This window comes from Rhodococcus sp. KRD162, assembly GCF_017168335.1.
In the GTDB taxonomy this organism is placed as follows: Bacteria; Actinomycetota; Actinomycetes; order Mycobacteriales; family Mycobacteriaceae; genus Rhodococcoides.
In genome coordinates this window covers 368,559-426,229 of the sequence record NZ_JABFAU010000003.1, presented here as the reverse complement: position 1 = coordinate 426,229, position 57,671 = coordinate 368,559, and the positions used below count along the sequence as shown (strand labels likewise).

Sequence of the window (57,671 nt, the reverse complement as noted above, 5' to 3'; positions counted from 1 at the left end):
CTACTGATCGCCGACGAACCCACCGGCAATCTCGACTCGAAGACCTCCCACACCGTCCTCGAGATCCTGGCCGACGTGGCGCACGCCAGCGATGGGCGTCGAGCAGTGGTGATGGCGACCCATGACCTCGAGGCCGCCCACCGCACCGATCGGATCGTCAGCATGATCGACGGCCGGGTCGAGACCGACACCCCGACGGCCGGTCTCGATCGGTGATCGGTACCGCGCTCAGCAGATTTCGCGTCATCAGCCTTCGCGACCTGCGCATGCACTGGGTGCGCTCACTGGTCTCGGCCGGTGTCGTCGCCGTGGCCGCTGGATTGCTCGTCGCGGTCCTCGGTACCTACGGATCGTTGACCGGATCCGTCGAACGTCTCGCAGCGACGATTGCAGGCAACGCGAACTACGAAATCGTCGGCGTCACCGACTCGGGTTTCGACGAGCGTGAACTCGACGTCGTACGCGCCGTCCCCGGCGTGGAGGCGGCGGTTCCACTGCTGCGCAGCACTGTTCGATCCGATGTCGGGAACCTGACGCTCCTCGGGGTCGACGCCTCCGTCACCGCCCTGCAATCGGATCTGCAGGGTGCCGTCGGCGATGCGGCAGGGTTGCTCGCCGACCCGTCCGGTGTAGTGGTCGGAGCTGCAACGGGTCTCGAACAAGGCGACACCATCTCGATACGAGGTACCCCGGTCGCCGTCGCCGGAGTGATCGACGGCCCGGGGACGCAGCGCATCGGCGGGGGCAACTTCGCGGTTGCACTGCTACCGACGGCCAGAGCGCTCACGGACCGACCCGATCAGCTCGACTCGATCTTCGTCCTCGGTGACGGAGACACACTGCGCACCGATCTCGACTCCGCGCTGGGCGGACGGGTATCGGTGATGAATCCGGACTTCCGGGCCGACCGAGCAGACCAAGCGATGAGCCTGACTCGCAATGCCACGCTGATGGTCTCGCTCATCGCGTTCGTCGTGGCGGGCTTCCTTGTCTTCAATGTCATGAACATGGCCATCGCGAAGCGTCGTCCCACCATCTCTCTGCTTCGGGCCGTCGGCGGCCGCCGCGGCGATATCGTCCGCGATCTGCTGTTCGAGTCGGTGCTGGTCGGTCTCGTCGGTGGCGCGGTGGGCGTTCCGCTGGGAATCGCCATGGGCCGCATCGCTATCGAGAGCCTGCCGCCGTTCTTGTCGCAGGCTTTCGATGCGCAGATCGAATACGTATTGCCCGGCTTCGCCATTCCGGTGGCGATCGTGGCATGTGTGCTGGCTTGTGTGGGTGCCTCGACTGTCGCGGCGGTTCAGGTCTACCGAATCTCTCCGATCGAGGCGCTGGCCGTCGGCGGCGGGGACACCTCGGGTGGCCCCGGTCTGCGATTCACCGTGGCGGCCACCGTGTTCGGTATTGCCGCCATCGCCGGGTCGTTCCTGTTCGCCGTCAGTGTCGACGGGCAGGCGACCCTCGGTGCAGGCGCGCTGTTCATGGTCGGCGTCGTTGCATTGTGCGTCGGTGCGACAGGGCCGATCGTCTCGGCCACGGCAGCGGTGCCGCGCCGTTGGGGTGGTGCGGGCCGCCTGGCCACCGCCACCATCGAGCGCGCGCCGCGGCGCATCTGGGCGACGGTGATGACCATCGTGATCGCGGTGGGAGTCAGCGTGGGCGTGTCGGGTTCGTTGACCGATATGACCGATTCGGCGGCACGGTCGTTGTCTTCGCTGGCCGATACCGACCTGTACGTGTCGATGAGCTCGCCCGACGCCATTCCGGCCGGCCCCATCGTGCCCACCGAGGTTGTGGACGCCGTCAGGGCCACGCCGGGCGTGACGCGCATCGTCGAGGGCCAGTGGGCCTACGCGAGCATCGACGAGCAATGGGTCTCGATCCAGGGCGTCGCCGACGGCAGCAACGCGGTGACTCTCTCGTCGCTGTCGGACGAGGTTCGCTCCGGCCTGCTCGCCGGTGACGGGGTTGTCCTCTCGCAGGGGCTCGGCCGATCACTGGGTGTGTCGGCCGGCGACTCGATCGACCTGCCGACGCCGACGGGCGTGCGGAACGTGCGCGTGCTGGATCTGGTGGACTACATCAATGCCGCAGGCGGCACGATGGCGATCTCGTTGGATTCGATGCAGCGTTGGTTCGAGCGGCCCGGCGCGACCTATCTCGAGGTCACCGTCGCCGGAGATGCTGCCGCTGTTCGAGATTCGTTGCGAGCGGCACTGCCGTCGGATGCCTTCGTATACACCGGCGCAGCAGCCTTGGAGGGCACAAGTGCTGCAATCCGGCAGTCCGGTGCGTTGGCCATCGCATTGCAATGGATCGTGGCGCTCGTTGCGGCAGTCGCGTTGCTCAACACGTTGACGCTGTCCGTCCTGGAACGTCGCCGTGAACTCGGGGTGCTCCGCGCGATGGGTGGTGGACGGGGAACCCTGGCCCGAATGGTGCTGGCAGAGGCACTGTCGGTCGGCATCGTCGGCGGTGCCCTCGGCCTGATCATCGGCGCGGGTCTGCAATACCTGAGCACCCTGATCCTCGGAGCCAGCATCGGAATTCCGGTCGACTACTCCGCCAGTTGGTCGGTGCTGCTGTACGGACTCGTTGCGCTCGGCCTGTCGCTGCTGGGTTCGGCTCCGCCTGCCGTGCACGCATCGCGATTGAACATCGTGGAGGCTATTGCGGCGGACTAGGTGGGATCCGCGTCGGTCTGGGCCTCGGGATCCGCGGTCTGGGCCTCGGGATCCGCAAACGCGCGCGCGTTGGTCAGGTGCGAGCGGAATAGACAGCCAGTGGCTGGCAACTCTGCGCGCGTTTGGCGAATGCGCGCGCGTTTGTACGAGGATGACCGACGTGGCCACATTCAGCGTCGAAGTCGAGGAGTACGCGGTCGAGACTCTGCGGGACTGCGTGGGTGGTCCCGAGTGGGAGGTGCAGCCCGAGCGTGCCGCCGTACTGGTCCACGACATGCAGCCGTATTACCTGAACGTGCTGCACAACTCGGTGCGTTCGCGGGTTCTGCAGAGGTGTCGACGGTGGTCTCGAGCGCCCGGGCCATTGGGGTACCGATCTTGGCGAGTGGTCCGAGGGCAGCGAGTCTCATCGAGCAGCGTGGACTGCTGGGACCGATGTGGGGCTTGGGTCCATCCGCCGAGGACGTATCGATCGCCGAGCCGGACTTCGTTCCGATCGTGAAGCGCAGCTACAGCGCCTTCTACGCCACCGATCTGGAGGTCGAACTGCGCCGACACGGCCGTGACCAGCTCATCATCGTGGGAGTGTTCGCCTCGGCAGGAATTCTCGCGACGACGTTCGACGCTTTCGCCCGCGACATCCAGAGCTTCGTCGGCATCGAATCGACTGCCGACTACACCGCTCACCAGCACCGCACCGCCCTGAACCTGATCGCATCGCTGACCGGGAGGGTGACGAGCAGCGGCAACCTGCTTCACGATCGCCGCGGTGGGCCGCTAGACTAGCGAGCGCGATGTGGGCCAGCTGTGCACCGTAGCAGCGAACCCATCCGCAACCGATTGTTCGATGAATCGAAAGCCGTTGCTGGACAACAGCTTTCGACCAGGAAACGATCACCAGCCTTCGTAGCTCAGGGGATAGAGCAACCCTCTCCTAAAGGGTAGGTCGCAGGTTCGAATCCTGCCGAGGGCACCACCGCGCCGATTCCGCGACTCCCCCTCCATCACCCCTGCGACTATTGCGCACCCGCGAAAATGCCCGTACTATCGAACATGCATTCGAGTACTGGGGAGGAACTCGTGGTCACAGCTCTACAGGATTCACCGCTGACGTCGGACGACCTACTGCGTTTCGTCGCACGCCTTCAATCATCGGACTTCGACGCCGACGCAGCTGCCGGCATCGATCTGATCTCTGCACTCGAGACGGTCAAATGCGCCAGCGTGGCAGCTCAGGCCGTGGTCACCGATGCCGTTGCGACGTCGATCAGCAACGAACGCCGGGAACAAGGCAAGCCGAAAGCGCAGTGGCGCACTGGTATTGCGTCGCAGATCGGCCTGGCTCGACGCGAATCACCCAACCGTGGCAGCACCCACCTCGGTCTCGCTCGGGCCCTCGTGCACGAAATGCCGCACACTCTCGCCCGCCTGCGAGCCGGGCACCTCAACGAGTGGCGCGCGATGATCCTTGCTCGCGAGACGGCGTGTCTCACCGTCGAGGACCGCCGCACCATCGACGAACGATTGTGCGCAGACCCAGCCACACTGGCCGGTGCGGGCGACCGCACCATCGAAGGCCGCGCCCGCGCACTCGCCAACGAACTCGACGCCGCCTCCCAGGTGAAACGCCGTGCCAAGGCCTACGCCGCCCGCCGCACCAGCACCCGTCCCGCACCCGAATCCATGGGCTTGTTCACCGTGCTCACCTCGATGGAGAAGACGGTCTGCATGTGGGCGACACTGCGACGCGATGCCGACACCATCATCAACACCGGCGGTGACACGCGGACCCGCGACCAGATCATGGCCGACCTCGTATTCGAGCGAATCACCGGCGCAGCAGCGGCTCAAGGTCCACCGGTGACCGTCGACATCGTCATCTCGGACTCGACTCTCCTCGCCGGCGCAGACACGTCCGCGTACATGCACGGCCACGGCGACATTCCATCCGATGTCGCTCGGCAGCTCATCAGCGACGCACTCGACAGTGAGACACATATCGCATTACGACGCCTCTACGCCCATCCGACATCCGGTGCACTGACGGCAGTCGAGTCCACATCACGCGCATTTCCCACCGCACTCGGACGCCTCATCGACCTCCGAGATCGCACCTGCCGCACCCCGTGGTGCGACGCACCGATCCGCCACCACGACCACATCAGACCGCACTCCGCGGGCGGAAGAACGAGCGCCGAGAACGGCGCAGGTCTTTGTGCCGCATGCAATTACGCGAAAGAAGGCGAAGGCTGGACAGCCGAGGCGGTTCGAGGCACTCGCAGCGAACGACACCGCTACCGGCTCATTTCGCCCACCGGACACACCTACGATTCGAGCGCCCCTCCCATGCCGGTGATCGAGATCTACAACTCCCCGGCCGAGAACGTGATGCTCCTCGGACTCTTCGACGACGACGCCGCATGACCTGTCACTGCGGGAACAGACGGAGCCACAACTCGGTTACACTCGACATCGACGCGCGCAGTTGCGCGTCAGACGTCGTGGAATGCTCCCGAAATCACCACGTGCACCCTGCACAGGCTTCTCTTACGGCGATCGAAACTGCCCACCGGCAGTCTCGCCACCTTTGCATCTCGGCCCGAAGGCCCGCAGGTGCAACATCCTGCCCGAAAGGCACTTTTCAACACTATGACGACCCCACAGACTTTTGCTGCGCTCGGCGTACCCCAGGCCATCGCGGATGTACTCGCGAGCCAGGGCAAAACCGAAGCATTCCCCATCCAGGCCGACACGCTCCCCGACACACTGCAGGGACGCGACGTGCTCGGACGGGGAAAGACCGGCAGCGGCAAGACACTCGCATTCTCCATCCCGATGGTCGCTCGCCTCGCCGGCCAGCTTCCCGGCAACCGCAAGCCCGGCCGCCCACGCGGCCTGATTCTCGCGCCGACGCGTGAGCTCGCCACCCAGATCGCCGTCGCGATCGAACCGCTCGCCGCCGCATACTCACTGAAGGTCACCACGATCTTCGGTGGTGTATCGCAGGTTCGTCAGGTCTCCGCACTCAAGGCCGGAGTCGACATCGTCGTCGCCTGCCCCGGACGCCTCGAAGACCTGATGAAGCAGCGCCACCTCACCCTCGACGGCGTCCAGATCACCGTACTCGACGAGGCCGACCACATGGCCGATCTCGGGTTCCTGCCCGTCGTCACCCGCATCCTCGCCGCCACCCCGGACAAGGGCCAGCGCATGCTGTTCTCCGCCACCCTGGACAACGGCGTCGACAAGCTGGTCAAACGCTTCCTGCACAACCAGATCACCCACTCCGTCGACGAGGCCACCTCGCATGTCGAGGCCATGACGCACAGCGTCTTCGAGGTCGACGGCGTCGAGGCGAAGAAGAAGCTCGTCCATCGGCTCGCCTCGGGCACCGGACGCCGCATCCTGTTCATGCGCACCAAGCACCAGGCCCGCAAGCTCGCCAAGCAGCTCACCGACGCCGGGATTCCGTCCGTCGACCTGCACGGCAACCTCTCGCAGGCTGCACGCGACCGCAACCTCGCGGCCTTCTCCTCCGGTCAGGCCCGCGTCCTCGTCGCCACCGACGTCGCCGCTCGCGGCGTCCACGTCGACGATGTCCAGCTGGTGGTCCATGTCGATCCCCCGGCCGAGCACAAGGCGTACCTGCACCGCTCCGGCCGCACCGCCCGCGCGGGAAGCGCCGGTGACGTCGTCACCGTCGTCCTTCCCGAGCAGCGCAAAGACACCGCAGTACTGCTGCGCAAGGCCGATATCAAGGTCACCCCGGTCCGCGTCACCGCAGACTCGCCCGCAGTGGCGAACCTCGTCGGCGAACAGGCCCGCTACGTCGAGCCGGCACCACGAGTCGAGCAAGCCCCGGCCCGCAGCGGCGCACCGCGCAACAACAACGCGCGACGCGGCGGCCCGGCCCGTTCCGGCGGAAAGCCGCGTTCCGGCGGCGGTGGGCACAGCCGCCGCGCAGCAGGATCGACCTCGAGCCAGCGCAGCCGCTGAGCTCAGACTGGCACACTGGAGCGGTGACCGTCAGTTCTCCTCGCACGTCGAAATCGGGGCCCCTCGGACCGCATGAATTGGCGACCGCTGCTGTCATGAGCAGCTTCACCGTCGCATTGACGGTGATCGGTGTACTCGTACCGATGGCCGCGATTCTTCAGGTGGTCGCAGCGGTTCCCATGTCGGTCGTGGCGCTGCGCCATCGGACGCGCGCATTGGTCACCGCTGCGATGGCAGCAACCCTCGTCGGGTTCGTCGCAGCCGGCACCCAGACCGCCATCACAGTCGCCAGCGCCGCCCTTCTGGGCGGCCTGGTCGGCCGGGCCAAGCGTAAGAAGCAGGGCCTCGCCGGAGTCATGGTCACCTCGATGGTCGTCGGGCCTGCGCTCGGAGCGCTGATGGTGCTGGTGCTGCTCGTCCTCGTTCCGCTGCGCGAGTTGTTCCTCGGCGTACTCCGCAACACTCTCGAAGGTGTATCCCGGCTACTCGAACGCATATCGGCCCCTCAGGGCGCCGCCGATGCGCTTCGGACGGGCTCGACCGCCGTGCTCGACAACTGGTGGTGGTGGGTCGGCGGATCGATCGCCTTCGGCATCGTCACCGGCACCTTGTTCGCGTGGCTGATTCTCACCGCCATCCTGGACCGCCTCTACACCATTCCAACACCGGAGTCCCTCGTCTCGAGCGCCGACGAGGAGAACATCGAACCACTACCGGTCACACTGACCTCGGTCGGGTACCGGTACTCGGGAAGCAACACTGCGGCCCTGACCGGCGTCGACCTGCACATCGAACCCGGTGAATTCGTAGCAATTGTGGGCCACAACGGGTCCGGAAAGTCGACCCTGACGCGGATTCTCGCAGGCACGGAGCCGACGGAGGGCACCGTCAGCAGGCCAGGCGCACCCGGTCTCGGACGCTACGGCGGCACCGCCGTGGTGCTGCAACGTCCCGAAAGCCAGATCCTAGGTACCCGCGTCGCCGACGACGTGGTGTGGGGTCTGCCCCCGGGGGATACCCGTCCCGACGTCGATGCACTGCTCGACGAGGTGGGACTCGGCGGCATGGGTGCACGCGATACCGCGTCCCTGTCCGGTGGCGAAATGCAGCGTCTGGCCGTCGCCGCAGCATTGGCTCGCACACCTGCCCTGCTCATTGCCGACGAAGCGACGGCCATGATCGACGCCGCAGGCCGCGAACACCTGGTCTCGGTTCTCGCCGAACTGCCGAGAAGGCATGGCATGTCGGTCGTGCTCGTCACCCATCATGTGGCCGAAACCGTTGCAGCAGATCGCGTCGTGCATCTGCAAGGCGGATTCCAGGTGCACCACGATTCGTCATGGATGAACCCGCGAACCGAGAATCCCATTGCCCTGCACGATAATTCGAGTCCCCGATTGTTGGAGCTCACCGGCATCGAGCACACCTACAACCGGCGCACTCCGTGGGCACAAACCGCGCTGAACGGGATCGACATCACCGTCAAGCGCGGTGAAGGGGTGCTGGTTCTCGGTGGCAACGGCTCGGGCAAGTCGACTCTCGCCTGGATCATGGCCGGACTGACCGGCCCGACGAAGGGCACCGCACTGCTCGGCGGCAAGGCGATGACCGGGCGGGTCGGCGAGGTCGGGTTGGCGTTTCAGCACTCCCGCCTGCAGTTGCAGCGACGCACCGTATCCGAGGACATCGCCGCGGCTGCGGGCCCTGAAACCGGTTCTGCCACAGTGTCGGCCGCAATGGACGCGGTCGGCCTGGACAGGTCGTTGGCGGCTCGAGACATCGATTCACTCAGCGGTGGCCAGATGCGACGCGTTGTCCTGGCCGGGCTCATTGCTCGTCGGCCGAGCGTGTTGGTTCTCGACGAGCCACTGTCCGGTCTCGATCCACCCGGGCGCGACGAGATCATCGCAGTTCTCGCCGGACTGCGCGAGCGCGGCGTCGCCATCGTCGTCATCTCGCACGATGTGGACGGCCTGGACACCGTCTGCAGTCGCACCATCACGATGGCCGATGGCCATATCGTCTCCGATTCGATCCTCGGGAGTGTGCACTCGTGACCACCGTCGTACTACGCCAGGTGCCACGGTTCTCGCCGATCCATCGCCTGTGGGCCGGAACCAAACTCGTCACCGTCCTGCTACTGAGCATCACGCTCGTGGTGGCTCCGACGTGGCCTGCGTTGGCGATCGTGTTCGCACTGCTGGTGATCGCGGCGATCCTCGCGCATGTGCCGATCACCGCGCTGCCGCGACCACCCTGGTGGATCTGGGCCTTGTTCGGCGTCGGAGCCCTGATCAACCTGCCGCTCGGCGGCGCGGCCGTGATGCTGTACCTGCGCGCAACACTGTTCGTCTTCGTTCTGCTCGGTGCTTCGATGATGATCGGCTGGACCACCTCGATGAGCGATATCGCGCCCGCGGTGTCCAGGCTCGGGACGCCCTTGAAGAAGCTGAAACTGCCGGTCGACGAGTGGGCGATCGCGGTGGCCCTGAGCCTTCGATCGCTGCCCCTGCTGATCGAAGAGATGCGCACCCTCAACGCAGCCCGACGCCTACGCCCCAAACCGGTCGTCAAGAGCGCCTCGGACAATTCACTCGTCGATATCGTCACGACCGTCATGTCGGTGGCCATTCGGCGGGCCGACGAGATGGGTACCGCCATCACCGCTCGTGGCGGCACCGGGATGATCACCGCAACCGACGACCGGTTCAAGGCCTCCGATGCGGCGGCACTGACTGTGGTCACCCTCGCGTGCGCCGCAGCGATCACACTGAGTTTCGTGCTCCGCTGACCTACTCGCCCGCGAGCCGCTCGGTGCGCGAGTTCAGCGCCTTGACGAATACCTCGGGGATATCGCGCGGATCCTCGGCCACATAGCTCGTTCCGCCCGTGACCGCCGAGATCTGCTGTAGCGCAACCGGGTCTGCATCACTGGTGATGCCGACCGTCACGATCACGACGGGCCGCACCGGATCTTGTTCCTTCTGCAGCGTCGCCAGCAGCTGGTCGAGAGTGATGCTGTCGGCGTCCTCGTTGGCTCCGTCGGTCAGGATGATGACACTGTTGACGTAGTTGGGGTCGTACCCCTCCTTGACCCGTCGGAACGCCGCCAAAGTCGTGTCGTAGAGCCCGGTTCCGCCACCGACCAGAGCCGGCAGACCCCGAATGGCGTCGAGAATCGCCTGTCGCTGCGGCTTGCCGTTGAATGTACTCGTCACCGGGCCCAGCGGAACGAGCTCACGGTAGTCCTGTTTTCCGCCACCCAGCCCGATGGAGAACGCCCACAACCCCATCTGGGTCTGGTCGCTGAAGATGTCGTTGGCACCGACCGACGCATCGACGGTCAGCGCGATGCGGGTCGAGTCACCTGATTTCGCCGCCATCGAACCCGACACGTCCTCGACGACGATGGTGCGCAAGGGCAGTGCGAGGACGGCCCAGTCCCTCAGAGTCGTTTCGATGGACAGCGGGTTCTTGATCTCCAGCGATGCCACGGACCCGACGCCTCTGCCGTCGGGCAGCGGGGTGCCGCTCGAGGTTCTGAAGCCGGCCGCGACGAGAGTGTCCGACGCAGCCGGGGTGGCCAAGACCGAGGCCAGAGCAGCTCCGGCCTCCTTGACTCGGTCGTACTCGGGCCCGGCCGGTGCCGTCACCGCCAACGGGTAGTTGAGGAAGTAGCTGCCGGTCGGCGGCACCGTCTCGGTCAGTGTCGCGCTCGGGTTCTCCGCCTCGTATGCGAGAAAGGCCTGCTCGGTGGCCACGCTGGTTCCGCCGTCGGCATCGACCTCGGCCACGAGGTCCGGTGTGTCGTGAGGAGTGTCGGCAATCCGTCCGAAGTCCTGGGCCATCGGCACCAGAGCGGCGGAGACGGCCTTCGCGTCCGAGATCGCAACCTCGGATTCGGCGAGCGCACCGAGGATCGCGGCATTGGAGGCGCTGCTGGTGAGTGGGTCACCGATGCGTTGCCCGGGAATCTGCAACACACTGAGCCAGGTATCGGTCACCGGCACCGCATCGGACTTCGAGACCAGGACCGGCAGCGTGTTCGCCACCGATGTCTTGGCCAGCTCGGGCAGGGCACCGGTCGAGCGGAGAGTCTTGAGCAGCCACAGCGTCGAATCCGGAATCCACAGGTCCGGTCGATTCTCGGTGCCTGCGATCTCGGTGGCGGTGTCGGTAGGGCGCTCGGGGCGTACGTCGAAGTTCACGCAGCCACGGTCCACCTCGCCTGCCTGCGACAGAATCTGCTCGACCGGTTCCGCGATGGAGGTGTCCACAGCGAGCGAGACGGTGTCCAGAGAATCGCAGGAGTCGGCCCCGGATGCGCGTACGGCCTGAACTCCGAACCAGCCACCGGCCACGACGACGACGGCCACCAGGGCCACCACCGCCCAGGTCACAGGCGAGCCGAACGGGCGCGCTTCACCGCTGTGACGACCCGACATCGTTCCCCCCTTCCTCGGTTCCCCTCACACTCGCAGGACGAGTGCAACCGCACGCACTGTCAGGATGACGACCGGCACGTGATCCACAGCATAGTAACCACTCAGCGACCCGACCGGCTCCTGAGGGCATTGACGAATACGTTCGGAATCTCGGCGGGATTTCGGGCAACAAAGCTGGAACCGCCCGTCGCGGCCGATATCTGCTGCAGCACACCGGCGTCGGCATCGTCGGTGATACCGATGGTGACGATGATGACGGGGCGAGACGGGTCCTGCTCGGCCCGCAGTGTGGACAGCAGTTCCTCGAGCGAGACACTGTTCGGGTCCTCGTTGGCACCGTCGGTGAGGATGATGACGCTGTTGACCGCATCCGGATCGTAGCCCTGCTGCACTGCCCGAAAGGCCGCCAGCGTGGTGTCGTAGAGCCCGGTACCGCCGCCGACCAGCGACGGCATGGTTCGGATCTGCTGCAACAGCACCTCGCGCTGAGTCGTGTCGCCGACCTTGTCGTCCATCCGCCGGATCGGTACCAGTTCTCGATAGTCTTTGTCGCCACCCCCGAGCCCGATGGAGAAGGCCCACAGTCCCATCGACGCGTTGTCGGGGAACAAGCGGTTACCGGTCTCGCTGGCCTGGACCGTCAGGGCGATGCGCGTGTTCGCACCCGCGCTGTAGTTCATCGATCCGGACACATCCTCCATCACCAACGTTCGCGAGGGCAGCGCCAGGACCTGATACTCCCGCAGCGTCGATTCGGCAGCCTGCTGATCGGCAACCGTCAGCGCCGTCACGTCACCGATTCCTCGATCGGAGTCGAGGGGGGCGCCGTCGGCAGCTCGAAAGCCCGCCTCGGACAAGGCCTGCTGCCCGGGCTCGGATGCGATCGCCGCAGCCAGAGCCGCGCCGACGGACTTCGCGTCCTCGTGCTTTTGGCCTGCGGGCTCGGTCACCGCCATCGGAAAATTCAGGAAGATACTACCGGTCGGCGGCACCGTCGCACCCAACTCGGCGCCGGTATCCAGTTGGTACTGCAGGAAGGTCTGCTCGGACACCACGGCGACACCGCCGTCGGCGACCAGATCGTCCAGGCGTGTCGTCGCGTCGGCTTCACCGCGGTTGGCGGCCTGGGCCTGAGCGATGGGGACCAGCGCCGTCGACACGGAATCGAGCGCAGTGGCGTCGGTCCCGGCCTCCGCCACCGCACCCAGGATCGCGGCGTCGGACATGGTATTTGTCAACGGGTTACCGATACGCAGGCTTTCGAGTTTCAAGGCGGTGAGCCAGGTGTCGAAGAACGGCACCTCGTCCTTGCGTGCAGCCAGCACCGCCGGGGTACTGGCCACCGACTGACTGGCCAGGTCGATCAGTGACGCGGTGGAGCGCACGGTCTTGCCGATCCACAACGACGAATCCGGAATCCAGAGTGAGGGCACGTCGGCACCCTTGGCCACAGCGTTGGACACCTGACCCGACTGACTCGCGGTCACCTCGATCTGGGCGCACCCCAGATCCTCGACCGACGTATCGTCGATGATCTTCTCCAGTACCGGCGCAATCGAGGGATCCGCGGCCAGGGAGTAGGACGCAGGGTCGCCGCACTCGGACCCGAATGCCTTCTGGGCTACCACCACGCCGCCTCCGACGACGAGGAGCAGGGCAACGGCTACGACGCCGTACTTGGCGACCCTGCTGCGACTCGTCGCGGACGACGGGACACTGTGTCTACCGGGCATGACTGGACCTCTCCGTAGCGAGCGGAGAGGAACGCATCTCCGCCCCGCCGTTCGGTTCGCCAGATACTACTTCAGGCGTAAATCTTCACGAACGTCTTCAGGGAGTTCTCGATGTCGCCTTTGAGCGCTCGCGCGACGCCGGACCCGATCGGGCCGAACAGCGGTGCCCCGCCGAGATTGACGTCGATGGTGATCTCGGAGCCGTCGCCCTTGGCTTTCACCGACATGTTCAGGCCGATCTTGACGCCGCCCTTGCCGTTGCCCTTGAGCTCGAGTTTCTTGGGCGGATCGTAGGATTCGATCTTCCACGACACCCGGTTGCGCATGCCCTTCACGCTGGCGACGGAGTCCAGAGTGGTGCCGACGGCCAGTTGCTCGGGCAGCTCGCCTCGCCACGCTTCGTGAATGGAGAGCCAGCGATCGTATCCGGACAGATCGGACGCATGCTCCCATGTCTGCTCGGGGGTCAGTGGGACGTCGAGGGAAACCTTCAGCTTGGCCACAGCAGGGATGGTAACCGCTGAACGAAAAATGTCCGTGTGAGGCCTTGCTCACACGGACATTTTCGGTGGACTCTCCGTACGACTAGTGCGCGCTGGCCTTCTCCGCGCCGATGCCGGTGAGGGAGCGAACCTCCATCTCTGCCTGCTTGTCCTTGCTCTCGGTGTCCTTCGAGATCAGCGTTCCGACGATGCCGAGGACGAATGCCAACGGGATCGAGACGATGCCGGGGTTGGACAGGGGGAACCAGGCGAAATCCGATCCGGGGATCATCGACGTCGGCGATCCGGAGACGGCCGGGGAGAAGACGATCAACACGATGGTGGAGATCAGACCGCCGTACATGCTGAACAGCGCACCGGTGGTGGTGAAGCGACGCCAGAACAGCGAGTAGAGGATGGTCGGAAGGTTGGCCGCCGCCGCGACGGCGAAAGCGAGTGCCACCAGGAAGGCGATGTTCTGGCCGTTGGCGAGAATGCCGAGACCGATGGCGAGAAGACCGATGACGACGGCGGTGATGCGGGAAACCTTGACCTGCTTGACGTCGTCGACCTTGCCCTTCTTGATGACGCTGCCGTAGATGTCGTGGGCGAACGAGGCCGAGGCGGTGATCGTCAGTCCGGCGACCACGGCGAGGATCGTCGCGAAGGCGACCGCCGAGATGATGCCGAGCAGGATCACGCCGCCGAGCTCGAAGGCCAACAGCGGAGCAGCGGAGTTCTGACCACCGGCCGAGGCCAGGATGCGGTCGGGTCCGACGATCGCTGCGGCTCCGTAGCCGAGAACGAGGGTGAACAGGTAGAAGGCACCGATGAGCGCGATGGCCCATACGACGCTGCGGCGAGCTTCCTTGGCGGTGGGCACCGTGTAGAAGCGCATCAGCACGTGCGGCAGACCCGCGGTGCCGAGCACGAGGGCGATACCGAGCGAGAGGAAGTTGATCTTCGAGGTGGCACTGCCGCCGTACTGAGCCCCGGGCTCGATCACGTCACGCGCTGCCACGGCATCGTTCGCCGATCCGGCCACCATGGTCTGCGCGCTACCGAGGAGCTCGGAGAAGTTCAGGCCGAACTTGGCCAGCACGAGGACGGTCATGAATGCTGCGCCGGTGATGAGCAGCACGGCCTTGATGATCTGTACCCAGGTGGTGCCCTTCATGCCGCCGATGAGAACGTAGGCGATCATCAGCACGCCGACGACGGCGATGACGATGGATTGTCCGGTGCGGTCGGAGATGTCGAGCAGCAGAGCGACGAGTCCGCCTGCGCCCGCCATCTGCGCGAGCAGGTAGAACAGTGAGACCGTCAGCGTCGACAGTGCCGCCGCGGTGCGAACCGGGCCCTGCTTGAGCCGGAAGCTCAGCACGTCCGCCATCGTGAATTTGCCGGTGTTCCTGAGCAATTCGGCGACGAGGAGTAGCGCGACCAGCCAGGCGACGAGGAAGCCGATGGAGTACAGGAAGCCGTCGTAACCGTAGACGGCGATGGCACCTGCGATACCGAGAAAGCTTGCCGCCGAGAGGTAGTCGCCCGCGATGGCGACACCGTTCTGCGGTCCGGAGAAGCCGCCGCCCGCGGTGAAGAATTCCGCGGAGGTCGAGTTCTTCTTCGATGCGCGGATGACGACGGTCATCGTGATGAGAACGAATGCACCGAAGATCGCGATGTTGACGAGGGGTTCACCGACGGTGGTCTCGGCGGCCTGGGCTAGTACGTTCACGGCAGGAGTGGAGCCTGCGGAATGACCGATCATGAGTTCTTCGCTCCCTGGGAGGTTTCCATCTCGGCGCGCAGAGCTGCAGCGCGAGGATCGAGTTCACGGTTGGCGAACTTCACGTAGATGCCGGTGATGGCGAACGTGGTGACGAACTGGCCGAGGCCGAGCAGCAGACCGACGTTGACGTTGCCCCACACCTTGGTCGACATGAAGTCGACGGCATAGGTGCTCAGCAGCACGTAGAGGACGTACCAGACCAGGAAGAACCCGGCCATCGGGAACACGAAGCTACGCAGGCGACGGCGGAGTTCCTGGAACTCCGGACTGGCCTGCATGTCGACGAACGCTTGCGCGTCCGGTGGCGAATTGGTTTCCGGTGCGGTCACCTTGAACTCCTGAAGTAGATGTGAGCTGTGGCTGTGTCGGAACACTAATGAGAGTCAGGTCACAAAATCAGGAGGTGGCCTCGATCACACGGCGGGCTGCGGGTGTGTGCGACGAGCGGTCGAAAGTGGCAGCCGAGCGGGGAGACGGGCGTTTTCAGAGTTCGCGCTCGCGGTCACGCCCCATGTCGAGCCCCTCGGGTAGGTGCAGTCTCGCGAAGATCCGGGAGATGTCCGGCGGCACCGACTTTCGAGTGGCCAGGCTGACCACGATCATCGAGACGAAGGCGATGGGAACGCTCACTGCAGCGGGATAGCCGAGGATCGCCGACGCCCAACCACCGAGAACGGCCTCGGAGATGGGGGTGACGACGGAGATCGACGCGGCCACCAGTGCGATGCCGCCACCGAGAAGCAGTCCTGTCGCTGCCCCCGCTGCGGTGAGTCCGCGCCACCAGATTCCCAGTACGAGCAACGGGCAGAGGGTGGATGCGGCGACCGCGAAGACGAGTCCGACGGTACGCGAGAGATCGAGCGAGACCACGCCGATCGACAGCGCCAGCGGTACTGCACCAGCGAGTGTCGCGGCGATGCGGAAGTCTCGGACCCGACCCGACAGGACATCGGTGCTCAGTACACCCGCGATGCTCACCAACAGCCCCGACGAGGTGGACAGGAAGGCCGCGATGGCACCCGCGGCGACGAGCGCGGCGAGCAACTGCCCCGGAATCCCGGACAGCACGGAACCGGGCAGCAGCAGGACCGCCGCGTCCGATGCCCCGGTGATCAGCAGTTGCGGTACGTACAGCCGGGCGAACACTCCCAACACCGTCGGGAACAGGTAGAACATTCCGAGCAGCGCCAGGACGGTCAGTGAGGTCAGCCGTGCCGCTCGACCGTCGGGGTTGGTGTAGAAGCGCACCAACACGTGCGGGAGGCCGAGGGTTCCGAGGAAGGTGGCCAGAATCAGTGAATACACCTGGTACAGCGGATGCGCTCCGCCCAGGCCCCCGCCGGGCATCGCCCAGGCCCGGTCCGTCGTCGGCGCACCCGCGACGACAGGCACGGGAGATCCGGCGTCGAGGGTGAGCGCAGTGCCCGAGCCCAGCTGATGCTGGCCCGCGTCGAGCCGAACCCGTCCCTCGACATTCTCGTGGTCGAGGGTGCCTGCCACGGTGACGACGATCGGGGAATCCACCTGCACCAGAACATCGGTGGTGATGTCGACGACGGTCTGTTCGGTCACGGTCGGCGGTGCCGGGCTGCCGACGATGCGGTCGTCGGAAAAGAAGTGCACGGCCAGGACCAGTGCGGGGATGGCGATCGCGGTGAGTTTGAGCCAGTACTGGAATGCCTGCACGAAGGTGATCGAGCGCATCCCGCCGCCGACGACGTTCGCGATGACGATAAGCCCGACGGCCAGGGCACCGACCCATCCGGGCACTCCCAGCAGAATGTTCAGAGTCAGGCCGGCACCCTGAAACTGGGGCACCAGGTACAGCCCGCAGATGACGACGACGGCCAGCATCGCAACGGTGCGCAACCACGGTGCGCCGAGCCGGAATTCGACGAAATCCGGAACGGTGTACGCGCCGCTGCGCCGCAGTGGAGCGGCGACGAACAGCAGCAGACCCAGGTAGCCCGCCGTGAAGCCGACCGGGTACCACAGTGCATCGGCGCCGTACTTCGCGATGAGCCCGGCAACGCCGAGAAACGATGCAGCAGAGAGATACTCACCACTGATGGCGGCAGCGTTCCAGCGCGGACCCACGCTCCGCGAGGCGACAAGGAAGTCCGAGGTGGTGCGCGCCAGCCTTACCCCGTAGATGCCGATGCCCACTGTGGCCAGCGCCGCCAGAAGCAGCGCGATCACCGTCGCAACGGGAATGGATCCGTTCACCTACCTCTAGTCCTCGACCAGCCCGACGAACTCGGTCTCGTTGCGCTCGGCCCGGCGCACGTAGGCCCAGCCGACCCCGAACAGCAGCGGATAGATCGCCACCCCAAGCACCAACCACGGCAAGCCGATACCGAACGGTGCCACCTGGCCGATTCGCGCGAGCAGCATGCCCAGCAACGGGATGGCGAACAGAATCGACAGTGTCATCACCGCCAGGCGCACCGACAGCAACAGTTGCGCCCTGACCAGACTGCGGACCAAGGCGTCACCGACCTCGGTCTGCTCCTGTACTTCGACGCGGGTGCGCACCATCCGGGCACCTCGACGCTGCGAGAGCACCACCCGCTCGCGGTTCGGTTGACTCATCGCCGCACCCTCGTCATCGAGACGACCACGATTGCAAGGGCCCGCGGACCAGTCTGTCCTTGAGTTCGCGTGCATGCCTGCGACTGACCGGCAGTTCGCAGGCGGCCAGATCTCCGGTTCCGCGCAGGCACACCACCAGACCCGAACCGACACTTCGGATTCCCGTCACCAGCCGCAGCGAGACCAGGTAGGAGCGGTGCACCCGCAGGAATCCTGCATCGACCCAGCGACTTTCGAGGGTCGATATCGGGATGCGTACCAGGTGCGAGCCGGTACCGGTGTGCAGTCTGGCGTAATCGCCGTCCGCCTCCACCCACGCGACCGACGACCGGTGCACCAAGGTGGTGGTTCCGCCGAGTTCGACGGGGATGACCTCGTCGGTTGCGGTGTCAGCGGACTCGGCGGGTCTACGACGCGCGAGCAGTACCCGACGAACGGCCTCGGCCAGTCGGTCCTCGCGCAGTGGCTTGAGCAGATAGTCGACCGCGCCGAGATCGAACGCCGCGAGAGCCCGATCATCATGGGCGGTGACGAACACGACGGCCGGTGGCCGCGCGAACGCCGACAGGATGCCCGCCAGTTCGAGGCCGTCGAGGCCGGGCATGTTGATATCGAGGAACACCGCGTCGACGACGGGTTGGCCGGGGGCGGCGGTGTGCTGGATCTGCCGCAGGGCAGTGGTGGCGTCCTGCGCGGTGAACACCGCGGCGACGGCGTCCTGCCTGCGGAGCAGGAAGGCGAGTTCGTCCAGTGCCGGACGCTCGTCGTCGACGGCGAGGACGGTCAACCCGCGGCCGGGGTTGGTGGTGGCAGCCTGAGTCATGCGCGCACCCCCGGCCTGAATTTGGGCACCCGCATGCTCACTTTGGTGCCTGCGCCCGGTGCGGTGTCCACGACGAGACCGTAGTCGTTTCCGAAGGCTGCCCGCAGCCGATCGTCCACGTTCGCCAATCCGACGTGGGCGGCCTCCTCGGTGTGCAAACTGCCCGAACGCAACAAATCAGGGTCCATTCCCACCCCGTCGTCCTCGACGCTGATGACGGCGTCGGTGCCCTCGTCGGCGGCGATGATCGTCACTCGGCCACCGTCGGCCTTACCGGACAGCCCGTGCCGGACGGCGTTCTCGACGAGCGGCTGCAGCGCGAGAAACGGCAGAGCAACACCCAACACCTCGGGCGCAACCTGCAACGAGACCTGCAGAGAATCACCGAAGCGGGCCCGCTCGAGTGTGAGATACCGATCGATGTTGCGCAGTTCGTCGGCGAGCACCGTGAATTCGCCAGCGTTGCGGAACGAGTATCGGGTGAAGTCGGCGAACTCGAGCACCAACTCGCGTGCCTGATCCGGATCGGTTCGCACGAACGACGCGATGGTGCTCAGTGCGTTGTAGATGAAATGCGGACTGATCTGCGCGCGGAGCGCCCGCACCTCGGCTCGGTCCAGTCGAGCTCTCGACGCGTCGAGCTCGGCGAGCTCTATCTGCCCGCAGGCGTACCGCGCGACCTCGGTGATCGCGCCGAGCATGCCCGGACCCGGCTCCTCGATCAGGGCCGCTCCCAACACCCCGACGACCGGAGAATCGTCCACCAGCATGGGCTGCACCACCAGAGCCTTGACGGGGTGAATCGAACCGAGTGGTAGGCGCACCAGGACGCGGCGTTGTCCGTCGACGGCTCGTTTGGCTGCTTCGACGAACGCCGGGGTCAGCTCGTCCCACGGTCCGTCCCAGGCCAGCAGGGAGCCGTCGGGATCGCCGATGCCCAACGCGTCGGCTCCGGTGAGCAACCGGAGGTGCGGGGCGGCGGCTGCGGCCGAGCGGGCATCGAGTCCGTCGCGCAGCGGCTTGGCCGCCAACGAGGCGGTGTGCAGGGTGGCGTGTACGGCCCGTTCGGCCGGTGTGGTCAGATCACGCCGTCCGCGCAGGCTGATGACGGCGATCACCGTGACGATCGCTGCCACCATCACCGCGAGCACGGCCAGGGCTCCGGTCATCGTGCGCACGTACTCGACGGCGGCAGGTTCAAGAACCGGTCGACGAGCCAGTCGACGCCGATACTGTTGGCGGCCAGCTCGGCGTGGCCCTGCTGCGCTTCGGATCGAAGCTCCACGTCCTGGCCCAGGTCGCAGGCTTTCGCAACCGCCGAACGCGTCCAACTCGGGTCGATCAGATCGTCGCGCTCGCCGACCAGGACCAGTAGCGGCACCGCGGTACGCGATCTCGGCAGCGCCACCGATTCGAGCCAGTTCGTCATCCGATCTGCTGCCTGCTCGGTGGCCGGAACAGCGTCGGCGGGGTCGATGACGGCTCCGGCGTCGGCCTTCCGGAAGCCGAGCAGGTCGCTGCAGGCCGTCAGTGCGGTCACGTTGTCGGCGAAGGTGCCGCGGATGTACTCCGAGCGTTCGGCGCTCGGATCGGCCACATGCAACCCCTCGAACAGATACGGCACCAGCAGCTGACGCGACAGGGTCTGTTCGGTCTCCGGTGCGAAGAATCGGGTCAGATCGGCGGTGGGCGAGAGCGCCGCGGCACCCACCATCTGCAGGCCGTCGCCGTAGTCGGCATTTCTCTCGGCGGCCGCCCATACCGCCTGCCCACCTTGCGAGGTACCCACGGCGCCCCACCTGGTGCCGACCTCGGGCACTACGTTGCGGGCCGCCCGAACCGCGTCGATGATGTCGTAGGCTGCCGCGTCGGGGTCGAGATAGGCCGGGTCACCCGGCGTGCCGAGCCCCTGATAATCGGTGACCACCACCACGGTGCCGCGCTCGAGGAACGGCGTGACCAATCCGATGCTGCCCAACAGGTTCGGGTAGAGCGAGGGCGCACATTCGTCGGTGACTCCGGTGGTGCCGTGCCCGACCGAGACGATCGGCCAACCGCCAGGGGGCGCAGATCCCTTGGGCACGAACACTGTTCCCGATGTCTGCGTGCTACCGCCGGTCACTCCGTCGGTGGTGCGATAGACGATCTTCGTGGCCGTGCCGCCGAGGTACGCGACACCGATGTCGACCTGACCGAGCAGCATCGACGAGACGATCTCGCCGCGTTCGGAGCCCTCGGGTGCCGTCAGCGGAGTCTGGGGCGGTGGTGTGGGAGCAGCGACGGGCGCACTGCACGCAGCAAGGGCGAACACCAGTGCCGCGGCGGCCACCGGTCCGGTCGACCTCACAGTCTCTGCGCTCCTACGTTGTTCGTCGCATCGGTCATCGTCCAGATCGTGCGTCGGCTGGATCGTGCGTCGGCTAGATCGAGCGTCGTTCGATGCGAGCCTCCGCCGCAATCTCCTCCACGTCCAAGCCATTCAACACTGCTCGTAACGCTTCGTCGTCCAACTCCCCCGAGTCACGGGCGGCAATGAGCGCTGCCCGCTGCGCGACCAGGACGTTGTGGCGCAACGAATCGAACATCGCACCTGCCGCGGCGATTCGCTTCTCCCGATCCTCGGTCTCCTCGGCGTCCAACCGGGCAAGCACCGACCGGCGCACCCGCTCGATCACTTCACCGACCCGTTCCCGGTCCACGCCGGCGATCCCCTGTTCCGCCGCTCGTTTCAGATAGTCCTCAGCCGCCGTGCGCGCGATGGCCTGGGAGAGCAGCCGCTGATTGTCGTTGCGCTGCTGCTCGAGTGGATCGGCGACATCCATCCTTCGAATCAACATCGGAAGGGTCAGCCCCTGCAGCAGCAACGTGCCGACCGCGACGACGAAGGCGACCGCCTGAATCACCGCGCGGCCGGGAAACTCGTCACCCACCACCGTGGTCAGCGGCACACCGGCGGCCGCAGCGAGGGTGACCACGCCGCGCATCCCGGCCCAGGAAAGCACCAGGTTCTGTTGCCAGGTCAGCCCGGGCTCGCTGGGTTCGCGCCGCCGGAACAGCCGCCTGAACACCAGGCTCCGTCCGGAATTGGCGAAGATCCAAGCCGGACGAACCGCCATGACCACCAGGAGCACCAGCAGCGCGTACGCGAACACGTGGTGGACCGGCAACCCCTCACGTTGCACTTCTTGGACCACGAATTTGAGCTGCAGACCCATGTACGCGAAGACGAATGCTTCCAGGAGAAGATCCAGCGTCGGCCACACCTGCCGTTCCTGGACCCTCGTGGCAACCGAGACATCGGCCGTGACGCGGCCCAACACGAAACCTGCCGTGACGACGGCGAGGACGCCCGAGGCGTGCAGTTCCTCGGCTGCCAGATATGCGGTGAACGGCAACACCAGGCCGAGCACGGTCTCGAGCGCAGAATCGGCAATGCGCGTACGGACGAAACGCACGATGCGAGACAGGGCCAACCCGACCAGCACACCGCCGATGATCTCGTAGGCGAAGAACAGCAACGGCGAGCCCAGTTCGATTCGACTGCCCGTCACCGACGCGACCGCCAGGGTGAACAGGGTCAGCGCCGCCGCGTCGTTCACCAGGCTCTCCCCGGTGAGAATGGCCATCATCCGCGCCGGCAGGCCCAGCTTGCGGCCGACGGAGATCGCGGACACCGCGTCGGGTGGGGCAACGACAGCGCCGAGCACCAGCGCCGCACCCAGCGTCACTTCCGGGATCAACAGATTCGCGAACCAGCCGACGACGAACGTCGTCACGATCACCATGACCAGGCCGAGCCGAAGAATGGGGCCGAGATTTCGCCGGAAGGTGACGAACGAGAAATCCAGCGCCGCGGAATACAGCAGCGGCGGAAGCACGACCCCGAGGATCAGCTGGGGTGAGAGGCTGACATGCGGAACACCTGGAACGAACGATGCGATGGACCCGACGGTCACCAACACCAGCGGGACCTGCAGGTCCAGTCGCTTGGCAAATCCGGCGACCGCGATCGCGAAGATGACTACGAGAAGAAGTATCGGTCCGTCCACACCGACGATTGTGCCGTCAGCCGCACCCTCGAGCGCGACCGACGGCACCGAACCACCGGATAGGTCCTACTTGTCCGGAATCGCCTTCTTGGCTGCTTCCTGGACCTTGTCGACCTTGTCGGCGTACTTACCGTCGGTCTTGCTGTCGATGAAGTCCCCCGCCTTGTCCACGACGTCGTCGATCTTGTCCGAGTTCTCGGCTGCGAGGTCCTTGCCCTTGTCGACGAGACCCTTCAAGTTGTCTGCGAAGCCCATGACCCACTCCTTGTTCATCAGATCGTTCGGAACACCTGCATCCTACGTATTACCCTGCCGATTACGCAGCGCCGTTCCCACCCTGTTGACCACCTCGACCAGCGCGATACCGATCCCGCCGATGATCAGCGCACTGGTGGTGGCTCCGACGTTGGAAGGGTCGAGCTTGAAGAAGGTGCGGCAGAACGGAATTGCGAACAGCACCAGGTAGCCACCGACCGATCCGGCCAGCAGCAGCACCTTCCACCAGTTGTAGGGCCGCGCGACGACGGCCAACACCCACAGGGCGATCATGATCAGGGTGATCAACGCGGTCGTGCTGGCCTGGGTCACCTGGACCTCGGTGGCGTTCGGCCCGGCGTAGGCCAGCAAATAGGACACGAAAGTACACGATCCGACGATCAATCCGGACGGGACGGCCAGCCGCATCACCCGCGAGACGAAACCGCTACGGGCCCGCTCGTTGTTGGGCGCGAGCGAGAGCACGAACGCCGGGATACCGATGGTGAACCACGCGGCTATCGTCACGTGCCGCGGCAGAAACGGATACGGAATCGGCTCGAAGTGGAAGATCTGCGAGAGCACTCCGGTGAGCCCGATGAGGAACGCGAGCAGCACCGAGTAGACGGTCTTGGTCAGGAACAGATTCGAGACGCGTTCGATGTTGCCGATGACGCGTCGCCCCTCCCCCACGACATAGGGCAGCGTTGCGAACTTGTTGTCCAACAACACGATCTGCGCGACGGCACGGGTGGCAGCACTTCCCGATCCCATCGCGACGCCGATGTCTGCGTCCTTGAGAGCCAGGACATCGTTGACACCGTCACCGGTCATCGCGACCGTGTGGCCGCGAGATTGCAATGCGCCCACCATCGTTCGCTTCTGATCGGGCCGGACCCGGCCGAACGTGGTGGAGTTCGCCACGGCATCGGCGAGTTGTTCGGATTCCTCCGGCAGCTCTCGTGCGTCGACCGGGGAGTCGCCGCCCGGCAGGCCGAGAGACCCTGCGACCGCGCCGACCGAGACGGCATTGTCCCCGGAGATCACCTTGACCTCCACGTGCTGACTGGCGAAGTACTCCAGCGTCTCTCGCGCGTCCTGGCGCACCTTCTGCTCGAGGATCACCAGTGCCCGTGGGATGACGGTGCCCGGTGCGTCGATGTCGTCGACGGCACGATCGGAGCCGGCGAGCAGCAGCACTCGCAGACCCCTCGATCCGACTTCTTCGGCCTCTCGCGCCGCGTGCGACTGGGGATCGAGCAGCACGTCCGGGGCACCGAGCACCCAGTTTCCGTGCTCGCCGTAGGACGAGCCGCTCCATTTCTTGGCCGACGAGAACGGGGCAACGGCACTCTGCGTCCACCCCGGCGCATCCGGGTAGGCCTCGGCGACGGCCTGCACACTCGCGTTCGGCCGCGGATCGTCATGCGCCAGCGATGCGAGAGCGGCTGTGACGGAATCGGAATCGGCGTCGTCGAGCAACACCACCTCGTGCAACCGCATCCCGTTCTCGGTGAGGGTGCCGGTTTTGTCTGCGCACACCACGTCCACGCGGGCGAGGCCCTCGATCGCGGGCAATTCCTGCACCAGACACTGCCGTTGACCGAGCCTGATCACGCCGACCGCGAACGCGATCGAGGTCATCAGCACCAGACCTTCGGGGACCATCGGCACCAGCGCGGCGACCATACCGTTGAGGGCCGGTCGTAGCGCCTGGCCGCTGGAGAACAATTGGTTGTAGATGATGAGCACACCGGCCGGGATCATCAGGTACGTGATGAACTTCAGGATCTTGTCGATGCCGCTTCGCAGTTCGGACTTGACCAGCGTGAACTTGCTGGCTTCCTCGGCGAGCTTGGCGGCGTAGGCGTCACGGCCGACCTTCGTCGCGCGGTACGCCCCACTGCCCGCCACGACGAAGCTACCCGAAAGGACCTGCGCCGCTTCCGTTTTGTGCACGGCATCGGCTTCACCGGTGAGCAAGGATTCGTCGATCTCGAGGCTCTCGGTCTCGATCACCTCACCGTCGACGACGATCTGGTCGCCCGGGCCCAGCTCGACGATGTCGCCCAGGACCACCTCGTCGGGAGCCACCTGCTTCGAGACGCCGTCGCGTCGCACCTGAGGCTTGTTCTGACCGACGATGGCCAAGCGATCCAGCGTCCGCTTCGCTCGAACTTCCTGGATGATTCCGATGCCACTGTTCGCGATGATCAGCAGTCCGAACATGCCGTCGATCACCGAACCCGTCGAGAGCACGATGATCAACAGCACACCGAGGATCGCGTTGATCCGCGTGAACACGTTGCCGCGGACGATATCGCGAACCGACCGAGACGCACGGGCCGGAACGTCGTTCGACTTTCCCTCGGCGGTGAGCTTGGCGACTTCCGCCTCGGTCAGACCGGAGTCACGCAGCGCATCGGCGTCGATAGACATGAGTGCAGCTTAATCCCGGTTCGGTCAGCCCAGCCGCGCCCACCAACGATCGTCGGTCACGGTTCGTGTGCCGTCCATGCGCTGTCCAGGCATCGGCACTGCCACCTGGACCCCGACATCCTGAGCTGCCTCGTGCAAGCGCACGATCGGCTCGGACCACGGGTGGAAAGCCAGGTTGAACGTGGCCCAGTGAATAGGAACGAAAATGCCCGACGCCGTCAGATCGACGTGCGCGGTGACCGCTTCCTCGGGGTTCATGTGGACATCCGGCCACCGGGGGTCGTAGGCCCCGACGGGGAGGAGGGTCATGTCGAACGGTCCGTAGTTGCGGCCGATCTCGGCGAACTTCGGTGTGTACCCGGAGTCGCCACCGAAGAAGACGCGCCTGGTGGGGCCCGCGAACGCCCAGGACGCCCACTGCGTCGAGTCGCGGGTCAGACCGCGGCCGGAGAAGTGCCGGGCCTCGGTGCACGTGAGGGTGAGACCGCCGATCACCGTCTGCTCGTCCCAGTCCAGTTCGATGATGCGCTCCTCGGGCACCCGCCACTTGCGCAGGTGTGCGCCGATCCCCAACGGAACCACGAAGGGGGCCGACTGCGTCCGCGTCAGCTGCTGCACCGTCGCCTTGTCGAGGTGGTCGTAATGGTCGTGTGAGACGACGATGGCGTCGATCCTCGGCAGATCGGTCAACTCGACCGGCGTCGGATGCAGACGCGCAGGCCCCACCACCGAGGAGGGCGAGACACGATTGCTCCACACCGGATCGGCGAGGATCCGGTAGCCGTCGACCTCGACGAGCACGCTGGAATGGCCGTACCACGTGACCGCCAGCTCGCCCGCATCCACCGGCGCGATCTGCGGGGCGAGCGGGATCGGGCGTTGCGGCCGGCCTCTGCCACGTTCGGTGAACAACGAGACGACGATGTTCTTGTGCCCTTTGTCCCCGCGACCGGGCAGGTAGCTGGAACTGGGGTCGGAATTGTGGAATCGCCGGTCGCGGTACCGCGGCGAGCCTGCCGCGTACGGGGTTATCTGTGCCCGCCGGGCACCGATTGCCGAGGGCAGGCCCCACATCGCACGCGCCAACCAAGCCCCGCTCGAGGCGGCGACAGCACCCAATACCAACTTCGTCTTCGTCACGGCCACCACAGTAGGCGGCTACGACGTCTTCGCAGCTCACCCGTAGCCTTGCCGTAGAATATCCGCGTCGGTTTTGCAGCTAGAAGGGGAGACATTGAGTACCGAACAGCTCGAATTCCAGGCGGAGACGCGTCAGCTCCTGGATCTGATGGTGCACTCCATCTACTCCAACAAAGACAGCTTTCTCCGTGAACTGATCTCGAACTCCTCGGACGCGCTGGACAAGCTGCGCCTGGAGTCGTACCGCAACAAGGACCTGGACGTCGACGTATCGGATCTGCACATCGAGATCGACATCGACTCCGCGGCCCGCACTCTCTCCATCCGCGACAACGGCATCGGCATGTCGCGTACGGAGGTCATCGACCTGATCGGCACACTGGCCAAGTCCGGCACCGCCGAGGTCCGCAAGAAGCTCAAGGAAGCCAAGGATGCGGCCGCATCCGAGGAACTGATCGGCCAGTTCGGAATCGGCTTCTACTCCACGTTCATGGTCGCCGAGAAGGTCACCCTGCTCACCCGCAAGGCCGGCGAGAGCACGGCCACCAAGTGGGAGTCCACCGGTGAGGGCACCTACGAGATCACCGATGTCGACGACGCCCCGCAGGGCTCCTCGGTGACGCTGGCGCTCAAGCCCGCCGACGAGGAAGACCACCTTCACGATTACGCGTCCGAGCGCAAGATCAAGGAACTGGTCAAGAAGTACTCCGATTTCATCGCCTGGCCCATTCGCATCGACGTCGAGAAGCGAGTCAAGAGCGAAGAGGAGGGCGGCGAGGACACCGTCACGATCGAGACGGAGACGATCAACTCGCAGAAGGCGCTGTGGACCCGCTCCAAGGACGAGGTGTCCGAGGACGAGTACAAGGAGTTCTACAAGCACGTCAGCCACGCCTGGGACGAGCCGCTCGAGGTCATCCCGTTCAAGGCCGAGGGCACGTTCGAATACCAAGCGCTGCTGTTCATTCCGTCGCAGGCACCGTTCGACCTGTTCATGCGGGAGAGCAAGGCGGGCGTGCACCTGTACGTCAAACGCGTGTTCATCATGGACGATTCGCAGGAGCTGCTACCCGAGTACCTGCGGTTCATCAAGGGTGTCGTGGACGCAGCAGATCTCTCGCTCAACGTCTCTCGCGAGATCCTGCAGCAGGACCGGCAGATCCGCGCGATCCGTCGCCGCCTCACCAAGAAGGTGCTCTCCACGGTCAAGGAACTGCAGAGCGAGCAGCCAGACAAGTACAACACGCTGTGGTCGCAGTTCGGCACGGTCCTCAAGGAGGGCTTGATCTCGGACTCCGACAATCGCGAAACCCTGCTGGGCATCTCGTCGTTCGCGTCCACTCACTCCGAGGAGGGCGTGACGACTCTGGCCGAGTACGTGGACCGGATGAAGGACGGACAGCAGCAGATCTACTACATGACGGGCGAATCCCGCCAGCAGATCGAGAGCTCGCCGCACATGGAGGCGTTCAAGGCTCGTGGCCTCGAGGTGCTGCTGCTGACCGACTCGGTCGACGAGGTGTGGGTCGGCAACGTCACCGACTTCGACGGCAAGTCGTTCCAGTCCATCGCCAAGGGCGAGGTGGACCTCGACACCGAGGAAGAGAAGAAGGAGGCCGAGGCCAAGCGCGAGGAGCAGGACAAGGAGTTCGCCGACCTGCTCACCTGGCTGACCGAGACTCTCGGCGAGGACGTCAAGGAGGTACGTCTGTCGACGCGCCTGACGACGTCACCGGCCTGCGTCGTCGGCGACGAGTTCAGTTTCTCCCCGCAGCTCGAGAAGATGTACAAGGCCTCGGGCCAGTTCGTGCCGACGTCCAAGCGCATCCTCGAGCTCAACCCCACCCACGAGCTGGTGACGGGCCTGAAGAAGGCTCGCGAGGATCGCAGCGATGATCCGCATCTCGCCGAAACCGCCGAGTTGCTCTACGCGACTGCGCTGTTGGCCGAGGGAACGGACCTGAAGGATCCCGCGAAGTTCTCCAAGCTGCTCGCCGACCGCCTCACCCGCACGGTATAAGGCTCCGTCGTCGTGCGCCTTTTGCGTACATACAGGTACGCAAAAGGCGCACGACGGGTCACTGCGGCGGGAGAATGTGCTCCCCCGTCTTGTCGGTCCTCAGCGACAGCGAACTGATGTACTGCTTCTCTCCGTTGGGCCCCGGCACGTTCGAGGCGATCATGTCGGGTCGTTCGAATTCCATTCCACTGACGTGGCACAGCAGGGTGGCGTCGGTGGGGTTGCCGTACTCGTCGAACATCGGAATATCGATGCCGTCGTCGGTGCGCCGCAGGTAGTACTTTCCCTTGGTTGCGATCGCCAGAATGGGCGGAAGTACCAGTGCGAGAAGCAGAGCCACGATCGGCGAGTACGGTTTGATGGTCGATCCGAAGGCTCCGAAGAACACCAGGATCGACACGATGGCAGAGGTCACCATGGCACCGAACCCGACCGGGTTGATGTTGTAGAGCATGCCGCGGCGGAACTCGGGCACCTTGGGAGAAAGCTTCAGGATGTACTTGTTGAACACGATGTCCGAGGCCACCACCGCGATCCAGGCGATCCCGCAGTTGGCGTAGAAGCCGAGAATGTCGTTCAGGAAACTGAACATGTCGGCTTCCATCAAGATCAGTGCGATCGCGAGGTTGAACAGCACGAACACCATGCGGCCCGGGTAGGTCTTGGTGATGCGGGTATAGGAGTTGGTCCATGCCAGCGATCCGGAGTAGGCATTGGTGACGTTGATCTTGATCTGACTGATGACCACCAGGATCACCGCGAGCGTCATCGCGAGCCAGCCGGGCATGAAGTTCTCGTAGATCTCCAGGAACTGGTGCACCGGCTCGTTGGCGATGGTGGAGCCGTCGACGACGTTGGCGATCAGGTACACGGCGAGGAACAGGCCGACGACCTGCTTGAGTGCACCGAAGATGACCCAGCCAGGGCCTGCGAGAAGCACTGCCGTCCACCAGCGCCGGGAGTTCTCGGGTGTCTTGGGCGGCATGAACCGTAGGTAGTCGATCTGCTCGGCGATCTGCGCGATGAGCGAAAGACACACGCCTGCTGCGAGCAATGCCGAACCGACGTTGACGCCTGTGCCGTCGGCACCGTCCTGGCCGCCGAACGCGAAGAAGGCCCCGACCGAATCCGGATTGCTGACCACGAGATAGACGAACGGCAGCACCATCAGCACCAACCACAGGGGCGTCGTCCAGACCTGGAGCTTGGCAAGAGCTTTCATGCCGTAGATGACCAAAGGGATCACCATGAGGGTCGAGACCGCGTACCCGATGGGCAGCGGAATGCTCAGACCCAGTTCGAGCCCCTGGGCCATGATCGAACCTTCGAGCGCGAAGAAGATGAACGTGAACGTCGCGAAGATGACGTTGGTGACCACCGATCCGTAGTAGCCGAATCCGCTTCCGCGCGTGATCAAGTCGAGGTCGATGTTGTAGCGCGCGGCATAGTATGCGAGCGGGAGCCCGGTCAGGAAGATCACGACGGCGAACACCAGGATGCCCCACAGTGCGTTGCCGGTTCCGTAGGAGATTCCGATATTGGCACCGATGGCGAAGTCCGCGAGGTACGCGATGCCGCCGAGCGCGGACGTCGCGACAACACCGGTTCCCCATTTACGGTAGCTACGCGGCGCGAAACGCAGCGTATAGTCCTCGAGCGTCTCTTTGAGCGCGGTGTCTGTCGGCGCTGGCTGTACGGCGGTCATGGATCAGTAACGTAGAACCGCAACGTTGCCTACGTGTCTTACGTATATGTAGCTGCGGTTACTCTATCGGGCGTTTCGGACATTCGTCTCGGAAGCCGACCGCACCTTTCTCTTCCCTGTATACGACACGCCCGCTGCTGGAGAACCTCAGGCGGTGACGCGGGTGTCCAACAGCGAGAAGTTCACCAATTCGGCGCGAAGCATGTTCAGGGCGCGATGCTGCGCCACCCGCACCGCACCGGCGGTCATTCCCAGCGCTCGACCTGTTTGCGGTGCCGTCATGCCCCACACCACCCGCATCAGCAGGATCTTGCTGTACTTCGGCGGCAAGGTGTCCAGCAACGCTTGTGTATGAGTGCGCAGCTCGTCTCCGAGTGCGAGCTGCTCCGGGCCGGCATCCGAGGACCGCTCCTCGGGCATGTCGTCGATCGAAAACGTCTGCCGCAGAGTTGATCTACGGCCTGCATCGGCCAACTTGTGCGCCGCGATTCCGTACACAAACGCCATGAAGGGCTTACCCATGTCGCGGTACTTCGGAATTGCGGTCACCAAAGCGAGGCAGACGTCCTGCACCACATCGTCTGCGACGACGTCGAGGTTGCCGATCCGGGCCGCGCAGTAGCGGCGTACCGGTGGCTGAATCAGCACGAGCACTTGTTCCAGTGCGGCTCGGTCTCCCGCGACGGCCTGCGGCACGACCTCTTCGAGCCTGTCCACGCACTTGCTCATGGCCGATCTCCTTCATTGGCAACGCGCGCCCTCGCCTGAACGCTCATGGGTCATTCGGTGCCGTCTCCGGTTCGGCTTGGTCTTGCCGTTACCACAATCCAGGCGTATGTGATCCACGTAACACGGCGTGTCGGCGCAGCGACGTATCGGGCAACAACATGTGACACCGCCACCTACGGAGCGCCATGTACCCCAGCGAGCAGAATCATCAGGTCGGACGCCGCAGTTCTGTCGCCGCCTGCGATGGCACCACGCTGGCGGTGCGCGAGTTCGGGCACCCGAATCCCCCTCTGACCGTGGTGTTCGTGCACGGGCACTGTCTGCGCATGCAGTCGTGGACCGATCTGCGGCAGCAGTTGGAGCAGACCTGGGGCGAGGACGTTCGGATCGTCATGTACGACCACCGTGGGCACGGGGAATCGAGCGCGGCCTCCCCCGAGAGCTACACCATCGACCGGCTCGGCGAGGACCTGGCCGACGTGATCCGCGTCGTCGTCCCCTCGGGACCGTTCGTCGTGATCGGACACTCGATGGGCGGCATGACGGCGCTGTCCTATGCCCGCCACAATCCCGATGCCATCGGCTCGCGCTTGATCGGCGTCGGTCTGATCGCCACATCGGCAGGCGGAATCACCGACGACGGGCTCGGACACTGCCTCGCGCACCCGGCGGTGTCTGCGTTTCGAGCCGCCGTTCGACGCGCCCCTCGACTGATGTCCGGTGCCAAGAAGCTCAGTCGCGGCGTGTGCGCCCCGATCGTCAGGACCGCGGGGTGCGGATCTCGCAGGGTCAGCCCTCGGGTGATCACGCTGGCGACGGCGATGCTCGGCGACACCTCCATCGTGACGATGGCCGCGTTCCTCGAGGCGTTTCGCGGCCTCGACGAGATAGCCGGCTTGGCCGTGCTGGCCTCGATTCCTGCACTTGTGCTGTGTGGCTCGGATGACCTGATGACGCCGATGCGGCATTCGGAAACCATCGCCGCCCACTTACCGGAGGCCTGGCTGGTCCGCGTGGCGCGGGCCGGACACATGGTGATCCTCGAACGCGCCAACGAGGTGGCGGAGGCCGTCGTCGGACTGGTGGCGGCGGCCCGGGCGGCGCACGTGCGAGACCTCGCCCTGGCCCGGTAGACAGCTGTGGCCCGCACCGGGGTTCGGTGCGGGCCACAGCGCGGTCGAGAGAACTACTTCTTGACGGCGGGAGGAGCGTTGAGCAACTGAATGAACTGTCCGGCGTTGGCTGCGATAGCACCGAGGCCACCGATGGTGCTACCGGCAAGTGATGCACCCGAGCCGAGAAGCAGTGCGCCGCCGACGCATCCGGCAACCGGTGCGGCACCGAAGAGCAGCAGTGCAGGCGCGGATACAGTTCCGGCAGCGATGGCACCGAGGAAGCATCCGGTCACCAGACCGGTTGCGGCACCGAGGAATCCACCTACCGTGGCGGAGAGGCTGAGGTTGTCCTTGACGCCCGACACTGCAGCGGGCAGGTCTACCTGTTGAAGTCCGGGAACAGTGGCGGAGACCGGGGTTGCCGCCGCAGGCGAGACATCGGCGGTCAGGGTCGCGTGGTTTCCGTTGATCACGGCGGCGACGGGGTGCGAGAATCCGTCTGCGGCAATGGCGAGCGGTACGGAATCGACCATGACGCCGTTGGCGTCGCGGACGACGAGGTGGTTGTTCTCGTTGCTCAGCGATCCGGCGGCCGTGTCGACCAGGACCTGGTTGCCCGCCTGGGTGACGTTCCAACCGACCGGAGCGCCGATGGCCGGTGCCGGATCGGCATAGGCGGTGCCCATGGCGGTCGTCATCGCTGCAATGACCAATGCGGACGTTGCCGCGAATCGAGTCAGCTTCATGTTCCTCAGTCTTTCGTCGTGTCCATCGCTCGATGCCGAGCAGCGAAAAGGTATGGGCACAACAGGCGAGCGAGGCGAACCGAAGATGAACGAACGGGGAGAAACCGAACAACGATCTTTCGCATCAACGCGAAAGGGACAGAACAACTCTCAGCGACCGATCGGTTCGTAAAGGGCGCGTACGCCTTGTCCCTACTTACCGAAAAGCCCTGGCTTGTTGCTGCCGCCGTGGCTCACGCCGAAGTCGTACGCGGACTCGGCGTGCTCGTGTTCGTCGAGTCCGTCCGCTTCGTGTTGCGCATCGGCGCGCACTCCCATGAGCGCCTTGATCGCGAACGCGATCGCGGCGGTGACCACGGCGCAGTAGGCGAACACCGCCACCACCGCCACTGCCTGAACCCACAACTGATGCACGCCGCCGCCGTAGAACAGCCCGTCGACGCCGGCCGGCATCCGAGCGCTGGCGACGAGCCCGATCATCAGCGTGCCGACGACGCCGCCGACGAGGTGCACACCCACGACGTCGAGTGAATCGTCGTAACCGAAGCGGTATTTGAGACCGATGGCCAGGGCACAGAGCGCACCGGCGACGATGCCGATCGCGGCAGCACCGATGGGGGTCACGGCTGTACACGAGGGCGTGATGGCCACCAATCCGGCCACCACACCCGAGGCTGCACCGAACGACGTCGCACGACCGTCCCGTAGCTTCTCGACGACTAGCCACGCCGCCATCGACATCGCTCCGGCACCCATCGTGTTCACCAAGGCCACCGCGGCCACGCCGTCGGCCGCAAGGGAAGAACCGGCGTTGAAACCGAACCAGCCGAACCACAGCAAACCGGCACCGAGCATGACGGCAGGAAGGTTGTGCGGGCGCATGGGATCTCGTGGCCAACCCCGACGCTTACCGACCACCAGCGCAAGTACCAGCCCGGCAACCCCGGCGTTGATCTCCACCGCGGTACCGCCTGCGAAGTCGATCGCGCCGAGCCTGTTGGCGATCCAACCGCCGAACTCACTGGTGAGCCCGTCGAGCGAGAACACCCAATGCGCCACCGGGAAATACACCAGCGTGGACCACAGCGCTGCGAACACCACCCAGGGAACGAACCTCATCCGGTCTGCGACGGCTCCGGAGATCAGGGCAACCGTCACCATGGCGAACCCCGCCTGGAATGCCGCGAACACCAGCGCCGGAACTGTTCCCACCAACGGAATCGATACCGCTCCCCCAGCCGAGGTGTACACCCCACCCAGCAGACCCTCGAAACCGGCGTACTGCAGCGGGTTTCCAATCCAACCACCGATCACGTTGTCGCCGAACACCATCGAAAATCCGAACACCAACCAGAGCAGCCACACCACAGCGATGGCCGACAAGCTCATCATCATCATGTTCAGCACGCTCTTCGAGCGCACCATGCCGCCGTAGAAGAACGCCAGCCCCGGCGTCATCAGCAGCACCAGCGCGGTACTGGCCAACAGCCATGCGGTATCGCCGGCGTCGGGCGTCCCGTTGATCATCTGCCCACGAACTTCGGCTTGCGCTTCTCGGATCGCGCGGCTCGCGCTTCCCTCATGTCCGTGCTGGTCCACGCGGCCGCGAAGGCAGCGGCCTGCTGCGGCGTCGGATCGTCGTGAGATCCATCGTCGTTGAACACGAGCTTGAGGTGACGCAACGCCAGCGGAGCGAGCTCGGTGATCGACTGGGCCCACTCGGTCGCGTCGGAGACATCGCCGAGCTTGTTGGCCAGTCCGCACGTGTACGCCTGATCCGCATGCACACGCTCGCCGCCGATCAGGACCGTGCGCGCAACACCTCCCCCGGCCAGCGCCGCCAACCGCCGGATGGTCCAGTTGCTCACGGCGATACCGAGACGCGTCGAGGGAATCTCGAAGAAACTGCTCGGCGCGGCCACCCGCAGATCGCAGGCGATGGCCAACTGGGTACCTGCCCCCACCGCCGGGCCGTTGATCGCCGCGATCACCGGGATCGAGACGGACTCGATCGCAGCGAGCATCTCCTCGAGGATCTCCCCGAACGACTCCGGGAACGCGTCCCCGGTCAGATCCGCGCCCGCGCAGAAGCTGGTTCCCTGCCCGGTGATGACGAGAACCCGCGCCCCGTCCCGCTCGGCTTGTTCGACGCCGTGGCGCACTGCAACGCACAACTCGCTGTTGAGCGCATTGCGTCGATCCGGGCGCTGCAATTCCAGGGTGACGACATCGCCGTCACGAGAGAGTCCGATCACGACACCAGAGGTTACCGACCAGTACGGGTTTTTACCTAGCGAGGCTGATCTACTGGTATCCGTGATCGAGACTCGAGTGGCCGTGATCGGTGCGGGACAGGCCGGGCTCTCCGCCGGCCACCACCTGCACCGGGCCGGCCTGACCGCAGGTGCAGGCTTTTCGATGCTGGACCGCTCACCCGGACCTGGCGGCGCGTGGCAGTTTCGCTGGCCGTCGTTGACGCTGAGCACGGTCAACGGCGTGCACGACCTGCCGGGTATGGCCTTCGCCGAGACACTCGGAGATCAGCAGGCTCAGGCCGTTCCGGCCGCCGACGCCGTCCCCCGCTACTACCGCGAGTACGAAGAGCGCTTCGAACTGCAGGTCCGACGCCCCGTCACGGTGACGGTCGTGTGCGATCGCGAGGGTCGTTTCCGGGTGGAGGCCGGCGAGACCGTCGTGATGGCCGAGGGCTTGATCAACGCGACCGGAACGTGGGAGAAGCCGTTCGTTCCGCATTACGACGGGGCCGAGACGTTCACCGGCAGGCAACTGCACACCAAGGACTTCACGACGGCCGAGGAGTTCGCCGGCAAGCACGTCGTGGTGGTGGGCGGCGGAATTTCTGCCGTTCAATTGCTCGACGAGATCTCCCGAGTCACGACGACCACCTGGGTGACCCGTCGACCGCCGGTGTTCCGCGAGGGCGCGTTCGATCACGATGCCGGACGCAGGGCTGTCGCGATGGTCGAGGAGCGGGTGCGGGCGGGCCTGCCACCGGGCTCGGTGGTCTCGGTGACCGGGCTGCTGCTGACACCCGCGCTGACCGCCGCACGTGATCGCGGCGCTCTCGAGCGCAGGCCGATGTTCGCGAGGATCGCCGCAGATTCGGTGGTCTGGGAGGACGGTTCGAGTCAGCATGCCGACGTGATCCTGTGGGCCACCGGCTTTCGCAGCGCGCTCGACCACCTCGCTCCGCTGCGCCTGCGCGGGCACGGCGGAGGAATAGTCATGGACGGCAGGCTCGCCACCCGCGTGGCCGCGAACCATCGCGTCCACCTGCTCGGTTACGGACCGTCCGCGAGCACCATCGGGGCCAACCGAGCCGGCAGGGCCGCGGTGACCGAACTGCTCGAGACCTTGGCTTAGCCGAGCTGCTCGGTCACGAACTTCGCCAGCGCGCCCAGTCGCGCCCGGCTCGGCATCGAGGTCGGCACGCCCAACGCGTCCAACGGTGCCGAAGTCACCGGCCCGACGCAGATCGCGGCGACGGGGCCTGCCAGCGCGTCGAGGAAAGCGTCGAGCAGGCCGTTGTCCTTCGCGGTCGAGAGCAGGGAAGCCACGGCCGGGGCGCTGGTGAACGTCACCGCGTCGACGCGACGCTCGATGATCTGCGTCAACAGACCGATCAGCGGGGTCTGATCGACGGGACGGATCCATCGGTACACCGGTACCGGACGCACGTGTGCGCCCAGTTCGGTCAGCGCGTCGCCCAGGTGAATCGTCGGTTCCCATTCGGTGATGACACCGTGCAGCTGAACTGCGATGTCGACGCTCGAGACACCCTCGGCGGCAAGGTGATCCGCTACCTCCTGCGAGGCCTCGGTTGCCGGTGACCACTCGTCACGCAAACCGGCTCCGCGAATGGCCCCGCGCGCCTTCGGTCCTCGCGCGATGATCCTCGAACGTCTCAGCGCAGCAACGAAATTGTCGCGGATTCCCCATTCTTCGGCGGCGTCGAGCCAGCCGCGAAAACCGATGCCGGTACTGATCACCACGATCTTCGGCGGATGCTCGATGATGCTCTCGGTGGCGGACTCGAGCTCCGAGTCGTCGATCAGCGGCAGAACGTGAATCGCCGCGGCGTGAACGATGTTCGCGCCGCGGCGTTCGAGCATGGTGGCCAATTCGTCTGCTCGCCGCTCGGCGGTGATGGCAACGGTCTTGCCTTCGAGCGGTTCGGACATGGGTACTACCCTAGGCCCCCACTGTCAGCTGCTGAACTTGTCCGGGTCGGGGCCGGTGCGGCCGTCCGCGGAATCGAGGGCGTTGATCTGCTGAATCTCGTCGTTGCTCAGCTCGAAGCCGAACACGTCGAAGTTGCTTGCGATGCGCGCCGGGGTCACCGACTTGGGGATCACCACGTTGCCGAGCTGGATGTGCCAGCGCAGAATCACCTGGGCCGGGGTGACACCGTGCGCGTCACCGATCTTCGCGAACAGCGGCTCGTCGAGGATGGTGCCGGATCCCAGCGGGCTCCATGCTTCGGTGGCGATGCCCTTCGAGGTGTGGAACGCCCGCAACTCCTCCTGGATCAGCCGTGGATGCAGCTCGACCTGGTTGATCGAGGGCACCTCGCCGACGGCGTCGATCAGCTTCTCGAGGGTGGGGATGGTGAAATTGGAGACGCCGATGGACCCGATCCGACCGTCGGCCTTCAACTTCTGGAATGCCTTGAAGGTGTCGATGTACTTGTCGCGATCGAGCTGCTGCCAGTGGATCAGGTAGAGGTCGAGGTACTCGAGCCCGAGCCGGTCCATGCTCGCGTCGAATGCCTGCAGAGTGGAGTCGTACCCCTGATCGTCGTTCCACAATTTGGTGGTGATGAACAGCTCGTCGCGGGCGATGCCGGATTCTGCGATCGCTTTGCCGGTGCCGGTCTCGTTCTCGTACACCTTGGCGGTGTCGATACTGCGGTATCCGACCTTCAGAGCCTCGGCCACGGCGTCGTGCGCACCGTCGTCGGGAACCTGCCACACACCGAATCCGAGCTGCGGAATGGAGGTGCCGTCGTTGAGCACGATCGTCGGAACAGTACTGGTCTCGGCTGAATACGTCATATGAATGCCAACGGTGGGTGGGGTGCTGTTGTTCCCTGGCCTTAGTGTTTCGGTGTGACCGCAACGCTCCGCATCGATGAACTCGCCGCGTTTCACGGCGACCGCACCCTGTTCTCCGGTCTCGACCTGACGGTGACCGAGGGCGACGTGATCGGACTGGTCGGCGCGAACGGTGCCGGCAAGTCGACTCTGTTGACGCTGCTCGCCGGGGTCGGCACCGCCGAGCACGAGGGTGAGATTCACACCAGTCCGCCGGATGCGACGGTGGGATATCTGGCCCAGGAGCCCGAGCGGATCGACGGGGAGACGGTGCTGGACTTCCTCGGCCGGCGTACCGGGGTTACGGCGGCCGAGGCAGTGATGAACGCGGCTGCCGAGGCCCTCGGTTCGAGTGACGAAGACCTCTACACCCCGGCGTTGGAACGGTGGTTGGCGCTCGGCGGCGCTGACCTGGCGGAGCGAACGGCGAAGGTGCTGGCCGATCTCGGTCTGGATGTCGACGGATCTGCACCGATGACCGCGTTGTCCGGTGGGCAGGCCGCTCGCGCGGGGCTCGCCGCGATCCTGCTCGCGCGCTACGACATTCTGCTGCTCGACGAACCGACCAACGATCTCGATCTGGCGGGCCTCGAGCAACTCGAGCAGTTCGTCGTTGCGACCCGAGCGGCGGTCGTCGTGGTCAGCCATGATCGCGAGTTTCTCGCGCGGACGGTGACGGGCGTCGTCGAGCTCGATCGCGCGCAGCGCCGCATCGATGTGTACGACGGCAGCTACCAGTCGTATCTGGCGGAACGGGAGATCGCCCGCCAGCATGCACGGGAGAAGTACGAGGAGTTTGCAGACACCAAGTCCGCGTTGGAGTCTCGGGCGCAGATGCAGCGAAACTGGATGGAATCGGGGGTGCGCAACGCGCGCCGCAAGGCCACCGACAACGACAAGATCGCCCGTAAGACCCGCGCCGAGTCCACCGAGAAGCAGGCCGCGAAAGCCCGACAGACACAACGGCGCATCGAACGCCTCGAAGTGGTGGAGGAGCCGCGCAAGGAGTGGGAGCTGCGGATGGAGATCGCCGCCGCTCCTCGCAGCGGAGCCGTCGTCGCGGTACTGGGCGGAGCGGTCGTGCGCCGATCGGGATTCACGTTCGGCCCGGTGACCACGCAGATCGACTGGGGTGATCGGATTCTCGTCACCGGGCCGAACGGTTCCGGTAAGACGACCTTGCTCTCGATACTGCTGGGCAGGTCGATCCCGGACGAGGGCACGGCCTCGCTGGGATCCGGTGTGGCCATCGGTGAAATCGATCAGGCGCGAGCATATTTCCTCGGGGACGGCACGGTGTCCGATGCGCTGAGCGCGGCAGTCCCCGACTGGCCCGACGCCGAAGTGCGCACCCTGCTGGCGAAGTTCGGCCTGCGCGGCGACGACGCGCTGCGGCCCGCGGCGTCGCTCTCTCCCGGTGAGCGAACCCGCGCGGCGCTGGCCTTGCTGCAGGCCCGAGGCGTGAATCTGCTGGTGCTCGACGAGCCGACCAACCATCTGGACCTGCCTGCCATCGAGCAACTCGAACGGGCGATGGAGAACTTCGAGGGAACGCTTCTGCTGGTCACCCACGACCGCAGAATGCTCGAGACGGTCCGCAGCACGAGGCACTGGACGATGGCGGACGGACAGCTGTCGGAACAGTAGTCGCGGTGATCGAAATCGGGTGCAGCTGACCGCGGTGAGCGCGGTCAGCTGCACCCGATTCACATCAGCTCAGCAGAATTTCGTTCACCTCGGCGGCGGGAAGCATCGGCAACGTGTGATGCGTTGCGTTCTCGAGCACCACCGTCCTCGCTCGGGCCAGGACCGCCCGGACTGCCGACTCGATACGGGCAGCGTTGTGTACTTTCCCTCTTCCTGCCAGCAACACGGTTGTGTCGACCCCGAAGTTCTCGAATTCGGCGGGCTTCGGGCGCTTGGGGACGATGGTCTTCGATTTCGGGAAATGAGCCGCACCGAGCGCCAGGACGTCGAGCCAATCCGAATCCAGTTCGCGGCCGCCGGTCTCCCATTCTACGAAGCGCCGCTGCCTCGTGTCGTTGGGAGAGAGCAGGATCGGTATCGCGTGGAGCAGGTACTGCGCACTCATCGGGCCGAAGCAGCCATTGGGATCGAGCAGGGTGAGTGCCTCGACGCGACTGCCGTTGCGCAGTGAATATGCCAACGCGATCATCGCGCCATAGGAGTGGCCGCAGATCGCTGCCGTGGGCAGGTCGAGACCATCCAGAACGGTAGAGAGCCAGTCCAGCAACTCGTCCACCGAGCCGATGGAGGTTTCGCCGGGCACGCTTCGCCCCACGTCGCCCATCAGGTCCAGGGCGTACACCCGATAGTGCCGGGCGAGAGCGGCGACATTGGCGAACCAGACCGTGGACGTGGCACCGGCGCCCGGCAGCAGAACCAGCGCCGGATGATCGGCTGAGCCGCAGGCGTTGACACGGGTCGTTCCGTGGGCGGTGCTCATGTCGATGGACTCCACCTCGACGGGCCACTTCTGCAGCACCCTGTCGTAGGCGGCGTAGAACTCGTCGAGCTGCGTCACGCTCGCCCTCATTTCTCTCGATGATCGAGATAATAGACAATGGAGAGAGATCACGTCCAGCACCTACCGAGGGATCAGCACATGAGCGAACCCGCCGCCGCCGTGCACCAGCTACGCGCGCTGACCGTCGACCTCGACCTTCTCGGCGCGCAGTTCGCCCAGAGCCACCACCTCCACCCGACGGACATCCGCGCACTGATCTGCCTCCTCGACGCCGACCGATCCGGCACACCCGCGACACCCGGCTGGCTGGGAACCCAGCTCGGGCTCGAATCCGCCTCCGTCACAGCGCTCGTGGATCGAATGAGCAAGCGAAATCTGGTGGTCCGTGAACCCGATCCATCCGATCGCAGGCGCGTGCTACTCGCCGTCACCGCGCACGCATCGGAGCTCGGTACCAGCTTCTTCGGCCCCGTCATCGGGCGAGCAGTCCGCGAACTCGAGCGTTTCACTCCCGAGCAGCGGGCGACGATCGACGAGTTCCTGACCACCATGCGCGCCGTCGTCGCCTCGGTCCGGACGAGTTCGGACACGTAGACGGATCACCAGATCCATTGCCGATGGTTGACATATCGTTGGGTTTATACAACACTTCATTGTCATGAGCCCCGTCAAGCGCGGTACCGCGCTCCCGATCTTCAACAGGGTGGGTGTTCTGCGGGCAGAACGGAAGATGAGCCGCGCGCAACTCGCCGAACTCGTCGAAGTCAACCCCCAGACAGTGGGCGCCCTCGAACGAGGTGACCACTACCCGAGCCTCGATCTCGCGATGCGCATCTGCGACGTCTTCGACCTACCGATCGAAGCAGTGTTCTCACGCACCGAACTCGGACCACTCTCGGCCGAACTCTTCCGAAGGGAGAAGGATCGATGACCACGCCCGACACTGCAGACATCCTCACCCGCTATCAGGCCTATCGCACGCGTCGATTCCTGGAGAACGACGCGAAAACCCGCCACTGGCTTCCGAATTGGCGCACGCAGCACCGACGCCGCATACTCGCCGTCTCGGTGATGGCTTCCCTGCTCACCCTGTTGGTGATCGCCGTGTGGTCGCTGTTCTCCCCGTGGGCACCGATCATCTGGGTCCCGGCCACCGTGATCTTTCTCGTCACGTGGACGATCCTGCAAACCGTGTCACGTCGGCACAGCGACGCACCGGTGGGCGCACTCGACGAATGGGAAGTGCAGCAGCGCAACGAAGCACGATCGATCGGCCTGTCCGTCACTCAATTCCTGGTGACGGTGGCAGTTCTGGTCCTGATCGGGCTGTCCGCGTCGTACGACAACGAGCACCTGCCGTATGCCGGAGGTCTGTGGACGCTCGTTGCGCTACTGGCGGGCGGATGCACCCCGGCCGTCATTCTCGCGTGGATCACCCCTGACCCCGAACTCGAAGACACCGAAGATTTCGACCCGAAGTAGCGACCGAAAGGGCACCATGAGCACCCTCACGATCGATTCCGTCTCGAAGAGATACGGCGACAAGATCGCCTTGGACAACCTGAGTTTCGACGTCCGGCCCGGCGAGCTGTTCGGCTTCGTCGGTAGCAACGGCGCAGGCAAGACCACCACGATGCGTATCGCGCTCGGAGTTCTGTCGGCAGATTCTGGCCAGGTTCTGTTGGGCGGCAAGACCGTCGACCTCGATGTTCGCCGCACCATCGGGTACATGCCCGAGGAGCGCGGCCTGTACCCGAAGATGAAGGTCGGCCCGCAGTTGGCGTACATGGCCGAGCTACACGGCCTGTCGTCCAAGGACGCCAAGGCAGCAGTGATTCGCTGGACCGAACGTCTCGGCATCGACGAGCGAGTGAACGACACGGTCGACGCGCTGAGCCTGGGGAATCAGCAGCGCGTGCAGTTGGCGGCCGCCCTGGTGCACGACCCCGCGGTTCTCGTGTTGGACGAGCCGTTCTCCGGACTCGACCCCATCGCCGTCGACGTGATGAGCGAAGTACTGCGCGAAAAGGCCGCCTCCGGAGTGCCGGTGGTGTTCTCGAGCCACCAACTCGATCTGGTGCAACGACTGTGCGATCGCGTCGGCATCATCGCCGCAGGCTCGATGAAGGCCATCGGGACCGTCGACGAGCTACGCGGATCGGGGGATTCGCAACTACACGTGCACGCACCCGGCGCCGCACCCGGATGGGCGTCGGGCATCGCCGGAGTCAGCACCCTCGAGCACAGCGACGGCGTCACCGTGCTCGGCCTCGCCCCCGGCACCGATGACCAAGAGATCCTACGGGCCGCACTCGCCACCGGGCCGGTCCACGAGTTCTCGGTCCAGAAACCTTCCCTGAGCGAGTTGTTCCGAGAGGCGGTAGTGGCATGAGCTCCCAACTGAATTCCTTCAGCGCGGTCTCACTGATAGCCAAGCGCGAGTTCACCGTTCAGGTGATGAAGAAGAGCTTCGTCATCAGCAATGTCATCGTTCTCGCCGTCATCGTCGGCGGAATCATCGCGTACTCGATCTTCTCCGGCAGCGGCGACGAGGAACGCGAGGTGATCGGCGTAGCCGGAGACCAGTCCATCGCGGCGGTGTTGGAGGCAACCGGCGACGCCGTCGGGTCTCCGGTGGAGGTCCGTGAGATCGCCGACGCGGCGGCCGCCCGCAGCGGCGTCGAATCCGGGGATCTCGATGTGGCGCTGATCCCGGACGGATCCGCCGGTGCCTACACAGCCGTCACCGAGTCCGACCTGACGGGCACCTTGCGCGCCGTCGTCGAGGGTAGCGTCGCCACACAGGCCACGAATACCGCACTGGCGCAACAGGGTGTGGATCGCAGCGAGCTGGCAGCAGCAACGAGATCCGCGACGGTCACCGTCGACGCGATCGATCCCCCTGACCCCGAGTCCGGTCAGCGAACTGCGTTGGCTCTGTCGGCAGTGTTCCTGCTGTATGCCCAGATCATCGGTTTCGGCATGTACGTCGCGATGGGCGTCGTCGAAGAAAAGTCCTCGCGCGTCGTCGAGTTGCTTCTGTCCACCGTGCGTCCCCTGCAATTGCTGTGGGGAAAGATTCTCGGCATCGGCGCAGTCGGCATCCTGCAGCTTGCCCTGTACGGCATCGCCGGAGTCGGTGCAGGATTGGGCACCGGAGTGCTCACCGTCACCGGTGCAGCGGTGAGCGTCTTCGCCGCGACGCTGGCCTGGTTCATCCTGGGCTTCGCCTTCTTCGCAGTGCTCTATGCAGCGGGCGGGTCCATGGTCTCGCGGCAGGAGGACGTCAACTCGACCACCATGCCGCTGCTGATCCTGATCATGGCCATGTTCTTCGCGGCCTTCTACTCCGTCAGCGATCCGGAGAGCACCCTGGCGAACACATTGAGCTGGATACCACCGTTCTCCGCGATCATGATGCCGCTGCGCATCGCGGCAGGCGTGACCTCGCCGATGCAGATCGTCGGCTCGGCGGTGCTGATGATCATCACCACGGCGATCCTGGCCATGGGCGCGGCCAAGATCTACCAACGATCCATCCTGCGAATCGGCAAGACCGTCTCGTGGAAGGAAGCGTTTGCTCGCTAGGGTTCGCTGCGTAGGCTCCCCGATATGAGCCCACGAACATCCGCCGCCGAGATTCTCGATTCCGTTCTCGACGGCGGATCGTTCGTGTCCTGGGACTCCGAGCCCGTCGACGTCGATCCCGACGACTCCTATCGGCGTGACCTGGCGAAGGCACGGGAGAAGAGCGGCGTCGACGAGTCGGTGTTGACGGGCGAGGGCACGATCGAGGGCCGACGCGTGGTGATCATCGCCTGCGAGTTCGCGTTTCTCGCCGGCTCGATCGGCGTCGCGGCGGCCGAGCGCATCACCTGCGCAATCGAACGGGCGACCGCCGAGAGGCTGCCGCTGATCGCCTCCCCCACCTCCGGCGGCACGCGTATGCAAGAGGGAACGCTGGCCTTCGTGCAGATGGTCAAGATCGCTGCCGCCGTCACCGCGCACAAGGCGGCGCACCTGCCTTACCTGGTGTACCTCCGTAATCCGACCACGGGAGGGGTCTTCGCGTCCTGGGGGTCGTTGGCCCACGTCACCGTCGCCGAACCAGGAGCCCTGATCGGATTTCTCGGGCCCCGCGTCTATCAGGCGTTGTACGACAAGCCCTTTCCCGAGGGAGTGCAGACCGCCGAGAACCTGTACCAGCACGGAGTGATCGACGGCGTGGTGCCGGTCGACCAACTACGACACCTGTTGATCCGGGCCCTTCGGGTGATCGTCGACGCCACAGTGTGGCCCGATTCCGTCGACGAGGGTCCCTCGGTGATTCCCGAGCAGTCCGCCTGGCATTCGGTGCAGGCGTCTCGCCGTCCGGACCGGCCCGGCATCAGAGAGCTCATCGAACATGCTGCAGGCGAACAGGTTCCACTGAGCGGTACCGGACAGGGTGAGGCCGATACCTCGATTCTGTTGTCGCTGTGCCGTATCCGGGGCGTGTCGGTCGTGCTGTTCGGCAACGATCGAAGTAGCAGTACTGCCACCGCAACCATGGGTCCGGCGGCGCTGCGCGAGGCTCGACGCGGTATGCGCTTGGCCGAGGAACTACGCATCCCGCTGGTGCTGGTGATCGATACTTTCGGGGCGGCACTGTCCAAGGAAGCCGAGGAGGGCGGGCTGGCGCCCGAGATCGCGCGTTCGATCTCCGATCTGGTCACGGTGAACACCCCGACGGTGTCGGTCCTCCTCGGCCAGGGCACCGGCGGCGGAGCACTCGCGCTGCTGCCCGCCGACCGCGTGTTGTGTGCCCAGAATGCCTGGCTTGCACCGCTCCCACCCGAGGGTGCAAGTGCCATCGTGCACCGCGACACCGCTCATGCATCGGATATGGCCGAGGCTCAGGGCATCCGTTCGGTCGATCTGCTGCGCGAGCACATCGTCGACGCCATCGTCCCCGAACTCCCCGATGCCGCCGACGAACCAGCTGCATTCTCCGTACGAGTCGCCGATGCCATTGCCCGCGAACTACGCGAGTTGTCCACCGTCGACGCCGCCACCCGGGTTCGGAACCGATTCGGCCGCTACCGCACGCTGGGCACCTGAGCTATCCGCTGCAGATCAGCGCCAGCACATCACCCGCTCGGAGGTCTGCGGGCAACTCCACAGGAACGACGCAGCCGCGCCCCGGGCCGTGCACATCGACCTTGATCACCGCACCCACCGAATGCCGGTTGACCACCACTGCCTGCAGTAGATCCCCGAACTCGGCGTCGACGCCCACCTCGCCGGCGATCACCGAGCGCACCCGCGTCACCAGGATCGGGCCCCAACGCACCGGAGTGCCCTGCGCATCGGCCAGGTCCTCCAGCGCGAGGCCGTCGACTGTGATGCGCCCGCACACACAGCAAGTATCGGCGGGCCAGAGCGCTGGATCGCACCGCGGAACATATGCCGCACCGAGGGAGGGAAGCATGTCGAGAAGTGTCATGAGAAGCAGTCTTGCGCCGGGCGGTGGCGTCGAACAGTGGTGTTGACGCAATCTTGACGGTCCCGGCTCGAAAATTGATGATGAGCCACGTCCTGTACTCCCTGGTACATTCGATCGGGTGATTGCAGACGACGTGTACCGCCGCGGCCGAGCGGGGCTGCCCTCCTGGATCACCGATTCCGACGGCCGTCGCACTCCCCTGCCGATCGCGCGCTGGATGGGCGGCACTTTCTCGACCGCCGAGGACCTCAGAGCGGACGAGGCCTCGATTGCCTTCTGCACCGGCCCGACCCTCGATCTCGGTTGTGGGCCAGGGCGTTTGACCGAGGCTCTCACCAGAGCCGGCGTACCGGCCCTCGGCGTGGACACCTCGTCGGTCGCCGTGGAGATGACCAACCATCGCGGTGGATTCGCCGTGGAGCAGAACATATTCTCCGCGCTGCCAGCAGCAGGTCGGTGGTCACACGTCCTCCTCGCGGACGGCAATATCGGCATCGGCGGCGACCCGGCCGCACTGCTGGCCACGGTTCGGGCGCTGCTGCACGACGCAGGGACGGCCATCGTCGAATCCTCGTTCGAGGTCGACGATCGGAGAGCGCTGGTTCGATGGGAAACCGAAGACTCGGTGGGAGACTGGTTCACCTGGGCCAGTGTCGGAGTGCGCGCGCTGTACTCACTGGCGTCGAGCGCCGGACTGCAGGTCCGGCGAACCATCGAGTGCAATGGTCGCGTGTTCATGGAACTCGCGGTTCACAGTTGCGACCGAGGAGCCGAAATCCCGTGAGCAAGGAGCTACCGAGAACGGCCAAGGGCAGACGAACCAGAGCTGCGATCGTCGACGCCGCGGCGTCGATGATGTACGAGCGCGGCGTCGCGGGGACCACTCTCGACGATGTCCTTGCCGCATCCGAGACCGGGAAATCGCAGCTCTACCACTATTTTTCCGACAAGTCGGATCTGGTCGAGGCCGTCATCGAGCGTCAACTCGAACGCGTCCTCGCCGCCCAACCGATGCTCTCTCGCATCGACAGTCTCGACGATATCGACGTGTGGGCTGCCGAGATCGTCCGCAATCACGAGCAACCCGGGGGCCCGTTCTCGTGCCCTCTCGGATCGCTGGCCGCCGAACTGAAGAACGATGCGGCGTTCGTCCCCAGTCTTCACGCCGCCTTCCGGCGCTGGGAGAAACCGCTCGAGCAGGGACTTGCCCGCATGATCGACCGCGGAGAACTCGACGTGGCGACCGATCCTGCCGCGACTGCCGCCGCTCTGATCGCGTCGTTGCAGGGCGGCATGCTGATCGCGCGGCTCGCCGGCGACGTACAACCGCTGCGCGACGCGCTCGACGCCGCCGTCGCCGCGGTGCACCGACGTCGCACCACCAGTTGACATCTCCGCGAACCCTGGCGGTCGGCTACGAAGTGCGCTAGCCTCGACCTGACAGTTTGTACTACCAGGTACAAAATTGAGACGGGAACCAGAATGCAACGACTTCCCACCTTTCGTAGCCCGATTCGCGGCGTCTGGTTCACCTCCGTACTGGCATCCGTTCTGCTCGTCGCGCTGCCGATCGTGACCGTGACCGGATTCCTCTCGTGGGTGGCCTACGGTCCCCAGTTCGGCCAGGCGATGCCGGGCGACGTCGGTTGGCTACGAATTCCGTCGTTCGACTGGCCGACCGAACCGGTCTGGTTCTACCGGCTGACCCAGGGCCTACACGTGGGTCTCGGATTGATCATGGTGCCGATCGTTCTGGCCAAGCTGTGGTCGGTGATCCCCAAGTTGATCGAGATGCCACCGATTCGGAGCGTCGCCCACCTACTCGAACGGATATCGTTGCTGGCCTTGGTCGGCGGAATCCTCTTCGAGATCATCACCGGCGTGCTGAACATTCAGTACGACTATCTCTTCGGGTTCAGCTTCTACACCGCGCACTACTGGGGCGCATGGGTGTTCATCGCCGGGTTCCTCGCCCACGTGGTGCTGAAATTTCCGACCATGGTCACTGCGCTCCGAACCAGACCGTTCCTGGAACTGATGCGCATCAAGGTGGACGACACGTTGCCCGACGAGGACGACGAATCCGGTTTGGCCGCAACCGATCCAGCTCCCGCGACGATCAGCCGACGCGGAGCGCTCGCCCTCGTCGGCGGCAGCGCACTGTTCGTCGCGGTTCTCAGCGTCGGACAAACGACAGGCGGAATCCTTCGCGGGGCAGCGATCCTGCTCCCCCGCGGGCGATCCTACGGCGACGGGCCCAACGATTTTCAGATCAACCGCACAGCCGAGGCCGCAGGCATCGACGAGGCGCGGACAGGGGATTCGTGGCGGCTGACCGTACGTGCCGGTAACGCCGAGGTCGTGCTCGACAGGGCCCAACTCGAGCAGATGGACCTGCACACCGTCGATCTACCGATCTCGTGCGTCGAGGGCTGGTCGACAGTCCAGACCTGGACCGGTGTTCGGCTGCGCGACCTCGCAGCCCTTGCGGGCATCGACGCCGTCGACACCGGTGAGGTTCGTTCACTCGAACCCTCCGGCTCGTTCAACCGCGTCACGTTCGGGGGACACCAGATGACACATCCCGATTCGCTTCTCGCACTTCGCGTGAACGGGGCCGACCTCTCCCTCGATCACGGCTATCCCGCTCGCATCATGATGCCGGCGATCCCCGGGGTGCACGCAACCAAATGGATCGAATCCGTCGAATTCTTCGGGGAGCCGTCATGAATGCGTTTCGGGCCCGGTACGGAGCAGGGCCGCTACACCTGGCGATCACGGCAGGCTGCCTGGCCCTGGCCGGTCTCGCCGTTCTCACGATCGGCTTTCCTGCGCTGTGGAACAACGATGTGTGGTGGCAGTCCATCGGCCTGTGGTTCGTCGGTGCCGCCGTCGTGCACGACGCGATCCTGTTCCCCCTGTATGCCCTACTCGATCGCGCGCTGGTCGCTCGACTCGGCCGATTCGTCAACGCGGTTCGCATTCCTGCCCTCGGTGCCGGCCTGAGCCTGCTCCTGTTCGCACCGGGCATCTTCCGCCAGGGAAGTCAGACGTACGAGGCAGCCACGGGGCTGACGCAAGAACCGTACGCGATGCGCTGGCTGCTGCTGGTAGCGGCGATGTTCGCGGCCAGCGCCGTGTTCTACGGCGGTCGTGAGGCTGTGCGGGCGCTGCGCACTCGTCCCGTCGGCAATAACCGGGAACGCCAGCACGCACCCAACTAAGCTCGGTCACATGAGCGGCGTGTATCGGCAGGCATTCGACGACAGCATCGACAACCGCGAACGGTTCTGGCTCGACGCCGCCGCAGACATCGCCTGGGACACCCCGCCCACCACTGCGTTCGACGGCTCACACTGGTTTCCCGGAGCTCGGCTGAACACCTGCTTCAACGCCCTCGACCGGCACGTCGATGCCGGGCACGGCGAGGCAACCGCACTGATCTACGACTCGGCGATGCTCGGACTGACCCGCAGCTACACCTACGCCGAACTCCTCGATCAGGTCGCTCGGTTCGCCGGAGTGCTGCACGCACAGGGCGTCGGGCCCGGTGATCGCGTGGTCGTCTACATGCCGATGATTCCCGAGGCCGTCATCGCGATGCTGGCCTGCGCCAGGCTCGGTGCCGTGCATTCGGTGGTGTTCGGGGGATTCGCAGCCAACGAGCTCGCAGCACGTATCGACGACGCCGCACCGGTACTGCTGATCACCGCCAGCGGTGGTTTCGAGCCGGGTCGGGTCATCGAGTACGTTCCGCTGGTGCAGCGCGCCCTGACGCTCACGACCGCGCACACGCCCGCAGTGATCGTGAAGTCACGAGAAGGAATTCCCGGTGAGCACTCCTGGCTGGACTGGGACACTCTCATCGCCGACGCCACAGCCGCACAACCGGTTTCGGTGGCGGCAACCGATCCGTTGTATATCCTCTACACCTCGGGCACCACCGGCAAACCCAAAGGCGTGGTACGCGACAACGGCGGCCATGCCGTCGCGCTGACGTGGTCGATGCGCAATATCTACGATGTCGGTGCCGGCCAGGTGATGTGGACGGCGTCCGATGTCGGCTGGGTGGTCGGGCACTCGTACATCGTCTATGCGCCGCTGTTCGCCGGTGCGACAACGGTTCTGTACGAGGGTAAGCCCGTCGGCACTCCCGATGCGGGGGCGTTCTGGCGGGTGATCGGCGAGCACGGCGTCCGCGCCTTGTTCACTGCGCCGACCGCGTTGCGGGCCATTCGCAAGGTGGATCCTCGGGCAGCCGAACTGGAGAAGTACGACGTCTCCACCCTGGAGGCACTCTTCGTTGCCGGTGAACGGCTCGATCCCGATACGTACGAGTGGATTTCACGCACTCTCGATCGTCCGGTCGTCGACCATTGGTGGCAGACCGAGACCGGATGGGCCATCTGTGCCAATCTTCGCGGGCTCGAACCACTTCCGATAAAACCGGGATCACCCACTGTTCCGGTGCCGGGGTTCCAGGTCGACATCCTCGATGCCACCGGAATGCCCGTCGAGGCAGGAACCGAGGGCAACATCGTCGTGGCGCTCCCGCTGCCGCCGGGTGCACTGGTCGGCCTGTGGAACGACGAATCACGGTTCCAGCGCTCGTATCTGGATACCTTCCCCGGCTACTACCTCACCGGCGACTCCGGTTACATCGACGCCGATGGCTACGTCTACGTCCTCGGCCGCAGCGACGACGTCATCAACGTCGCCGGGCATCGCCTCTCGACCGGGTCGATGGAGGCGGTGCTCGCCGCGCATCCCGCGGTCGCCGAATGTGCCGTCATCGGCATTCATGACGACCTCAAGGGCCAACGGCCCAGCGGCTATGTGGTCCTCAAGGCCGGGGAGAGCATCAGCGAGGAGCAATTACGCACCGAACTGGTCGCCATGGTGCGCGATCAGATCGGGGCACTGGCCACCTTCCGCGATGTGACGATCGTCGGGGCACTACCGAAAACTCGGTCGGGCAAGATCCTGCGCAAGACGATGCGTCAGATCGTCGCCGGTGAGCAGTACGGCGTGCCGTCGACCATCGAGGATCCCGCGGTGCTCGATGCACTGGAGAAGCTGCTCCGCCGCTAGCCCGTCGTGCGCCTTTTGCGTACCTACAGGTACGCAAAAGGCGCACGATGGGTGGGGCACTGTCGACGCTAATTCGCCCAATGATGGCCGAAATCCGCGCGCAATTCGGGTGCGCGGCGCTATACCGTCGTTCCCATGACAGATCTGGAGACCCGGCCTGCCGTCGATTGGCTCGCCCTCGGTGCGGTCGTCGTCACCGTGGTGTCCTGGGCCTCGGCCTTCGTGGCCATTCGCGGCGTCGGCGAATCCTTCGGGGCCGGCCCGTTGGCCTTGGGACGATTGCTGATCGGATCTTCGGTACTCGGCGTGATCGTCCTGGTCAATCACCGATGGGCCAATCGCAGATGGGTCAAGCCGAACCGCACGCAGTGGTTGCAGATCGTCAGCATCGGCGTGTTCTGGTTCGGAATCTACAACGTCTCTCTCAATGCCGCCGAGCAACGCGTCGACGCCGGAACGACGTCGATGATCATTCAGATCGGACCGCTTCTGGTTGCCCTGTTCGCCGGACTCCTTCTCGGCGAAGGCTTTCCGAGATGGCTGGTGATCGGTGCAGGCATCGCATTCGCAGGCGCGGTGATGGTCGGCGTCGTCACCGCGGTGACCACCACCTCGACCACCAAGACCGATGCGAACTTCCTCGGAATCGTTCTGTGCCTGGTCTCTGCGGTGACCTATGCCATCGGCGTGCTGAGCCAGAAACCGGTGCTACGCACGATCCCCGGACTGCAGGTCACCTGGATGGCGTGCACCATCGGCGCGGTGTGCACGCTGCCGTACGCACCGGCGCTGCTCGACGACCTCGACGCCTCCTCCGCCGGTGCCACCGGAGGATTGATCTACCTGGGTGTGGTGCCGACGGCGTTGGCGTTCAGCACCTGGGCCTACGCGTTGACGCGAATGAACGCCGGCAAGCTCGGCATCACCACGTACGCCGTGCCGCCGATCACCATCACGCTGGCCTGGTTGCTGCTCGGCGAGATTCCGCATTATCTCGCCGTCGTCGGCGGGGTGATCTGCCTGGTGGGAGTCGGGTTGTCCCGCAGGCGTTGACCTCGCTCACAGGGCCTTGAAACGAGCGATGGCCACTTCCCGCTCGTGCTTGTGGTCGACGATCGGCTCCACGTACTTCTCTGGGCGCCCGAACTTCAACGTGTGCACGGCTTTGCCTTCTTCGCCGCGTAATTCAGGCACCCAGCGCCGGACGTAGTCGCCGGTCGGGTCGAACTTCTCGCCCTGGGTGATCGGATTGAACACCCGAAAGTACGGCGAGGCATCGGTGCCCGTTCCCGCGGTCCACTGCCACCCGTGCTGATTGCTGGCCAGGTCACCGTCGACGAGATGCGACATGAAGTACCTCGCGCCCCGCCACCACGGCAGGTGCAGATCCTTGACGAGGAACGACGCCACGATCATGCGGACGCGATTGTGCATCCAGTTCTCCGAGTTCAGCTGCCGCATACCGGCATCGACGATCGGGAACCCGGTCTCACCCCTGCACCAGGCCTCGAACAACTCGTCGGCGTGCTTTCCCGAGTCCAGTTCGATCTTGTCGAACTTCTTCACGTAGTTCTCACGAGCACTGTCGGGCCGCTGAAACAGTATGTCGGCGTAGAAGTCTCGCCAGCAGATCTGCCTGCGGTACGACGCCGCTCCCTCGCTACGGAGCTTGCCCAGGTCAGCGAGCATCGTCCGCGGATGAATCGTGCCGTACTTCAGGTGCACCGACATCCGGCTCGTCGAATCGAGATCCGGTCGATTGCGCTCGTCGTCGTACGCCGATACGTGCTCGAGAAATTCCTTCCACTGCTTCGTCGCAGCCTTCTCACCGGCCGCCACATCGGACCCGTCCTTCTCCGAGGGGATCTTCACGCGCCGAACGCCTTTCACCTCGTCCGGGTCGATCCACTCCACGGTTTTCGCGGACGTGTCGGCAGGCCCACGCCAACCGTGCTCCATCCATTGCCGTGAGTACGGCGTGAACACCTTGTACGGTTCACCGTCGCTCTTGACGATCCGGCCGGGAGCGATCGCATACGGCGACCCCGAGTCGACCAAGGTCACCTTCTCGCCGACGCGCCTGTCTCGCTCGCGCCCGTAGGGGCCGTAATCGGCGCTGATGTGTACTTCCTCGGCACCGACCGCCTTCGCCACCTCGGGGACGACCGTCGCGGGGTCGCCGCGCACCACCATCAACCGGCCCCCGAGTTGCTCGTCGAGCGCCTCGAGGGAACGGAACAGGAAGTCCTTGCGCGGTCCGCCGGACGGCGTCAGCAGGCGGTCGTCGAGCACGAAGAGCGCGAGCGCCGGATCTTCCGAATCGGCAGCGGCGGTGAGGGTGGGCAGATCCCCCAGACGGAGATCACGGCGAAACCAGACGATCGACATGGTTGCAGTCTTACCCACGGCGACGTCCCGCAATCCCCTCGACCACATCCGGCAATTCTCAGAGAACCGCCAACGAGGACTCACCACAGTTGCAACAAAGCCCTTTACCTTGGGAAACACAGAAGAGATAAGGAGAACATCGTGAAAGACATTCGCCCCTTCCCCGGCGCTCTCTCCCTGGTAAACAGCACCTGCACTTTCGAGAAGTACTACGAGCAGCTCTACGCCAAGGCTCCGGCGCTCGCCTGGTCACTCGACGCAGACACCGGCCGCCGTAGCGCGCTGGAGGAATTCTTCGCCAAGACACCCGAGGAACGCCGCACCACTGTCGACAGCTGGGCTGCCTGAACCCCCACAATGGACGGGTGACCGAATCCTCGAGTGCCCCCGCCACCGTCCTCGTCGTCGACGACGATGCCGACGTGCTGTCCTCGTTGCAACGTGGACTACGCCTGTCGGGATTCACCGTCATCACCGCATCCGACGGGGCGGAGGCACTCGGCGTGGTGTCCCGCTCGACCCCCGACGCCATCGTGCTCGACATCAACATGCCCGTGCTCGACGGTGCGAGCGTGGTGACCGCGCTGCGCGCCATGGGAAACGACATCCCGATCTGCGTGCTCAGCGCTCGCAGCTCGGTCGACGACCGCATCGCCGGCCTCGAATCCGGTGCCGACGACTACCTCACCAAACCCTTCGTCCTCGCCGAGCTCGTCGCGCGGATTCGCGCCATGCTGCGTCGACGCGGTACCAACCCGGTAGTGCCGGTGTCGGATTCGGGTGCATCGAACTCGGCCGTGGCCATCGGATCCCTCGTGGTCGACATCCCCGGCTATCGCGTCCATCGCGGCGGACTCGATATCGACCTGACCAAGCGGGAGTTCGAGCTACTTGCAATTCTGGCCCGCAACAAAGGCGTCGTCCTCACCCGAGAGCGACTGCTCGAACTGGTATGGGGTTACGACTTCGTCGCCGACACCAACGTCGTCGACGTGTTCGTCGGCTACCTGCGCCGCAAACTCGAAAGCGACGGGTCGCCGCGCATCCTGCACACCGTGCGCGGAGTCGGATTCGTCGTCAGGGAATCGGCATGAGGTTCTCGCTGCGCGCCCGCGTCGCCGCCGCCACCGCGCTCGGAGCCACCCTGGTCGTCGCCGCCCTCGCAGTGGTCACCTCGGTCGCGATTTCTCGCAACAACGTCAACCAGCTCGACGAACGCCTCACGGCCGCGTCCCAGGTGCTGATTCCGACCTCCACGACACTCGAAGCCTTCCTGGATCAGCTCTCCGGCGCGTTCGCCGTCACCATTCGCAGCGGCGATATCGTCGTCGCATCCACACCGACCCGGCTGCCCGCGCTCGACACCGGATCGCAGACCGTCGACGTGGACGGTCAACGATTCCGCGTCTACACCGCGGAGTCGACGGCGGTCTCCTCGATTTCCATCTCCATCGGCGTGCCCGCCATCGAGGCGCAGCAGGTCACCGACGAGCAGCAGCGCCAGGTGATCCTGCTGGGGCTGGCTGCCATCGCGGTCTCCACAGGCCTGGGCTGGCTGTTCGGCGGCCGGGCCGTCAAACCACTGGTGACGTTGACCCGACAGGTCAGCGCGCAGCCGCCTACTGCTCCCGAAACACGCACTGGCGTCACCGAAGCCGACGAGCTCGCGGTGGCGATCGGAGGAATGTTGACGAGGTTGAACGAGGCGCAGGATCGCACCAACGCCGCGCTCGACACCGCACGCGACTTCGCCGCAGTGTCCGCACACGAGCTTCGGACCCCACTGACCGCGATGCGCACCGACATCGAGGTACTCAGGACCCTCGATCTCGAACCCGCACAGCAGCAGGAAATCCTCGGAGACCTCGAACGGACCCAGGGCCGCGTCGAGACGACACTGACCGCCCTCGAGCGACTCGCCTCGGGCGAGCTCTCCAGCGAGGGCGACCGCATCGAGACCGACATCATCGACATCTGCGATGTCGCGGCTCAGGATGCACAACGACTGCACCCCGGGTTGGACATACGCGTCGAGACGGCCCCCGATGTCGAGATCACGATGCGCGCGCTACCGACCGGTCTGAGACTGGCCGTGGACAACGTGATCGGCAATGCCGTTCGGCACGGTGACGCGACCTCGATAGTCATCACCGCCGAACGGACGGACGACACGGTGCGGGTTCTGATCGACGACAACGGATCCGGAGTTCCCCCGAGCGAACGCGAAACAGTGTTCGGCCGATTCGAGCGCGGCACAAGGGCAGCCAAGGGCGGCTCCGGTCTCGGTCTGGCTCTGGTGGCGCAACAAGCCGAATTACACGGTGGCCGTGCCTACTTCACCGACAGCCCGCTGGGCGGCGCGCGCCTGGTGCTGGAGCTGCACGACCGCTGAAATCGCGGGATCTTTACGCGGGAGAAACCCCGGAGCTGCCCCGACACGAGGATCATGAAGCCATGGACTCGTCGTCGGATTTCATCGTCCCCACCATCGACATCTCCCCGTACGTTCGCGGTGATCGTTTCTCCTCGAACGACGCGACCGCCCGCCGAAGGGTGGCATCGGAGGTCGATCAGGCCTGCCGCACAGTGGGCTTCATGCAGATCGTCGGTCACGGCATCGCCGAGGAGACAGTGGCCGGGCTCGCCTCGGCGATGGATTCGTTCTTCGAGCTCGACCCGGCCGAGAAATCGACCTACATCTGCCCGCCCGAGCTCAATCGCGGCTACACCGCCCCGAAGAGCGAAACCTTGAGCCTGAGTCTGGGGCTGGAATCGGCGTCGGGCATGAACGATTTCTTCGAGGCGTTCAATGTGGGTACCGGCGAGCCGAATACCTGGCCTGCCACGGCGGGATTCCGCAGCGCCGTCGAGCTCTACTTCGACGAGGCTGCCCGGGTGGCGCGGACGCTGACCGGTGTGTTCGCCGACGCCCTCGGGGTCTGCCCGGATCTGTTCGCCGGCATCACCGATCGATCCCTCGACACCTTGCGCATGAACAACTACGCACTCGACCCGGGCACCGGCGTCCCGGACCACGAGCTCACCGGAATGAGTGAGCACACCGACTATGGATTGGTGACCGTGCTGTGGGCCGATCGCGTGCCGGGTCTACAGGTTCTCGCCGCCGACCGGTCGTGGCACGACGTCCAGCCCGCAGCGGACGCGATGCTGGTGAATCTGGGTGATCTGACGGCTCGATTGACCAATGATCGCTGGCTGTCGACTCTGCACCGGGTGCGGCCTCCGGTATCGGGCGGGACGATTCAGCGCCGACGATCTGCCGCGTTCTTTCACGACGGCAACCTCGATGCGGTGATCGCGCCCCTGCCGTCGTGCATCGGACCCGGCACGGTGGCCCGGTACCAACCGGTCACCGTGGCCGAGCATATTCACGCGAAGCTTGCGGGTTCCCGAGGCGGAACGGCCAATGCCTTGGCGACCCGCGAAGCCGAGCGCGTGCGACGTGCGGCTACTTCACGTCCAGCAAGTCGATGACGAACACGAGAGTCTTGCCGGAGAGGCGATGACCCGCACCGGCGGGGCCGTACGCGAGCTCCGGCGGAATGGTGAGCTGGCGACGTCCGCCGACCTTCATTCCGGGAATGCCGTCCTGCCAGCCCTGAATCAGTCCCTGCAGCGGGAACTGAATGGACTCGCCGCGGTTCCAGGACGAGTCGAACTCTTCGCCCGAGTCGAACTCGACGCCGACGTAGTGCACCTCGACGGTGCCGCCTGCCACTGCCTCTGCGCCGTCACCCTCGACGAGGTCAACCGTCACCAAGTCCAAGGGTGCCGGTCCGGCCTGAAATTCGATTACTGGCTTCGTCACTGAAGTCTCCTGCGGTTGATGCCGGCCCGCCGACGCCGGCTGTGATGCTACGGATGAATATTGTGTGGGCGTACAGCGCTTCGACTCTACGTCGTAGATGAGTACCCACGGGCGCTGGCACCCGAAAAAGCCTTGAATCCGCAGGTCAGAGCGCTCGGAAATCCAGGGCATACGATGTACTGCATGAGCTCGTCCATTCGCCTCAGTCTCGCTCAGATCACCAGTGGTGAACAGCCCTCCGAGAATCTCGAACTCATCGCCGCCCACACCCGCGCCGCCGCGCAGGCCGGATCGGACGTCGTCGTGTTTCCGGAGGCGACGATGCGCTGCTTCGGCGGACCCATCCGCACGTTCGCACAGCCTCTCGACGGCGAGTGGGCGGACGCGGTGCGGGAGATCGCGGCGACCAACGGCATCACCGTCGTCGCCGGAATGTTCACCCCCGCCGCCGATGGCAGAGTGGCCAACACCGTGCTCGTCACCGGCAACGGAGTCGAGGCCAGCTACGACAAGATTCACCTGTTCGACGCG

At 65.2% G+C, this 57,671-nt stretch carries 53 protein-coding genes and 1 tRNA gene (2 of these 54 cut by a window edge); 29 read left to right on the top strand and 25 right to left on the bottom strand.

What is annotated here, in order from left to right:
- The 8 genes from J1M87_RS04450 to J1M87_RS04415 all read left to right on the top strand — a co-directional run.
- On the top strand, window positions 1-216 hold the final stretch of the coding sequence (locus tag J1M87_RS04450) for an ABC transporter ATP-binding protein (protein ID WP_241256423.1). It extends 486 nt beyond the left edge of the window; only the last 216 of its 702 coding nucleotides appear in the window; its start codon lies beyond the left edge, outside the window; it ends in the stop codon at window positions 214-216.
- Complete coding sequence (locus tag J1M87_RS04445) at window positions 213-2,684, top strand: FtsX-like permease family protein (protein ID WP_206488160.1); 2,472 nt, start codon at window positions 213-215, stop codon at window positions 2,682-2,684. The genes J1M87_RS04450 and J1M87_RS04445 overlap by 4 nt, the downstream gene beginning before the upstream one ends.
- Before the next feature lie 342 nt (window positions 2,685-3,026).
- Window positions 3,027-3,470 carry an isochorismatase family protein gene (locus J1M87_RS04440; RefSeq protein WP_206488158.1) on the top strand — a complete coding sequence of 148 codons (444 nt, stop codon included), beginning with the start codon at window positions 3,027-3,029 and terminating at the stop codon, window positions 3,468-3,470.
- A 114-nt stretch (window positions 3,471-3,584) separates the two neighbouring features.
- Window positions 3,585-3,660, top strand: a tRNA-Arg gene (locus J1M87_RS04435).
- A gap of 77 nt (window positions 3,661-3,737) precedes the next feature.
- Window positions 3,738-5,108, top strand: coding sequence for an HNH endonuclease signature motif containing protein (locus tag J1M87_RS04430; RefSeq protein ID WP_241256317.1), 1,371 nt, complete (start codon window positions 3,738-3,740; stop codon window positions 5,106-5,108).
- A 225-nt stretch (window positions 5,109-5,333) separates the two neighbouring features.
- On the top strand, window positions 5,334-6,680 hold the full coding sequence (locus J1M87_RS04425) for a DEAD/DEAH box helicase (RefSeq protein ID WP_206488156.1): 1,347 nt from the start codon (window positions 5,334-5,336) through the stop codon (window positions 6,678-6,680).
- Window positions 6,681-6,775: 95 nt separating this feature from the next.
- Window positions 6,776-8,737, top strand: coding sequence for an ATP-binding cassette domain-containing protein (locus tag J1M87_RS04420; protein ID WP_241256316.1), 1,962 nt, complete (start codon window positions 6,776-6,778; stop codon window positions 8,735-8,737).
- On the top strand, window positions 8,734-9,471 hold the full coding sequence (locus tag J1M87_RS04415) for an energy-coupling factor transporter transmembrane protein EcfT (RefSeq protein WP_206488152.1): 738 nt from the start codon (window positions 8,734-8,736) through the stop codon (window positions 9,469-9,471). Before J1M87_RS04420 ends, J1M87_RS04415 begins: the two co-directional genes overlap by 4 nt.
- Window position 9,472: 1 nt before the next feature.
- Here J1M87_RS04415 and J1M87_RS04410 read toward each other — a convergent pair whose 3' ends face one another.
- From J1M87_RS04410 to J1M87_RS04345, 14 genes are all read right to left on the bottom strand, one after another.
- On the bottom strand, window positions 9,473-11,125 hold the full coding sequence (locus J1M87_RS04410) for a substrate-binding domain-containing protein (protein WP_206488150.1): 1,653 nt from the start codon (window positions 11,123-11,125) through the stop codon (window positions 9,473-9,475).
- Window positions 11,126-11,226: 101 nt separating this feature from the next.
- Window positions 11,227-12,858 (bottom strand): substrate-binding domain-containing protein, encoded by a 1,632-nt coding sequence (locus J1M87_RS04405; protein WP_206488148.1) that lies wholly within the window; start codon window positions 12,856-12,858, stop codon window positions 11,227-11,229.
- Between the two features lie 71 nt (window positions 12,859-12,929).
- The gene (locus J1M87_RS04400) at window positions 12,930-13,361 is read right to left on the bottom strand and encodes an SRPBCC family protein (RefSeq protein WP_206488146.1); all 432 of its coding nucleotides are present in this window, start codon (window positions 13,359-13,361) and stop codon (window positions 12,930-12,932) included.
- Between the two features lie 82 nt (window positions 13,362-13,443).
- Complete coding sequence (locus J1M87_RS04395) at window positions 13,444-15,111, bottom strand: cation acetate symporter (RefSeq protein ID WP_206488144.1); 1,668 nt, start codon at window positions 15,109-15,111, stop codon at window positions 13,444-13,446.
- On the bottom strand, window positions 15,108-15,410 hold the full coding sequence (locus tag J1M87_RS04390) for a DUF485 domain-containing protein (protein ID WP_241256418.1): 303 nt from the start codon (window positions 15,408-15,410) through the stop codon (window positions 15,108-15,110). Before J1M87_RS04390 ends, J1M87_RS04395 begins: the two co-directional genes overlap by 4 nt.
- Window positions 15,411-15,615: 205 nt before the next feature.
- A complete protein-coding gene (locus J1M87_RS04385) occupies window positions 15,616-17,358 on the bottom strand; it encodes a cation acetate symporter (protein WP_206488140.1) in 1,743 nt (580 codons plus the stop codon).
- A gap of 6 nt (window positions 17,359-17,364) precedes the next feature.
- Window positions 17,365-17,724, bottom strand: coding sequence for a hypothetical protein (locus J1M87_RS04380; RefSeq protein WP_206488138.1), 360 nt, complete (start codon window positions 17,722-17,724; stop codon window positions 17,365-17,367).
- A 13-nt stretch (window positions 17,725-17,737) separates the two neighbouring features.
- On the bottom strand, window positions 17,738-18,547 hold the full coding sequence (locus J1M87_RS04375; protein WP_206488136.1) for a LytTR family DNA-binding domain-containing protein: 810 nt from the start codon (window positions 18,545-18,547) through the stop codon (window positions 17,738-17,740).
- Complete coding sequence (locus J1M87_RS04370) at window positions 18,544-19,716, bottom strand: sensor histidine kinase (protein WP_206488134.1); 1,173 nt, start codon at window positions 19,714-19,716, stop codon at window positions 18,544-18,546. Before J1M87_RS04370 ends, J1M87_RS04375 begins: the two co-directional genes overlap by 4 nt.
- The gene (locus J1M87_RS04365; protein ID WP_307830728.1) at window positions 19,713-20,894 is read right to left on the bottom strand and encodes a lipase family protein; all 1,182 of its coding nucleotides are present in this window, start codon (window positions 20,892-20,894) and stop codon (window positions 19,713-19,715) included. The genes J1M87_RS04370 and J1M87_RS04365 overlap by 4 nt, the downstream gene beginning before the upstream one ends.
- 73 nt (window positions 20,895-20,967) lie before the next feature.
- Entirely contained in the window at window positions 20,968-22,596 is a 1,629-nt protein-coding gene (locus tag J1M87_RS04360; protein ID WP_206488131.1) for a Na+/H+ antiporter, read from the bottom strand.
- A 66-nt stretch (window positions 22,597-22,662) separates the two neighbouring features.
- Window positions 22,663-22,851, bottom strand: coding sequence for an antitoxin (locus tag J1M87_RS04355; protein WP_206488129.1), 189 nt, complete (start codon window positions 22,849-22,851; stop codon window positions 22,663-22,665).
- A gap of 42 nt (window positions 22,852-22,893) precedes the next feature.
- Window positions 22,894-25,290: an HAD-IC family P-type ATPase gene (locus J1M87_RS04350; RefSeq protein ID WP_206488127.1), complete on the bottom strand. Its 2,397-nt coding sequence runs from the start codon at window positions 25,288-25,290 to the stop codon at window positions 22,894-22,896.
- A 24-nt stretch (window positions 25,291-25,314) separates the two neighbouring features.
- A complete protein-coding gene (locus J1M87_RS04345; protein ID WP_374222349.1) occupies window positions 25,315-26,430 on the bottom strand; it encodes an MBL fold metallo-hydrolase in 1,116 nt (371 codons plus the stop codon).
- A 94-nt stretch (window positions 26,431-26,524) separates the two neighbouring features.
- Here J1M87_RS04345 and htpG point away from each other — a divergent pair, with 94 nt between their 5' ends.
- Window positions 26,525-28,450 (top strand): molecular chaperone HtpG, encoded by a 1,926-nt coding sequence (gene htpG / locus J1M87_RS04340; protein WP_206488126.1) that lies wholly within the window; start codon window positions 26,525-26,527, stop codon window positions 28,448-28,450.
- A gap of 58 nt (window positions 28,451-28,508) precedes the next feature.
- On the opposite strand, the gene J1M87_RS04335 is transcribed toward htpG, so the two are convergent.
- Together J1M87_RS04335 and shbA are read right to left on the bottom strand one after the other, a co-directional pair.
- A complete protein-coding gene (locus J1M87_RS04335) occupies window positions 28,509-30,155 on the bottom strand; it encodes a cytosine permease (protein ID WP_206488123.1) in 1,647 nt (548 codons plus the stop codon).
- Window positions 30,156-30,302: 147 nt separating this feature from the next.
- Entirely contained in the window at window positions 30,303-30,884 is a 582-nt protein-coding gene (gene shbA, locus J1M87_RS04330) for an RNA polymerase sigma factor ShbA (protein WP_206488121.1), read from the bottom strand.
- Between the two features lie 185 nt (window positions 30,885-31,069).
- Between shbA and J1M87_RS04325 the strand changes: the two genes are divergently transcribed.
- Entirely contained in the window at window positions 31,070-32,017 is a 948-nt protein-coding gene (locus J1M87_RS04325) for an alpha/beta fold hydrolase (RefSeq protein WP_206488119.1), read from the top strand.
- A gap of 53 nt (window positions 32,018-32,070) precedes the next feature.
- On the opposite strand, the gene J1M87_RS04320 is transcribed toward J1M87_RS04325, so the two are convergent.
- The 3 genes from J1M87_RS04320 to J1M87_RS04310 form a co-directional block, all read right to left on the bottom strand.
- A complete protein-coding gene (locus J1M87_RS04320) occupies window positions 32,071-32,745 on the bottom strand; it encodes a hypothetical protein (protein ID WP_206488118.1) in 675 nt (224 codons plus the stop codon).
- A 192-nt stretch (window positions 32,746-32,937) separates the two neighbouring features.
- On the bottom strand, window positions 32,938-34,272 hold the full coding sequence (locus tag J1M87_RS04315) for an ammonium transporter (protein ID WP_206488116.1): 1,335 nt from the start codon (window positions 34,270-34,272) through the stop codon (window positions 32,938-32,940).
- The gene (locus J1M87_RS04310) at window positions 34,269-35,000 is read right to left on the bottom strand and encodes an enoyl-CoA hydratase (protein WP_206488114.1); all 732 of its coding nucleotides are present in this window, start codon (window positions 34,998-35,000) and stop codon (window positions 34,269-34,271) included. The genes J1M87_RS04315 and J1M87_RS04310 overlap by 4 nt, the downstream gene beginning before the upstream one ends.
- A gap of 61 nt (window positions 35,001-35,061) precedes the next feature.
- Here J1M87_RS04310 and J1M87_RS04305 point away from each other — a divergent pair, with 61 nt between their 5' ends.
- Window positions 35,062-36,129 (top strand): NAD(P)-binding domain-containing protein, encoded by a 1,068-nt coding sequence (locus J1M87_RS04305; protein ID WP_206488113.1) that lies wholly within the window; start codon window positions 35,062-35,064, stop codon window positions 36,127-36,129.
- Here the strand turns inward: J1M87_RS04305 and J1M87_RS04300 are convergent.
- On the bottom strand, window positions 36,126-36,947 hold the full coding sequence (locus tag J1M87_RS04300; protein WP_206488111.1) for a uroporphyrinogen-III synthase: 822 nt from the start codon (window positions 36,945-36,947) through the stop codon (window positions 36,126-36,128). The two genes, J1M87_RS04305 and J1M87_RS04300, sit on opposite strands and share 4 nt — an antisense overlap.
- 24 nt (window positions 36,948-36,971) lie before the next feature.
- Window positions 36,972-37,820, bottom strand: a complete 849-nt coding sequence (locus tag J1M87_RS04295; protein WP_206488109.1) for an aldo/keto reductase — start codon at window positions 37,818-37,820, stop codon at window positions 36,972-36,974.
- Between the two features lie 54 nt (window positions 37,821-37,874).
- Between J1M87_RS04295 and J1M87_RS04290 the strand changes: the two genes are divergently transcribed.
- Entirely contained in the window at window positions 37,875-39,506 is a 1,632-nt protein-coding gene (locus J1M87_RS04290) for an ABC-F family ATP-binding cassette domain-containing protein (RefSeq protein ID WP_206488107.1), read from the top strand.
- Window positions 39,507-39,570: 64 nt separating this feature from the next.
- Here the strand turns inward: J1M87_RS04290 and J1M87_RS04285 are convergent, their stop codons facing one another.
- Window positions 39,571-40,404 (bottom strand): alpha/beta fold hydrolase, encoded by an 834-nt coding sequence (locus tag J1M87_RS04285; protein WP_206488105.1) that lies wholly within the window; start codon window positions 40,402-40,404, stop codon window positions 39,571-39,573.
- Between the two features lie 81 nt (window positions 40,405-40,485).
- Here J1M87_RS04285 and J1M87_RS04280 point away from each other — a divergent pair, with 81 nt between their 5' ends.
- The 6 genes from J1M87_RS04280 (at window position 40,486) to J1M87_RS04255 (ending at window position 45,447) form a co-directional block, all read left to right on the top strand.
- Entirely contained in the window at window positions 40,486-40,941 is a 456-nt protein-coding gene (locus tag J1M87_RS04280; protein ID WP_206488103.1) for a MarR family winged helix-turn-helix transcriptional regulator, read from the top strand.
- Window positions 40,942-41,005: 64 nt separating this feature from the next.
- Entirely contained in the window at window positions 41,006-41,278 is a 273-nt protein-coding gene (locus tag J1M87_RS04275) for a helix-turn-helix transcriptional regulator (protein WP_032372936.1), read from the top strand.
- Entirely contained in the window at window positions 41,275-41,829 is a 555-nt protein-coding gene (locus J1M87_RS04270) for a hypothetical protein (protein WP_206488101.1), read from the top strand. Before J1M87_RS04275 ends, J1M87_RS04270 begins: the two co-directional genes overlap by 4 nt.
- A 16-nt stretch (window positions 41,830-41,845) precedes the next feature.
- Complete coding sequence (locus tag J1M87_RS04265; RefSeq protein WP_206488099.1) at window positions 41,846-42,739, top strand: ABC transporter ATP-binding protein; 894 nt, start codon at window positions 41,846-41,848, stop codon at window positions 42,737-42,739.
- Window positions 42,736-43,935 carry an ABC transporter permease gene (locus tag J1M87_RS04260; RefSeq protein WP_206488097.1) on the top strand — a complete coding sequence of 400 codons (1,200 nt, stop codon included), beginning with the start codon at window positions 42,736-42,738 and terminating at the stop codon, window positions 43,933-43,935. Before J1M87_RS04265 ends, J1M87_RS04260 begins: the two co-directional genes overlap by 4 nt.
- Before the next feature lie 24 nt (window positions 43,936-43,959).
- A complete protein-coding gene (locus tag J1M87_RS04255) occupies window positions 43,960-45,447 on the top strand; it encodes a carboxyl transferase domain-containing protein (protein WP_206488095.1) in 1,488 nt (495 codons plus the stop codon).
- 1 nt (window position 45,448) lies between these two features.
- Here J1M87_RS04255 and J1M87_RS04250 read toward each other — a convergent pair whose 3' ends face one another.
- Window positions 45,449-45,832, bottom strand: coding sequence for a hypothetical protein (locus J1M87_RS04250; RefSeq protein ID WP_206488093.1), 384 nt, complete (start codon window positions 45,830-45,832; stop codon window positions 45,449-45,451).
- Window positions 45,833-45,950: 118 nt separating this feature from the next.
- Here J1M87_RS04250 and J1M87_RS04245 point away from each other — a divergent pair, with 118 nt between their 5' ends.
- The 6 genes from J1M87_RS04245 to J1M87_RS04220 all read left to right on the top strand — a co-directional run bounded on the left by J1M87_RS04245 (window position 45,951) and on the right by J1M87_RS04220 (window position 51,976).
- The gene (locus tag J1M87_RS04245; RefSeq protein ID WP_307830727.1) at window positions 45,951-46,616 is read left to right on the top strand and encodes a methyltransferase domain-containing protein; all 666 of its coding nucleotides are present in this window, start codon (window positions 45,951-45,953) and stop codon (window positions 46,614-46,616) included.
- Window positions 46,613-47,221 (top strand): TetR/AcrR family transcriptional regulator, encoded by a 609-nt coding sequence (locus J1M87_RS04240; protein ID WP_206488815.1) that lies wholly within the window; start codon window positions 46,613-46,615, stop codon window positions 47,219-47,221. The genes J1M87_RS04245 and J1M87_RS04240 overlap by 4 nt, the downstream gene beginning before the upstream one ends.
- Window positions 47,222-47,314: 93 nt before the next feature.
- Window positions 47,315-48,562 (top strand): molybdopterin-dependent oxidoreductase, encoded by a 1,248-nt coding sequence (locus J1M87_RS04235; protein WP_206488091.1) that lies wholly within the window; start codon window positions 47,315-47,317, stop codon window positions 48,560-48,562.
- A complete protein-coding gene (locus J1M87_RS04230; RefSeq protein ID WP_206488089.1) occupies window positions 48,559-49,056 on the top strand; it encodes a hypothetical protein in 498 nt (165 codons plus the stop codon). Before J1M87_RS04235 ends, J1M87_RS04230 begins: the two co-directional genes overlap by 4 nt.
- Before the next feature lie 10 nt (window positions 49,057-49,066).
- Window positions 49,067-50,923: a propionyl-CoA synthetase gene (locus tag J1M87_RS04225; RefSeq protein ID WP_206488087.1), complete on the top strand. Its 1,857-nt coding sequence runs from the start codon at window positions 49,067-49,069 to the stop codon at window positions 50,921-50,923.
- A 135-nt stretch (window positions 50,924-51,058) separates the two neighbouring features.
- Window positions 51,059-51,976 (top strand): DMT family transporter, encoded by a 918-nt coding sequence (locus J1M87_RS04220; RefSeq protein ID WP_206488085.1) that lies wholly within the window; start codon window positions 51,059-51,061, stop codon window positions 51,974-51,976.
- 6 nt (window positions 51,977-51,982) lie between these two features.
- Here the strand turns inward: J1M87_RS04220 and J1M87_RS04215 are convergent, their stop codons facing one another.
- Window positions 51,983-53,311: a deoxyribodipyrimidine photo-lyase gene (locus J1M87_RS04215; protein WP_206488084.1), complete on the bottom strand. Its 1,329-nt coding sequence runs from the start codon at window positions 53,309-53,311 to the stop codon at window positions 51,983-51,985.
- A 141-nt stretch (window positions 53,312-53,452) separates the two neighbouring features.
- On the opposite strand from J1M87_RS04215, the gene J1M87_RS04210 reads away from it, so the two are divergent.
- The 4 genes from J1M87_RS04210 (at window position 53,453) to J1M87_RS04195 (ending at window position 56,806) form a co-directional block, all read left to right on the top strand.
- Window positions 53,453-53,659 (top strand): hypothetical protein, encoded by a 207-nt coding sequence (locus tag J1M87_RS04210; RefSeq protein WP_241256525.1) that lies wholly within the window; start codon window positions 53,453-53,455, stop codon window positions 53,657-53,659.
- Between the two features lie 17 nt (window positions 53,660-53,676).
- Window positions 53,677-54,405, top strand: coding sequence for a response regulator transcription factor (locus J1M87_RS04205; protein ID WP_206488082.1), 729 nt, complete (start codon window positions 53,677-53,679; stop codon window positions 54,403-54,405).
- Window positions 54,402-55,703: a sensor histidine kinase KdpD gene (locus J1M87_RS04200; RefSeq protein ID WP_206488080.1), complete on the top strand. Its 1,302-nt coding sequence runs from the start codon at window positions 54,402-54,404 to the stop codon at window positions 55,701-55,703. Before J1M87_RS04205 ends, J1M87_RS04200 begins: the two co-directional genes overlap by 4 nt.
- Before the next feature lie 62 nt (window positions 55,704-55,765).
- Window positions 55,766-56,806 (top strand): isopenicillin N synthase family oxygenase, encoded by a 1,041-nt coding sequence (locus J1M87_RS04195; RefSeq protein ID WP_206488079.1) that lies wholly within the window; start codon window positions 55,766-55,768, stop codon window positions 56,804-56,806.
- On the opposite strand, the gene J1M87_RS04190 is transcribed toward J1M87_RS04195, so the two are convergent.
- Window positions 56,781-57,140: an FKBP-type peptidyl-prolyl cis-trans isomerase gene (locus tag J1M87_RS04190; protein WP_057479261.1), complete on the bottom strand. Its 360-nt coding sequence runs from the start codon at window positions 57,138-57,140 to the stop codon at window positions 56,781-56,783. The two genes, J1M87_RS04195 and J1M87_RS04190, sit on opposite strands and share 26 nt — an antisense overlap.
- 183 nt (window positions 57,141-57,323) lie before the next feature.
- Between J1M87_RS04190 and J1M87_RS04185 the strand changes: the two genes are divergently transcribed.
- A protein-coding gene (locus J1M87_RS04185) for a carbon-nitrogen hydrolase family protein (RefSeq protein WP_206488077.1) crosses the window boundary here: on the top strand, window positions 57,324-57,671 show its 5' end (the start). It continues 456 nt past the right edge of the window; only the first 348 of its 804 coding nucleotides appear in the window; it begins with the start codon at window positions 57,324-57,326; the stop codon falls past the right edge of the window.

Bases quoted from the DNA above. Each gene is read 5' to 3' on its own strand.
- J1M87_RS04380 (WP_206488138.1), bottom strand. From the start codon at position 17,724: ATGAGTCAACCGAACCGCGAGCGGGTGGTGCTCTCGCAGCGTCGAGGT.
- J1M87_RS04300 (WP_206488111.1), bottom strand. From the start codon at position 36,947: ATGTCCGAACCGCTCGAAGGCAAGACCGTTGCCATCACCGCCGAGCGG.
- J1M87_RS04325 (WP_206488119.1), top strand. From the start codon at position 31,070: ATGTACCCCAGCGAGCAGAATCATCAGGTCGGACGCCGCAGTTCTGTC.
- J1M87_RS04370 (WP_206488134.1), bottom strand. From the start codon at position 19,716: ATGACCGGAGCCCTGGCCGTGCTCGCGGTGATGGTGGCAGCGATCGTC.
- J1M87_RS04425 (WP_206488156.1), top strand. From the start codon at position 5,334: ATGACGACCCCACAGACTTTTGCTGCGCTCGGCGTACCCCAGGCCATC.
- J1M87_RS04200 (WP_206488080.1), top strand. From the start codon at position 54,402: ATGAGGTTCTCGCTGCGCGCCCGCGTCGCCGCCGCCACCGCGCTCGGA.
- J1M87_RS04420 (WP_241256316.1), top strand. From the start codon at position 6,776: ATGAGCAGCTTCACCGTCGCATTGACGGTGATCGGTGTACTCGTACCG.
- J1M87_RS04375 (WP_206488136.1), bottom strand. From the start codon at position 18,547: ATGACTCAGGCTGCCACCACCAACCCCGGCCGCGGGTTGACCGTCCTC.
- J1M87_RS04220 (WP_206488085.1), top strand. From the start codon at position 51,059: ATGACAGATCTGGAGACCCGGCCTGCCGTCGATTGGCTCGCCCTCGGT.
- J1M87_RS04225 (WP_206488087.1), top strand. From the start codon at position 49,067: ATGAGCGGCGTGTATCGGCAGGCATTCGACGACAGCATCGACAACCGC.
- J1M87_RS04215 (WP_206488084.1), bottom strand. From the start codon at position 53,311: ATGTCGATCGTCTGGTTTCGCCGTGATCTCCGTCTGGGGGATCTGCCC.
- J1M87_RS04270 (WP_206488101.1), top strand. From the start codon at position 41,275: ATGACCACGCCCGACACTGCAGACATCCTCACCCGCTATCAGGCCTAT.
- J1M87_RS04350 (WP_206488127.1), bottom strand. From the start codon at position 25,290: ATGTCTATCGACGCCGATGCGCTGCGTGACTCCGGTCTGACCGAGGCG.
- J1M87_RS04335 (WP_206488123.1), bottom strand. From the start codon at position 30,155: ATGACCGCCGTACAGCCAGCGCCGACAGACACCGCGCTCAAAGAGACG.
- J1M87_RS04395 (WP_206488144.1), bottom strand. From the start codon at position 15,111: ATGATCGGTCATTCCGCAGGCTCCACTCCTGCCGTGAACGTACTAGCC.
- J1M87_RS04250 (WP_206488093.1), bottom strand. From the start codon at position 45,832: ATGACACTTCTCGACATGCTTCCCTCCCTCGGTGCGGCATATGTTCCG.
- J1M87_RS04320 (WP_206488118.1), bottom strand. From the start codon at position 32,745: ATGAAGCTGACTCGATTCGCGGCAACGTCCGCATTGGTCATTGCAGCG.
- J1M87_RS04255 (WP_206488095.1), top strand. From the start codon at position 43,960: ATGAGCCCACGAACATCCGCCGCCGAGATTCTCGATTCCGTTCTCGAC.
- J1M87_RS04260 (WP_206488097.1), top strand. From the start codon at position 42,736: ATGAGCTCCCAACTGAATTCCTTCAGCGCGGTCTCACTGATAGCCAAG.
- shbA (WP_206488121.1), bottom strand. From the start codon at position 30,884: ATGAGCAAGTGCGTGGACAGGCTCGAAGAGGTCGTGCCGCAGGCCGTC.
- J1M87_RS04230 (WP_206488089.1), top strand. From the start codon at position 48,559: ATGAATGCGTTTCGGGCCCGGTACGGAGCAGGGCCGCTACACCTGGCG.
- J1M87_RS04430 (WP_241256317.1), top strand. From the start codon at position 3,738: ATGCATTCGAGTACTGGGGAGGAACTCGTGGTCACAGCTCTACAGGAT.
- J1M87_RS04265 (WP_206488099.1), top strand. From the start codon at position 41,846: ATGAGCACCCTCACGATCGATTCCGTCTCGAAGAGATACGGCGACAAG.
- J1M87_RS04280 (WP_206488103.1), top strand. From the start codon at position 40,486: ATGAGCGAACCCGCCGCCGCCGTGCACCAGCTACGCGCGCTGACCGTC.
- J1M87_RS04315 (WP_206488116.1), bottom strand. From the start codon at position 34,272: ATGATCAACGGGACGCCCGACGCCGGCGATACCGCATGGCTGTTGGCC.
- J1M87_RS04295 (WP_206488109.1), bottom strand. From the start codon at position 37,820: ATGACGTATTCAGCCGAGACCAGTACTGTTCCGACGATCGTGCTCAAC.
- J1M87_RS04235 (WP_206488091.1), top strand. From the start codon at position 47,315: ATGCAACGACTTCCCACCTTTCGTAGCCCGATTCGCGGCGTCTGGTTC.
- J1M87_RS04410 (WP_206488150.1), bottom strand. From the start codon at position 11,125: ATGTCGGGTCGTCACAGCGGTGAAGCGCGCCCGTTCGGCTCGCCTGTG.
- J1M87_RS04275 (WP_032372936.1), top strand. From the start codon at position 41,006: ATGAGCCCCGTCAAGCGCGGTACCGCGCTCCCGATCTTCAACAGGGTG.
- J1M87_RS04195 (WP_206488079.1), top strand. From the start codon at position 55,766: ATGGACTCGTCGTCGGATTTCATCGTCCCCACCATCGACATCTCCCCG.
- J1M87_RS04355 (WP_206488129.1), bottom strand. From the start codon at position 22,851: ATGGGCTTCGCAGACAACTTGAAGGGTCTCGTCGACAAGGGCAAGGAC.
- J1M87_RS04390 (WP_241256418.1), bottom strand. From the start codon at position 15,410: ATGCAGGCCAGTCCGGAGTTCCAGGAACTCCGCCGTCGCCTGCGTAGC.
- J1M87_RS04405 (WP_206488148.1), bottom strand. From the start codon at position 12,858: ATGCCCGGTAGACACAGTGTCCCGTCGTCCGCGACGAGTCGCAGCAGG.